This is a genomic window from Bacteroides sp. (assembly GCF_052357945.1).
Taxonomy (GTDB): Bacteria; Bacteroidota; Bacteroidia; order Bacteroidales; family Bacteroidaceae; genus Bacteroides.
The window spans coordinates 1-57,671 of sequence record NZ_DAWCXD010000002.1 but is presented as its reverse complement, the minus strand read 5'-3'; the positions used below and the strand labels follow the sequence as shown (position 1 = coordinate 57,671).

General features: G+C 43.5%; 45 protein-coding genes (1 of these 45 running past the window's edge). 18 read left to right on the top strand and 27 right to left on the bottom strand.

The window, feature by feature from the left end:
* The 6 genes from ACT8YW_RS00895 to ACT8YW_RS00870 form a co-directional block, all read left to right on the top strand.
* On the top strand, positions 1-759 hold the 3' portion of the coding sequence (locus ACT8YW_RS00895) for an electron transfer flavoprotein subunit alpha/FixB family protein (RefSeq protein ID WP_074705344.1). The gene continues 261 nt to the left of window position 1, outside the view; the window shows 759 of its 1,020 coding nt (coding positions 262-1,020); its start codon lies off the left edge, out of view; it ends in the stop codon at positions 757-759.
* Between the two features lie 6 nt (positions 760-765).
* Positions 766-2,472 (top strand): acyl-CoA dehydrogenase family protein, encoded by a 1,707-nt coding sequence (locus ACT8YW_RS00890; protein ID WP_007748504.1) that lies wholly within the window; start codon positions 766-768, stop codon positions 2,470-2,472.
* 151 nt (positions 2,473-2,623) lie between these two features.
* On the top strand, positions 2,624-4,378 hold the full coding sequence (locus ACT8YW_RS00885) for a rhomboid family intramembrane serine protease (protein ID WP_373147101.1): 1,755 nt from the start codon (positions 2,624-2,626) through the stop codon (positions 4,376-4,378).
* 7 nt (positions 4,379-4,385) lie between these two features.
* Positions 4,386-4,805 carry a hypothetical protein gene (locus tag ACT8YW_RS00880; protein WP_004314240.1) on the top strand — a complete coding sequence of 140 codons (420 nt, stop codon included), beginning with the start codon at positions 4,386-4,388 and terminating at the stop codon, positions 4,803-4,805.
* Positions 4,806-4,842: 37 nt separating this feature from the next.
* Positions 4,843-9,903 (top strand): DUF4132 domain-containing protein, encoded by a 5,061-nt coding sequence (locus ACT8YW_RS00875; RefSeq protein ID WP_444103687.1) that lies wholly within the window; start codon positions 4,843-4,845, stop codon positions 9,901-9,903.
* Positions 9,904-9,910: 7 nt separating this feature from the next.
* Complete coding sequence (locus ACT8YW_RS00870; RefSeq protein ID WP_444103686.1) at positions 9,911-10,381, top strand: GAF domain-containing protein; 471 nt, start codon at positions 9,911-9,913, stop codon at positions 10,379-10,381.
* A gap of 90 nt (positions 10,382-10,471) precedes the next feature.
* Here the strand turns inward: ACT8YW_RS00870 and ACT8YW_RS00865 are convergent, their stop codons facing one another.
* From ACT8YW_RS00865 to ACT8YW_RS00840, 6 genes are all read right to left on the bottom strand, one after another.
* The gene (locus tag ACT8YW_RS00865; RefSeq protein ID WP_008025905.1) at positions 10,472-10,786 is read right to left on the bottom strand and encodes a chaperone modulator CbpM; all 315 of its coding nucleotides are present in this window, start codon (positions 10,784-10,786) and stop codon (positions 10,472-10,474) included.
* 14 nt (positions 10,787-10,800) lie between these two features.
* Positions 10,801-11,766 (bottom strand): DnaJ C-terminal domain-containing protein, encoded by a 966-nt coding sequence (locus ACT8YW_RS00860; protein WP_007748510.1) that lies wholly within the window; start codon positions 11,764-11,766, stop codon positions 10,801-10,803.
* Positions 11,767-11,860: 94 nt separating this feature from the next.
* The gene (locus tag ACT8YW_RS00855; protein WP_444103685.1) at positions 11,861-13,564 is read right to left on the bottom strand and encodes a sulfatase-like hydrolase/transferase; all 1,704 of its coding nucleotides are present in this window, start codon (positions 13,562-13,564) and stop codon (positions 11,861-11,863) included.
* Positions 13,551-14,750, bottom strand: coding sequence for a BamA/TamA family outer membrane protein (locus tag ACT8YW_RS00850; protein ID WP_444103684.1), 1,200 nt, complete (start codon positions 14,748-14,750; stop codon positions 13,551-13,553). The genes ACT8YW_RS00855 and ACT8YW_RS00850 overlap by 14 nt, the downstream gene beginning before the upstream one ends.
* A gap of 89 nt (positions 14,751-14,839) precedes the next feature.
* The gene (locus ACT8YW_RS00845) at positions 14,840-15,853 is read right to left on the bottom strand and encodes a threonine aldolase family protein (RefSeq protein WP_444103683.1); all 1,014 of its coding nucleotides are present in this window, start codon (positions 15,851-15,853) and stop codon (positions 14,840-14,842) included.
* A 171-nt stretch (positions 15,854-16,024) separates the two neighbouring features.
* On the bottom strand, positions 16,025-16,243 hold the full coding sequence (locus ACT8YW_RS00840; RefSeq protein ID WP_004313999.1) for a winged helix-turn-helix domain-containing protein: 219 nt from the start codon (positions 16,241-16,243) through the stop codon (positions 16,025-16,027).
* Between the two features lie 236 nt (positions 16,244-16,479).
* Between ACT8YW_RS00840 and ACT8YW_RS00835 the strand changes: the two genes are divergently transcribed.
* From ACT8YW_RS00835 to ACT8YW_RS00820, 4 genes are all read left to right on the top strand, one after another.
* Positions 16,480-18,219 (top strand): thiamine pyrophosphate-dependent enzyme, encoded by a 1,740-nt coding sequence (locus ACT8YW_RS00835; RefSeq protein ID WP_032842260.1) that lies wholly within the window; start codon positions 16,480-16,482, stop codon positions 18,217-18,219.
* A gap of 155 nt (positions 18,220-18,374) precedes the next feature.
* Positions 18,375-19,292 (top strand): DUF2157 domain-containing protein, encoded by a 918-nt coding sequence (locus ACT8YW_RS00830; protein WP_444103682.1) that lies wholly within the window; start codon positions 18,375-18,377, stop codon positions 19,290-19,292.
* Positions 19,276-20,250, top strand: a complete 975-nt coding sequence (locus ACT8YW_RS00825; RefSeq protein ID WP_444103681.1) for a DUF4401 domain-containing protein — start codon at positions 19,276-19,278, stop codon at positions 20,248-20,250. The genes ACT8YW_RS00830 and ACT8YW_RS00825 overlap by 17 nt, the downstream gene beginning before the upstream one ends.
* A complete protein-coding gene (locus ACT8YW_RS00820) occupies positions 20,237-20,734 on the top strand; it encodes a GDYXXLXY domain-containing protein (RefSeq protein ID WP_444103680.1) in 498 nt (165 codons plus the stop codon). Before ACT8YW_RS00825 ends, ACT8YW_RS00820 begins: the two co-directional genes overlap by 14 nt.
* Positions 20,735-21,013: 279 nt before the next feature.
* On the opposite strand, the gene ACT8YW_RS00815 is transcribed toward ACT8YW_RS00820, so the two are convergent.
* The 4 genes from ACT8YW_RS00815 to ACT8YW_RS00800 all read right to left on the bottom strand — a co-directional run bounded on the left by ACT8YW_RS00815 (position 21,014) and on the right by ACT8YW_RS00800 (position 26,959).
* Complete coding sequence (locus ACT8YW_RS00815) at positions 21,014-23,530, bottom strand: hypothetical protein (RefSeq protein ID WP_444103679.1); 2,517 nt, start codon at positions 23,528-23,530, stop codon at positions 21,014-21,016.
* A 375-nt stretch (positions 23,531-23,905) separates the two neighbouring features.
* The gene (locus tag ACT8YW_RS00810; protein ID WP_120144120.1) at positions 23,906-24,844 is read right to left on the bottom strand and encodes a tyrosine-type recombinase/integrase; all 939 of its coding nucleotides are present in this window, start codon (positions 24,842-24,844) and stop codon (positions 23,906-23,908) included.
* Positions 24,845-25,005: 161 nt separating this feature from the next.
* Positions 25,006-26,643, bottom strand: a complete 1,638-nt coding sequence (gene groL, locus ACT8YW_RS00805; RefSeq protein ID WP_225450593.1) for a chaperonin GroEL — start codon at positions 26,641-26,643, stop codon at positions 25,006-25,008.
* Positions 26,644-26,686: 43 nt separating this feature from the next.
* The gene (locus ACT8YW_RS00800) at positions 26,687-26,959 is read right to left on the bottom strand and encodes a co-chaperone GroES (RefSeq protein WP_004314007.1); all 273 of its coding nucleotides are present in this window, start codon (positions 26,957-26,959) and stop codon (positions 26,687-26,689) included.
* Positions 26,960-27,203: 244 nt separating this feature from the next.
* Between ACT8YW_RS00800 and ACT8YW_RS00795 the strand changes: the two genes are divergently transcribed.
* Entirely contained in the window at positions 27,204-28,253 is a 1,050-nt protein-coding gene (locus ACT8YW_RS00795; protein ID WP_444103678.1) for a L,D-transpeptidase, read from the top strand.
* 428 nt (positions 28,254-28,681) lie between these two features.
* Here ACT8YW_RS00795 and ACT8YW_RS00790 read toward each other — a convergent pair whose 3' ends face one another.
* Both ACT8YW_RS00790 and ACT8YW_RS00785 read right to left on the bottom strand, forming a co-directional pair.
* A complete protein-coding gene (locus ACT8YW_RS00790; protein ID WP_444103677.1) occupies positions 28,682-29,266 on the bottom strand; it encodes an NUDIX hydrolase in 585 nt (194 codons plus the stop codon).
* Positions 29,267-29,336: 70 nt separating this feature from the next.
* The gene (locus tag ACT8YW_RS00785) at positions 29,337-29,510 is read right to left on the bottom strand and encodes a hypothetical protein (protein ID WP_008015767.1); all 174 of its coding nucleotides are present in this window, start codon (positions 29,508-29,510) and stop codon (positions 29,337-29,339) included.
* A 147-nt stretch (positions 29,511-29,657) separates the two neighbouring features.
* Between ACT8YW_RS00785 and ACT8YW_RS00780 the strand changes: the two genes are divergently transcribed.
* From ACT8YW_RS00780 to hydF, 4 genes are all read left to right on the top strand, one after another.
* Entirely contained in the window at positions 29,658-31,127 is a 1,470-nt protein-coding gene (locus tag ACT8YW_RS00780) for a 4Fe-4S dicluster domain-containing protein (RefSeq protein ID WP_004314012.1), read from the top strand.
* Complete coding sequence (gene hydE / locus ACT8YW_RS00775; protein ID WP_444103676.1) at positions 31,108-32,184, top strand: [FeFe] hydrogenase H-cluster radical SAM maturase HydE; 1,077 nt, start codon at positions 31,108-31,110, stop codon at positions 32,182-32,184. The genes ACT8YW_RS00780 and hydE overlap by 20 nt, the downstream gene beginning before the upstream one ends.
* 52 nt (positions 32,185-32,236) lie before the next feature.
* Positions 32,237-33,658: a [FeFe] hydrogenase H-cluster radical SAM maturase HydG gene (hydG, locus tag ACT8YW_RS00770; protein WP_444103675.1), complete on the top strand. Its 1,422-nt coding sequence runs from the start codon at positions 32,237-32,239 to the stop codon at positions 33,656-33,658.
* Positions 33,659-33,734: 76 nt separating this feature from the next.
* On the top strand, positions 33,735-34,925 hold the full coding sequence (gene hydF / locus ACT8YW_RS00765) for a [FeFe] hydrogenase H-cluster maturation GTPase HydF (RefSeq protein WP_444103674.1): 1,191 nt from the start codon (positions 33,735-33,737) through the stop codon (positions 34,923-34,925).
* Positions 34,926-35,067: 142 nt separating this feature from the next.
* Here the strand turns inward: hydF and hisS are convergent, their stop codons facing one another.
* The 8 genes from hisS to ACT8YW_RS00725 form a co-directional block, all read right to left on the bottom strand.
* A complete protein-coding gene (hisS, locus tag ACT8YW_RS00760; RefSeq protein WP_004314016.1) occupies positions 35,068-36,432 on the bottom strand; it encodes a histidine--tRNA ligase in 1,365 nt (454 codons plus the stop codon).
* Between the two features lie 240 nt (positions 36,433-36,672).
* Positions 36,673-37,353 (bottom strand): zinc metallopeptidase, encoded by a 681-nt coding sequence (locus tag ACT8YW_RS00755; protein ID WP_004301089.1) that lies wholly within the window; start codon positions 37,351-37,353, stop codon positions 36,673-36,675.
* 120 nt (positions 37,354-37,473) lie between these two features.
* Complete coding sequence (locus tag ACT8YW_RS00750; RefSeq protein ID WP_444103673.1) at positions 37,474-38,772, bottom strand: alpha-L-fucosidase; 1,299 nt, start codon at positions 38,770-38,772, stop codon at positions 37,474-37,476.
* 109 nt (positions 38,773-38,881) lie between these two features.
* Positions 38,882-40,153, bottom strand: a complete 1,272-nt coding sequence (locus tag ACT8YW_RS00745; protein WP_444103672.1) for an adenylosuccinate synthase — start codon at positions 40,151-40,153, stop codon at positions 38,882-38,884.
* Positions 40,150-40,638, bottom strand: a complete 489-nt coding sequence (locus tag ACT8YW_RS00740) for a Fur family transcriptional regulator (RefSeq protein WP_008025868.1) — start codon at positions 40,636-40,638, stop codon at positions 40,150-40,152. The genes ACT8YW_RS00745 and ACT8YW_RS00740 overlap by 4 nt, the downstream gene beginning before the upstream one ends.
* Before the next feature lie 256 nt (positions 40,639-40,894).
* On the bottom strand, positions 40,895-41,560 hold the full coding sequence (locus ACT8YW_RS00735) for a DNA alkylation repair protein (RefSeq protein WP_004314019.1): 666 nt from the start codon (positions 41,558-41,560) through the stop codon (positions 40,895-40,897).
* A 6-nt stretch (positions 41,561-41,566) separates the two neighbouring features.
* The gene (locus ACT8YW_RS00730) at positions 41,567-43,615 is read right to left on the bottom strand and encodes a dipeptidyl-peptidase 3 family protein (protein WP_074705300.1); all 2,049 of its coding nucleotides are present in this window, start codon (positions 43,613-43,615) and stop codon (positions 41,567-41,569) included.
* Between the two features lie 95 nt (positions 43,616-43,710).
* Positions 43,711-44,175 carry a helix-turn-helix domain-containing protein gene (locus ACT8YW_RS00725; protein WP_004301101.1) on the bottom strand — a complete coding sequence of 155 codons (465 nt, stop codon included), beginning with the start codon at positions 44,173-44,175 and terminating at the stop codon, positions 43,711-43,713.
* Between the two features lie 269 nt (positions 44,176-44,444).
* Between ACT8YW_RS00725 and recQ the strand changes: the two genes are divergently transcribed.
* Positions 44,445-46,253, top strand: coding sequence for a DNA helicase RecQ (recQ, locus tag ACT8YW_RS00720; protein ID WP_444103671.1), 1,809 nt, complete (start codon positions 44,445-44,447; stop codon positions 46,251-46,253).
* Positions 46,254-46,459: 206 nt separating this feature from the next.
* Here the strand turns inward: recQ and ACT8YW_RS00715 are convergent, their stop codons facing one another.
* Entirely contained in the window at positions 46,460-47,278 is an 819-nt protein-coding gene (locus ACT8YW_RS00715; protein ID WP_004311786.1) for a tetratricopeptide repeat protein, read from the bottom strand.
* Between the two features lie 27 nt (positions 47,279-47,305).
* Positions 47,306-48,256, bottom strand: coding sequence for a cysteine synthase A (gene cysK, locus ACT8YW_RS00710; RefSeq protein WP_444103670.1), 951 nt, complete (start codon positions 48,254-48,256; stop codon positions 47,306-47,308).
* Between the two features lie 131 nt (positions 48,257-48,387).
* On the opposite strand from cysK, the gene ACT8YW_RS00705 reads away from it, so the two are divergent.
* Together ACT8YW_RS00705 and ACT8YW_RS00700 are read left to right on the top strand one after the other, a co-directional pair.
* Complete coding sequence (locus ACT8YW_RS00705; RefSeq protein ID WP_444103669.1) at positions 48,388-50,223, top strand: LTA synthase family protein; 1,836 nt, start codon at positions 48,388-48,390, stop codon at positions 50,221-50,223.
* 95 nt (positions 50,224-50,318) lie between these two features.
* Complete coding sequence (locus tag ACT8YW_RS00700) at positions 50,319-51,008, top strand: phosphatase PAP2 family protein (protein ID WP_444103668.1); 690 nt, start codon at positions 50,319-50,321, stop codon at positions 51,006-51,008.
* Positions 51,009-51,225: 217 nt separating this feature from the next.
* On the opposite strand, the gene leuB is transcribed toward ACT8YW_RS00700, so the two are convergent.
* The 5 genes from leuB to ACT8YW_RS00675 all read right to left on the bottom strand — a co-directional run bounded on the left by leuB (position 51,226) and on the right by ACT8YW_RS00675 (position 57,487).
* A complete protein-coding gene (gene leuB, locus ACT8YW_RS00695) occupies positions 51,226-52,287 on the bottom strand; it encodes a 3-isopropylmalate dehydrogenase (RefSeq protein WP_444103667.1) in 1,062 nt (353 codons plus the stop codon).
* Positions 52,288-52,347: 60 nt separating this feature from the next.
* Positions 52,348-53,895 carry an alpha-isopropylmalate synthase regulatory domain-containing protein gene (locus ACT8YW_RS00690; protein ID WP_004301119.1) on the bottom strand — a complete coding sequence of 516 codons (1,548 nt, stop codon included), beginning with the start codon at positions 53,893-53,895 and terminating at the stop codon, positions 52,348-52,350.
* A complete protein-coding gene (leuD, locus tag ACT8YW_RS00685; protein WP_004307192.1) occupies positions 53,877-54,473 on the bottom strand; it encodes a 3-isopropylmalate dehydratase small subunit in 597 nt (198 codons plus the stop codon). Before leuD ends, ACT8YW_RS00690 begins: the two co-directional genes overlap by 19 nt.
* Before the next feature lie 41 nt (positions 54,474-54,514).
* A complete protein-coding gene (leuC, locus tag ACT8YW_RS00680; RefSeq protein WP_004301124.1) occupies positions 54,515-55,909 on the bottom strand; it encodes a 3-isopropylmalate dehydratase large subunit in 1,395 nt (464 codons plus the stop codon).
* Between the two features lie 81 nt (positions 55,910-55,990).
* Positions 55,991-57,487 (bottom strand): 2-isopropylmalate synthase, encoded by a 1,497-nt coding sequence (locus ACT8YW_RS00675; protein ID WP_004301125.1) that lies wholly within the window; start codon positions 57,485-57,487, stop codon positions 55,991-55,993.
* Between the last annotated feature and the right edge of the window lie 184 nt (positions 57,488-57,671).

Below are 57,671 nucleotides of genomic sequence, written 5' to 3'. Positions count from 1 at the left end.
GAACAGCCGCAAATCTGTCTGATGGGTGCTACTGTAATCGGTCGTGACCTCGGTCCGCGCGTTTCTTCTGCTTTGACCAGCGGATTGACTGCCGACTGTACTTCACTTGAAATCGGTGACCACGAAGACAAGAAAGAAGGCAAGACTTACAAGAACCTGTTGTATCAGATCCGTCCGGCTTTCGGCGGTAACATCGTTGCTACGATTGTGAACCCGGAACACCGCCCGCAGATGGCAACCGTTCGCGAAGGTGTGATGAAGAAAGAAATCCTCTCTCCGAACTATCAGGGAGAAGTGATCCGTCACGATGTGAAAAAGTACGTAGCTGATACGGACTATGTAGTGAAAGTAATCGAACGCCACGTAGAAAAGGCAAAGAACAACCTGAAAGGTTCTCCGATTATCGTAGCCGGCGGATACGGTGTAGGCTCGAAAGAGAACTTCGACCTGTTGTTCGACCTCGCAAAAGAACTTCACGCAGAAGTAGGTGCCAGTCGTGCTGCTGTTGACGCAGGTTTTGCAGATCACGACCGCCAAATCGGTCAGACAGGTGTTACGGTTCGTCCGAAACTCTACATCGCTTGCGGTATCTCCGGACAGATTCAGCATATCGCCGGTATGCAGGAAAGTGGTATCATCATCTCCATCAACAACGACCCGGATGCTCCGATCAACACGATTGCCGATTACGTAATCAACGGAACTATCGAAGAAGTTGTGCCGAAGATGATTAAGTATTATAAACAAAATAGCAAGTAAGGAAAGATGGCTAATTATTATACAGACATACCGGAACTCAAGTTTCACTTGAACAATCCGATGATGAAACGTATTTGCGAACTCAAAGAACGCAATTACAGAGATAAAGATGAATTCGATTATGCTCCGCTGGACTTCGAAGATGCTGTAGACTCTTATGACAAAGTGTTGGAGATTACCGGAGAAATCACAGGAGAAATCATTGCCCCTAACGCAGAAGGTGTAGACGAAGAAGGTCCTCACTGTGCCAATGGTCGCGTAGAATATGCATCAGGAACCAAACAAAACCTGGACGCAATGGTGAAAGCCGGTTTGAACGGTATGACCATGCCACGTAAGTTCGGCGGTCTGAACTTCCCGATCACCCCGTACACCATGTGTGCAGAAATCGTGGCTGCTGCCGACGCAGGTTTCGGAAACATCTGGTCATTGCAGGACTGTATCGAAACTCTTTATGAGTTTGGCAATCCCGACCAACACAGCCGTTTTATCCCACGCATCTGCCAAGGTGAAACGATGTCAATGGACTTGACAGAACCGGATGCTGGTTCCGACCTTCAATCTGTTATGCTGAAAGCTACTTACAGCGAAAAAGACGGATGCTGGTTACTGAACGGTGTGAAACGTTTCATCACAAATGGTGACGCGGATATTCACCTCGTACTGGCACGTTCGGAAGAAGGAACAAGAGACGGTCGTGGTTTGTCTATGTTCATCTATGACAAGCGTCAGGGTGGCGTGAACGTACGTCGTATCGAAAACAAACTCGGTATCCACGGTTCTCCTACCTGCGAATTGGTATATAAGAATGCAAAAGCTGAACTTTGCGGTGACCGCAAACTCGGTTTGATTAAATACGTAATGGCTCTGATGAACGGTGCCCGTCTGGGTATTGCCGCACAATCTGTAGGATTGAGCCAGGCAGCTTACAATGAAGGTTTGGCATACGCTAAAGACCGTAAGCAGTTCGGAAAAGCAATTATCGAATTCCCGGCTGTGTATGACATGCTGGCTATCATGAAAGGCAAACTGGATGCCGGACGTGCTTTACTGTATCAAACATCTCGCTACGTAGACATCTACAAAGCATTGGACGACATCGCCCGCGAACGTAAACTGACTCCGGAAGAACGCCAGGAACAAAAGAAATATGCTAAATTAGCAGACAGCTTTACTCCGCTGGCTAAAGGTATGAACTCTGAATATGCGAACCAAAACGCTTACGACTGTATTCAGATTCACGGCGGTTCAGGTTTCATGATGGAATATGCTTGCCAACGCATCTATCGCGACGCACGTATCACCAGCATCTACGAAGGAACTACCCAGTTGCAGACAGTAGCCGCTATCCGTTACGTAACCAATGGTTCGTACATCGCTACCATCCGCGAGTTCGAAACCATTCCTTGCTCACCGGAAATGGAACCGCTGATGTCTCGTCTGAAAAAGATGGCTGACAAATTCGAAGCAAGCACCAATGCAGTGAAAGAAGTACAAGATCAGGAATTACTTGATTTCACCGCTCGTAAACTGGTGGAAATGGCTGCTGACATTATCATGTGTCACCTATTGATTCAAGATGCCAGCAAGGCTTCCGAACTGTTCTCCAAATCTGCACATGTATATTTGAACTATGCAGAAGCGGAAGTAGAAAAGCACTCAAACTTCATCGAAAACTTCGATAAAGAAGACTTGGCATTCTACAAAAAGTAATAAATACTCTATCAAATCTCATAAAAGCATCCCTTCTTAGGAAGTGGATGCTTTTTTATTTGTCACATTCTATTATTTTTCATTATTATTCTATACATTTGTCAGTGAGATAAGTAATTTTTAATCGACGACTCTATATAAGAATAGAAATATGGCACTCAAACCTTCATATAACGACAAACTGCATTTACCGGGTTTATCAAAAACAGAAATCCTTATACTGGCTCTCGAAGCTTCGCAAAAGCTGGAGTGGAATATCGAGGAAGTCACTCCGGAAGGAGCACGATTCGAAGTCCCGTTCAATATGTATTCTCATGGAGAGGAAATAACCTTCACCATAGAACCGGGAAGCGACGGAGAAGTAGCTGTGCGCAGCCAATCCTCTTCCGTACAATTTGTAGACTATGGAAAGAACAGAAAAAATATACAAAAGCTACGCGAGACGATGGAAGAAATAAAAACATCCCTTACCCCGGAAGAGCTAACCCAAAAGGCAAAAGATTTCGAGGAAGAGTGTAACCGTCCGCTCACAGAAGAAGAGAAAGCCTATCTGGAGGAAGAAAAGAAGAGGAACTCTTTCTGGTCGTTCTTTATTCCCCGCAAAGGTTTTATGGCAACGCCTATCCTGATAGACCTCAACATCCTTGTATTTATTGTGATGATTGCATCCGGAGTGGGAATCATGTCTCCTTCCACCTTATCACTGCTGAAATGGGGAGCCGACTTCGGACCGCTGACCCTTACAGGCGACTGGTGGCGTGCAGTGACCTGCAACTTCATACATATCGGTGCTTTTCATCTCCTGATGAATATGTACGCTTTCATGTACGTAGGACTTCTACTGGAAGGACTGATAGGAAGCCGTCGGATGTTCATGTCTTATTTACTGACCGGATTATGCTCGGCGGTATTCAGTCTTTATATGCACGGAGAGACAATCAGTGCCGGAGCCTCCGGAGCCATCTTCGGACTCTACGGTATATTCCTCGCCTTCCTGTTCTTCCATCGCATCGCAAAGGAACAACGGAAAACGTTATTGACCAGTATCCTTATTTTTGTCGGTTACAATCTGGTTTATGGCATGAAAGCCGGGATTGATAACGCTGCACATATCGGCGGGTTATTAAGCGGTTTCCTACTGGGAATCATCTATGTATGCAGCTATAAATTTGAAAAAGCCGATGCGCAACGCACCGTTTCAATCCTTGGGGAGCTTGGTATCTTTTGTATTTTCCTGTTCAGCTTCTTGATGCTTTGCAAGAACGTTCCCCCTCTTTATCAGGACATACGCGGCGAATGGGAAAGCGGTATTGTAGAAGCCTATCTGAATGGTGAACTGGAAGAAGAAAACGAAAACGGTAACCAATCAGGCAGGGAAACTGCCAACAGTTCTTCTACCAGTCAGTATCCTCCATACGTTCCGGTAGGTAATAACGATACATGGCTTTCTTATTACGATGCAGAAACAAATTTCAGTTGCCAGTATCCTACCAACTGGAGGAAAATAACAGGAGCGAAAGGATTGACTCCCAGCGCAGAACCTCCGTTGCTTAGGCTCGTCAACGGCGCCAACCAACTGACGGTTACCGCTCTGACCTACGATACACAAAAAGAGTTTGAACATATCAAGAAGTTATCGCTCACTCTCCCGCGAAATGCACAAGGAGAACCAGCGGAAGACTATAAGCAGAGCAATGTCAACATCAACGGGCTATCCATGACAAGAACTACAAACCCTCTGCACATCGGAGCTCCTGATGAACCGGGAGAAGACATACAACAAATTGTATTACACTATTTCCAAGAAAGCAAGAAGCGAACTTTTACCATTGTTATGCTTGTCTATGATGAAGAAGCCGAAACCGATCTGAATGCTATTACATCAAGTATTCAGATCACCCAATAAAGAGAATATGAGAGTATATGTCCAAGTCAAACAGTTAGGAAAGCGAAAGTGCAATATCGAAAAGATTCCTGTCGACTTTCCTGTTCCGCCTGTCGATGTACAGGGGTTGATTGAAGCCATCGTCAGTTGGCAAGTCTGTGAATATAATGAACGCTTGCAACAAAGCGAAGTACTGAAATACCTCACACAGGAAGAAGTGGAAAATAAAGCAACTTCTGGCAAAGTTGGGTTTGCAGTAAACTATAACGGCAAACCTGCCGCAGAAGTAGAAGCAATCACCAATGCCCTGCAATCTTACGAGGACGGAATTTTCCGTATCTTCATTGACGATACGGAAACTGAAGACTTATCCTCTCCCACCGGACTCAAAGAAGAATCTACCATCACCTTCATCCGATTGGCTATGCTGTCGGGAAGACTTTGGTAATCATTTTCTTATAAACACACTTAAAACGAAAATAATCATGAGACTCATTTATAATGACGCATTAAACAAACGGATTGCTCCGTACCTGGAAAGGTTAACGAAAAAGAGAACCAGTTTAGACAAAGAGACAATGACACTGTTGGATGTATTTATGCAATACTTCAACATGGATACCCGGTATGGCACATACAGCGATAAACTAGAGCCTTGCATCATACATATTATTCAGGAAGAGAAGATAAAGAGTGTTGCCAATCTTTTCGACGGAAAGTTGAACAAAGTGCTCCGTTATCTATTGGGAGACGAATATGCCAACCTGTTCCACACCTATCTGAAGCTCAAAGCACGGTGTCCGTACACTCATGGATATTCGCGCCGGTCACAGCGGTCGGCGAATCCTCTTCTGCATTTCAGTCACATCATAGATGCGCTGACGGAATTTCTAAAACTACGTGCCACCGGATTCAGCGGACAAGCCATACTGAACGGAGGAAACACTCCGGAAGAAATAGAAACATACAAGGATGCGATGAACTGCCAAAACTGGATGGCCGCCCAAATAGCAGAAGGCAACCAAACTGTCATTGAATATCTCAACAACGTATTGACCAGCGAGAATAATGCCAACCGCCTCAACCAGGGACATCTCCAGGCTATCGCCGTGAGCGGTTACCGCCCGTTGCTGGAACTGGAAGGGAAGTTACTGCTGGCAGCCAAACTGCAGGAAGGTCTCCGTCAGGCTATCGTGGAAACGATGGACGAAGGATGCCCCGAAAGTTATCTCCATCTTTTCTCGGTGATCTGCGACAACGGCCTGCAACGATTTGCCTCCGTGAAACGCGGCATTGCAGTCTGTACGGGTATCGGAGAACAAGACAGCAGCGAGCGTATCACCAACAAATATGTGGAACTGATCCGCCGTTTTCTGAACGACCGGGAAGAAGCACGCAAAGCCCTTCAAAGCAAAGATACGGTCGAACTTTATCTGGCTCTATGGAGTATCGGATTCTACAATACGGAAGAAATCCAGGCACTTGTTCCGGGAATAATTAAAGACGGTGCCAAATATCAGGTGCAGACCTTACTTTACTTTTTACGCTGTACGCAATACTCCGGCATGAACCACCGCATCAGTAAAGATGCTTTTGAAAAATGGTATAACGAACCGTCGGTAGTGGCAGCTATCCTGCCACTGTATCTGTCCGGGCTCTATCTTAGCCGGTACGGAGGACATAAGGACGCCCCGTCGCTCCATGATTATTTTGATAGCAAAGAAGAAGCGATCCGTCATTATGACTATCTGAAGAACGTCTATCAGTCCATCTCTGCCAAAGAGATTTATTCTCCATACGTATTCCCATGGGAAAGTGCAGAGCTCACCCGTTCGGAAATCGTTCTCAAGATGGCGTATATCACCTGGATGACCAACGATTCTGCATTAAAAGACGATCTTTGCACTTGTCTGCCTTCTTTGGATACCTATATGCGGGCAGGCTATATCGGTGTCGTATTAAATCCCCCGACCAGCCATTTACAGGAAGAATATGTGCTGCAATCACTGGGCGATCGTTCGCAGGACGTTCGTGACGAAGCCTACAAAGTATTGTCCGAGATGACTTTGTCGCCCGAACAGAATCAGAAAGTAGAAGAGTTGCTGCGCTTCAAATATAGTGAGATGCGTATCAACGCCATCAATCTATTGATGAAACAGCCGAAAGAACAACTGTCCGGCAGTATCCGCCGCTTACTAACAGACAAGGTGGCCGAACGCCGCCTGGCCGGATTGGATATGATGAAGACTATTCACAACGTAGAATTTCTGCAAGATACCTATCAGGAACTAATCCCCACCGTCAAAGAAATTCAGAAACCGAACGCGAAAGAAAAAGTGTTGATAGAATCTCTGATCGGCGACGGAACGGAAAAGAACACCGCACAGCACTATACCAAAGATAACGGCTTCGGTCTGTACGACCCGGCTCTTGAAGTCAATCTGCCGGAAATTACCCAAGATAAAGGATTCAACGTGAAAAAAGCATTCGAATTCATTTGTTTCGGAAGGGCCAAACTTGTATTTAAAAAACTAAGCAAATACATCGAAATCTATAAGAACGAAGAGTTCAAGAATGGGTACGGAGAAGCACGCCTGGTAGGCAACAGTGTCCTGATAAACTGGAGCAACTACGGAGGATTGAGCGGACTCGGTTTCCCGGAACTGTGGAAGGCCTTCTACGAAGAAGAGATCGGAAGCTATGACAAATTACTGATGATGAGTTTCATGCTTGCATCGACAGGTGCCCCAAAAGACGATGACGACTACGATGAAGAGGATGAAGAAGACATCAAGGCAGACCAGAAATCAAGCAACACTTTCGAGCCGCTTGTCAACCGGATGTATGCCGGCATCACTTACCGCGGATTGCAGAAGGAACTCCGCAAGATGCCGTACTACGAACAGATGAGTGATATTATCGAAGCATTGTCATACGAGTATAAAGACGAAGCAGTCTACCAACGATTGGCTGTCAATATGCTGCTCCAACTGTTGCCTTTGCTGAATACTAAAAACATTTTCCGCCAGTACACCAACAAGCATGCATGGCTTCGGGACAAACTGGAATATGGAGAAAAAGAGATCGTTTATCCGATACATAACAACAAGTTCGTAAACTTCTGGCTTGAAATGCCTCAAAAGCCCATGAGTGATGATCTGTTTATCCGCTACTTCACGGTGCGCTACCAACTTTACAAGCTCACCAACTACATGGAACACACACCCGAACTGGAAGAAACAGACTCTTACCTTCATGCCACAGACTTCGCCCGTGCATGGATGCTCGGAATCATCCCGACAGAAGAAGTATACCGCGAAATGATGGGACGCATCAGCTCGCCCACCCAGATCAAGGCAATTACCACGGTATTGAACGACAACGTTCGTTTCAATAAGGAAAAAGAAAGATACGCCGACATCAAAAACGTCGATTTCTCTCTCTTCCGTTCTCTTGCACAGAAGATAGTAGACCGGATTCTTGAAATCGAACTAAAACGGGGAGACTCCGAGACACAAGTCACCAGCCTTGCGGAAGAACTAAGTTATATTTATGGAGCGGACACATTTATCCACATTCTGCAAGCATTCGGCAAAGATACTTTCATACGCGACAGCTACAACTGGGGCAGCACCAAACGAGGCGTATTGAGCAGCTTGCTCCATGCTTGCCATCCCCTACCGACAGATACCAGCGAAAATCTGAAGAAACTGGCGAAGCAAGCCGAAATCAGTGACGAACGACTGGTAGAAGCCGCCATGTTCGCTCCGCAATGGATTGAACTAACCGAAAAGGCAATAGGCTGGAAAGGACTGACAAGTGCCGCCTATTATTTCCACGCCCATACCAATGAAACATGTGACGACAAGAAAAAAGCAATCATCGCCCGCTACACCCCTATCGACGTGGAAGACTTGCGGGAAGGTGCTTTTGATATCGACTGGTTCAGGGATGCATTTAAGACAATTGGCAAACGACGCTTCGAAGTGGTCTACAATGCCGCCAAATATATCTCATGCAGCAATAGCCATACCCGTGCCCGCAAGTTTGCCGATGCCACCAACGGCGCAGTGAAGGCAGCAGATGTAAAGAAAGAAATAGTTGCCAAACGCAACAAAGACTTATTGATGAGCTACGGCCTCATCCCATTGGGACGGAAACCGGACAAAGAACTGCTGGATCGTTATCAATACCTGCAAAAGTTCCTGAAAGAGAGTAAGGAGTTCGGTGCTCAAAGACAGGAAAGCGAAAAGAAAGCGGTAAACATCGCCCTGCAAAACCTGGCGCGTAACTCCGGCTACGGAGACGTTACCCGTCTGACCTGGAGCATGGAAACGGAACTAATCAAAGAACTTCTCCCCTACCTGTCTCCCAAAGAGATAGACGGTGTAGAAGTGTACGTGCAAATCAACGAGGAAGGCAAATCGGAGATTAAACAAATCAAAGACGGCAAAGAGCTCAACAGTATGCCTGCCAAACTGAAAAAGCATCCGTATATAGAAGAACTGAAAGCGGTACACAAAAAACTGAAAGACCAGTACACCCGCTCCCGCGTGATGCTGAAACAGGCGATGGAAGACTGTACTCGTTTTGAAGAAAGCGAATTGCGCAAGTTGATGCAGAACCCTGTCATCTGGCCATTGTTGAGACATCTTGTCTTTATCTGTAACGGACAGACGGGCTTCTACACCGACGGATTGCTGGTGACTGTGAATGCCGTTTGCCTACCGTTAAAACCGAAAGACGAGTTACGCATCGCCCATCCCACAGACTTGTACGCAAGTGGTGACTGGCATGCTTATCAGAAATTCCTGTTCGACAAAGCAATCCGCCAGCCTTTCAAACAGGTGTTCCGTGAACTCTATGTTCCGACTCCGGAAGAAGTGGAAGCCACTCAATCCCGCCGTTACGCCGGCAATCAGATCCAACCGCAGAAAACGGTTGCCGTACTGAAAGGCCGTCGCTGGGTAGCCGACTACGAAGACGGTTTGCAAAAGATCTATTACAAAGAGAACATCATCGCCACCATCTATGCGATGGCAGACTGGTTCTCTCCTGCCGACATCGAAGCTCCGACGTTAGAATATGTCTGCTTCCACAACCGCAAGGACTACAAGCTGATGAAAATCTCGGAGATTCCTCCTGTCATCTTCTCGGAAGTGATGAGGGACGTAGACTTAGCAGTAAGTGTAGCCCATGCCGGAAGCGTCGATCCGGAAACCAGCCACTCTACCATCGAGATGCGCAGCGTGCTGGTGGAACTGACAATGCCGTTGTTCCATTTCAAGAACGTGACGATAAAAGGAAGTTTCGCTCACATCGAAGGCAAACTGGGTAAGTACAATATCCATTTGGGCAGCGGCGTAATCCATCAGGAAGGCGGCGCGCAAATTGCCGTTCTTCCGGTACATTCGCAAAATCGCGGACGCCTGTTCCTGCCCTTTGTAGATGAAGATCCGAAGACAGCCGAGATATTGACTAAGATTATCTTCTTTGCAGAAGACGATAAGATAAAAGACCCGAGCATCCTGAACCAAATCAAATAGAAAAGAGATGGCAGAGAATTTAATCATCGGCACAGGAAATAAGGAAGAGAAATACCGGGAGTTACTTCCGCAACTGCACGCTTTAGTAAGTACGGAAACGGATCTCATAGCCAATCTTGCCAACGTTGCAGCAGCGCTCAAACAGACTTTCGGTTTCTTTTGGGTAGGCTTTTACCTTGTGAAAGAGGATGAACTCGTACTGGGTCCGTTTCAGGGTCCCATTGCCTGCACCCGCATCCGCCTCGGCAAAGGAGTTTGCGGCACAGCCTGGAAAGAGGCCCGGACACTGATTGTTCCTGACGTAGAACAGTTTCCCGGACACATTGCTTGTAGTTCGGACTCGAAATCGGAAATAGTAGTACCGATCCTCCAACAAGGTGAAGTTGTTGGAGTGCTGGATATTGACAGTGATGAACTGGATAGTTTCGACACCATCGACGCACGCTATCTGGAAGAGATTTATACGTATATTGGATAAGTTGACAACCATGCAAACGTCCTGAAAAAACAGAGGCTCTGATTGAGTGAATCAGAGCCTCTGTTCAGGTCAAACAGAGGCTCTATTTTTTTACCAGTCCATATCTTCTATTTCCCGTTCCCGGTACAGCAGAAGTTGTTTGCGAAGCGAACTCATTTCGCGTCTCATATCTTCCATCTTTTCCAGTAAATGATGAATGGCATCGATCCCTTCCATATTGATGGATAAGTCGTAGTACATTCTGCTGTAACGCTCCACGTTCGGGAGTTCCGACAGAAGCAGATAATGTTCGCCGCCTTCGGTATGTACGTTAATCAAACCGCCCTCTTCCAACAAATCGATGAATGAAGGCTCAATATGACATTTGTGACAGTATTCACTGACAATAATTAATTCGGTCTGCATAATGCTCATTCATTTTAGTTCATACTCTGTAATTGACGGAACAACTCTTTCTGTTTGTCGGTCAAGTTCGTAGGAATCTTGACGGAATAGGTCACAATCAAGTCACCGAATTGTCCTTCCTTCTTATAAACCGGGAATCCTTTACCTTTCAGTCGGACTTTCGTACCGTTCTGCGTTTCCGGTTTTATCTTCAGTTTCACTTTACCGTCCAGCGTGTCGATTACTTTCTCACCTCCCAATACAGCAGAGTAAAGGTCTACTTCCACATCTACGTACAGGTCGTCGCCCAGGCGTTTGAACACCGGGTCTTCGGCTATCACGAACGTAATGTACAAGTCGCCCGCAGGTCCTCCATTGACACCTTCGGCTCCGTAGCCTTTCAGTTTGATTACCTGTCCGTCGGCTACACCGGCAGGGATGGTGATACGCACTTGTTTACCATTGACGGTCAATATCTGCTTATGCGTTTGAGCAGCATCACGAAGGGAAAGATGAAGTTCGGCATTAAAGTCCTGTCCGCGGAATCCCGCAGAGCCTTGTCCTCTTCCTCCCCGATGTCCGAACATGGATTCGAAGAAATCTGAAAATCCACTGGCATTGCCACCGGAAAATCCCTCTCCATCGGAACTATACCAATAACTTCCGTTACCGTCGGAGAAACCTTGACCTGCACCACCGAATCCGCCGAAACCTCCCGCACCGCCATAGCCTCCGGCTTGTTGCTGTGCACGTTTCTGCGCTTCGAATTCATCGGCATGTTTCCAATGTTCTCCGTACTCATCATACTTTTTACGTTTCTCTGGATCACTTAGTACTTCATTGGCTTCATTGATTTCCTGAAACTTATCCTTTGCACTCGGGTCATTAGGATTCAAGTCAGGATGATACTTTCGGGCCAACTTACGAAAAGCCTTTTTGATATCATTCTGCGAAGCACTTTTGTCTACTCCAAGAATCTTGTAATAATCTATATAGGCCATGTTTTATGAATTTAATCGTTCATACATCATACGGCAAATAACACGCCAATCCCGCTTTTGGATGCAGAAATTAACAAGGATTAATACCTAATACTTAATACTTGATATTCCTCTTTTCCAGCATCCGGAAGTCTTGCTTCTTCATACCCAAATCATCCAACGGACGGGGTTCGTTGTGATCGTTCAGATAAACTCTCGGTTTTAGGACGTAGTGCGAAGCCGTTACAGATTGCGAATCATCCCGGTAAGGAGTTTCTATTCCGGCTAAAGACAACATGGTCGGGAAGAAAGAGCTGCTGGAAGAAATATTCTTATCCTTATTATCCACAGCATTTTTCCAATGTTCGGGATAGGTTTCACGGTAGTTGTCGGACATCCAGATGAGGAACGGCACGTGAAGTTGATAATAAGAAGGTACGGGAGAAGCGTGGAGGAACAGATGACGGGAATCGTCGAAAATATCCTCACCATGATCGGAAGTGTAGAGCATGGCGGCATCTATCTGCTGTTTTTCCAACATGCGGATTAGGCGTGACAAGAAACCGTCCGTATAACGAATGGAGTTGTCATAGGCATTGACCAGGTTATCCCGGTATTTTCTTTCTGCTTCCATCGGATAATCGGGCGTAAAGAAAGCACTTTCCGACGGGTAACGTTCGCGGTAGTTAAAGTGAGAACCGTAGGTATGGAGCACGATAAATTGTTTCGTCGCACCTTTAGCCAGTTCCTGCTCCACCAATTTCAGAAGTTCGTCGTCAGAAGGATTATAGGAGGAACTGACAGAATCTTCTTTTATAAAATCGTACGTATCGGCTTCCATTCCGAAGAAGTCGATAAACGAATGGTTGTAACGTTGGTTGGAGAAAAAGGCTGTCCGGAAACCTGCCTCTTTGAAAGCGGTGATGATTCCTTTCTGATGATAGATAGAGTCGTAGTTGCAAGCGGTAGCGTCCGACATCAACATGGGGACACTTTTATGTGTCGTATTCGACTCTGTCAGCACTTTCGGGAAAGCAATCAGACCCGGTTGCCGGGATAAGAGCGGGTTTGTTTCACGTTCGTAACCATACAGTTGCCAGTTCAGGGCACGGGAGGTTTCTCCTACGACCATTACGTATACTTCCCGTTTCTCTTTCGGATGCGTAGGCAGGGCATGGAAAGTAAAGTCCTCCGAAGTACGGTGATAATTCTGCGTCAAGGCGGTTCGTTGGAAGGCAAGACCTACGTTATAACACACGTTCAGCGGATATAAATCGGACTTCAACTCATATCCCGGATCCTGCATATATGCTCCGACAAGGCTAAGGAGGGAGATTCCAAAGACTATGGAGGCTCTCTTCCGTTCTCTGCGGATAAATTCTACCGTGAGTTTCCGCTTGCGTACAATTGAAATGGTCCCCAATATCAGGGCGGGTACGTAGAGTATGATGACAGCAATAATGGCAGGTGTGAGATTATCAAGCAGTTCCAGGGCTTCACTCGAATTGGTAGTCACCAGGTTCAGAAACATATCGACAGCGATAATGGACTGGCCGAACAAATAAAGCAATACAATCTGAAAGGCTCCGAAAAACAGGAACAAGAATAAAATCCAAAGCATCTTGCCACAGTTTTTCGACAAAGTCATCAACAGATAATAACAGCCGAAAGGCAAAAGCACATTACACACCTTTGCCATCAACGGTAAAGGCTCTGTCAAACAGAGCACAAGGTTGGGTACTATCAAGATGAAGAGGAACAGATAAAACAAATGTTCCTGATTCTCCAACCAATTCTTTATATTCTTAAAAAGCTTCATTGATATTAAAAATAAATCCGGTCTGGTGTTTGCCAAACCCTAAATCCAAACGTACATTTACTCTTTTCTTAAACTCCCAACGATAACCGAAACCATAATTAGGCAGAATATGTTTCGGAGTAAACTCGGAGAGCCGTGGAAAAATCGTTCCCGCTCCTGCCCATACTGCTACTCCATTCCGCTTCCAGACGTGTTGCCGGAGTTCTATTTGCGCATCCATTGCTCCTTTGTCCCGATAGCGTCCTTCGTAATATCCGCGCATGGAGTAAGAGCTTCCCAGCGTTGCCATCAATCCCCACGGGGTATCGCCATAGGTAAGCAATGTGTGGAATTGTCCTGCCAGTACTCCGCCTTTCCATATCGGCTGATAATAGCTGGTAGTCAGTTCTGTGCTGCTAAACGCATATTTATTACCGAGAAAAGCCGGGCTGAATCGCTGGTCTATTCGCAAGTAATAGCCGTGAGATGCATTTGTCAGGAAATCACGTGAATCATAAAGGAGGGAAAGTCCCAGGCTGGTATTGGTGGTCCGTGCCGCCATCCCTTCCCATAGTTCCGGTTTATCAAAGTCCCGTCCGTCGATATAATCGAATACGGCCATCGGGCCGATGTAGAAGTTCTTTGCCAGCCGGAACATAAAATCGACTTTCACCTGCGCTTGAAAACGTTTATAATCGCTTTCATTATCAGAGTTGGCTCCATTGTCATATCCCCGCCCCCAATACAGGCTGGGGAAAGAATAGAAATAGAGATTGTAATTCAAGCGGTATTTGTCTTGTGGAAACAGATGGTTCCCACGAACTCCCAACAGGTAGAAGCCAACCGTCGATACATCTCCGTAAAGAGAGACATTGGAGGGAGGAAGAAGCGAATCAATCCGATCGGTGCGATATAATCCGGCTGCCACCAGTCCGAGCCCGAACTTGGTGTCACTGGAATAGTGGGGACCGCCTATCACACTGAAATCAAACTTTTTATTCTTTTTCTCCTTATTGGCGTCATTGAAGTAGTCAAGAAACTTTTTAAAGAAGCTGCGCTTTGCCGGAACAGAATCTTCCATGGTTACAGGTACAGAATCCTCCGGCAGTTCAATTTTAGTAGAATGCAGCTGCGCGCCCAATGGGGTTTGTGTCAATAACAAGAGCGCGAATATGATTAGCCTGTTCTGTCTAGTATTCATAATCATAAGAAGTAGAAAACTTTGCGGACAAAGTTAGTTTCAAACTTCTTATTACAACAGAGTTTCAGGCGCTTTTGTTGTCCTGAATTTCCTTTTTAACGTTTCAAAAGTCTTATAAACTCGTCTACATCTTCTTCTGTCGTATCAAAAGAAGTTACCAGGCGGATTTCATCCTTCTCTTCGTTCCAAAAATAAAAGAAATAAGACTCCAACATCCGGTCGATAACCGGGCGGGGCATGGTGAAGAATAGTTGGTTACTCTCGGCTTTTTGGGTAAAAGTTACTTCGGGCAGTTGCTTCAATTCCGCATAAAGTTTGGCAGCCATCGCATTGGCGTGACTGGCATTCTTCAGCCAAAGGTCGTCAGTGAGGTATGCCGTAAACTGGCAAGAGAGGTAACGCATCTTCGAAGCGAGCTGGGCGGATTGCTTACGGACGAAACGGGCTTCCGATTGCAGGTCTTTATTAAATACAATCACGCACTCTCCCATCATCAGTCCGTTCTTCGTTCCGCCGAAACTAAGAATATCGACTCCGCAATCTACCGTCAGTTCTTTAAGGGAAAGATTCAGGGCGGCACAGGCATTGGCTATTCTAGCTCCATCCATGTGTACATACATACCATTCAGATGGGCAAAGTCAGTCAGGCGTTTCAACTCTTCGGGCGTGTAGATGGTGCCAAGTTCGGTACATTGGGAGATGTAGAGAGCTCTGGGTTGCGAATGGTGCTGATCGCCGAAACCGTGCAGGTAAGGTTGCATTAATTCCGGGGTAAGTTTACCGTCGGAAGTAGCAATCGGGCGAATCTGACAACCTGTCATTTTCACGGGAGAGCCACACTCATCTACATAGATATGAGCTGTTTCCGCGCAAAAGATAGAATGATACGGGCGGGTCATCAATTGCAATGCTACCACATTGCTGCCTGTTCCGTTGAATACAAACAAAGGAACACAGTTCGGGGTGAAGGTTTCTTTGATCTTCGCTACGGCTTCTTCTGTCCATTTGTCATCGCCATATCCTAAAGAATGGTCTATATTGGCCCGGTTCAAGGCTTCCATTACCAACGGATGCACACCGGAATTATTGTCAGAGGCAAAACTTCTCATTGTTTCTTGCATTTTAATTCGTGGTGCAAAGTAACAGAATTATTTCCGGAAATCAATTGAAAGGAAGATACATTAAAAGGAAAAAGGATAAAAAACGAGAATCTCCGAAGGACTGACCGGGCTGTCATCCCTCCGGAGATTCTGCTGTTTTCGTTAAAGTGCCAAATTCTTTTAGCCAATATAAACATTCACACAGAGATATACATAAAGTTCTTCATCACACTGATCGAACTCAATCTTGTTCTCTCTTGACAACCACCCTAAAGCGGCACCCAGCTCTTTATCTTTCAACCCGGACTTTCTCTTCAGAAGTCCGTAGCTCCACTTTTCGTTATTGCTAAGCAGTTGCCAAACCTTACCGGCATTTACACCGATTTCATTTCTATTCATTTTTCTAGAGTAATTAAGAGGTTTAATACATTAGGTTAAGATTTCGCCTATAAAGATAACAAAAGGATATTGCATTTGTTTATACGTCTTTACTAAAAAGTTGTTACAGAATTATTTTTAACATAAAAGCGGTGATGTGTCCCGACACAAAGGCGTTATTAGCATATGTTAAATTAGAACTTTTCCTTGCAGACATCTGTTATTACATAAAAATCAATCCTAAACCAATTACAGCTATGGCAAAAAAAATAGCAGAACAACTGATAGATACTTTGGTTAAATCCGGAGTTGAACGCATTTACGCCGTAACAGGCGACAGTCTGAATGAGGTAAACGAAGCAGTCAGAAAAAACGATCAAATAAAATGGATACATGTGCGCCATGAAGAGACAGGAGCGTATGCCGCTGCTGCAGAAGCACAACTGACCGGCCGTCCGGGATGCTGCGCGGGAAGTAGCGGACCGGGACACGTTCATCTTATCAACGGTTTGTATGACGCGCACCGTTCCGGGGCACCGGTAATCGCCATCGCTTCTACGATTCCTACCGGAGAATTCGGTACGGAATATTTTCAGGAGACGAATACAATCAAACTTTTTAACGATTGCAGTTATTATAATGAAGTAGCCACTACTCCCAAGCAATTTCCACGTATGCTCCAATCGGCCATACAAACGGCTGTCACCCGTAAAGGGGTGTCCGTCATCGGGTTGCCGGGAGACTTGGCAAAGGCTTCTGCCGTTGCTGTCGACTCGTCGGTCCGAAACTATCCTGCCCCACCGGAGGTTTGCCCGTCGGAAGAAGATTTGGCTCAACTGGCCGACTTGCTAAACAAACATACACGTATCACTCTTTTCTGCGGCATCGGTTGCCGGGGAGCTCACGAAGAAGTGATCGCGCTTTCCGAGAAGCTGAACGCTCCGGTGGTATATACTTTCAAAGGAAAGATGGAGGTGCAATATGAGAATCCGTATGAAGTGGGTATGACGGGATTGTTGGGAATGCCTTCGGGATATTACAGTATGCATGAAGCTGAAGTGCTTCTCATGCTCGGCACTGACTTTCCGTATTCTGCTTTCCTGCCGGATGACATCAAGATAGCCCAGATTGATATAAAGCCCGAACGTCTGGGACGTCGTGCAAAGGTGGATATCGGGCTTTGTGGAGACGTCAAACTTAGCATCCAGTCTTTATTGCGTATGCTGAATCCGAAAACGGATGATTCTTTCTTACTGAAACAACTCAAAAGATACGAGGGAGTAAAGAAGGATTTGGCCGCTTACACAGAAGATAAAGGGGGCGTAAATAAGATTCATCCCGAATATGTGATGTCTGAAATAGACAAACTAAGTTCGGACGATGCTGTGTTTACGGTAGATACGGGAATGACTTGTGTATGGGGAGCACGTTATCTGCAAGCAACGGGCAAACGCCACATGCTGGGTTCTTTCAATCATGGTTCGATGGCAAATGCGTTGCCGCAAGCTATCGGTGCCGCGTTGGCTTATCCGGATCGTCAGGTGGTTGCGCTTTGCGGAGATGGTGGATTATCGATGACTTTAGGAGACTTGGAAACCGTTGTACAATATAAGTTGCCGATTAAAATCATCGTATTCAACAACCGTTCATTGGGAATGGTGAAGTTGGAAATGGAAGTAGACGGACTGCCGGACTGGCAAACGAACATGTTGAATCCTGACTTCGCCCAAGTGGCCGAAGCAATGGGAATGACCGGGTTTAATGTCAGTGATCCGGAAGAAGTGTTGACTACCTTATTGAATGCATTCGAACTGGACGGTCCAGTACTTGTTAATATCATGACCGATCCGAACGCACTGGCCATGCCTCCCAAAATTGAATTCGGGCAAATGGTGGGCTTCGCGCAGTCAATGTATAAGTTGTTAATCAACGGCCGTTCACAAGAAGTGATTGATACGATCAATTCTAACTTTAAGCATATACGGGAGGTATTTTAAGTTATTCTATTTTTAATATTTTCATTACCTCTCTCAAAGTATGACTTACTATTATTGTCTATTTCAATATGGTAAGTCATACCTTTTTATAGTCTATCTTGAGGTGATAATCATTTTATTTTCTTATGTTTGTAATCATCAAAAAGTAAAAACACATGGAAAAGACCGACTCTTCGCCTTTATCCCGACAAGCACTGTACGCTGATAAAAAACAATGGAATCAATTCCTTTCTGTTTTTTTATTGGCAGTGGGCGTTGGTTTTACAGTGGCAGGCATTATCTTCTTTTTTGCCTACAACTGGGATGAATTACCTAAATTTGCAAAGTTAGGAATAGTAGAGGTGTTATTAGTAGCTTCTGTCCTGCTCGCTACATTCACCCGTTGGAATAAGCTCGTCAAACAGATTCTCCTGACCGGAGCTACGTTCCTGATAGGTACGCTTTTCGCTGTCTTCGGACAAATCTACCAGACGGGAGCCGATGCTTACGATCTTTTCCTGGGATGGACTCTTTTCACCATTCTCTGGGCGGTTGCTATCCGTTTCTCTCCGTTATGGCTGACGTTCATCGGATTACTTTGCACTACGATATGGTTGTACAATATACAGATAGCTAATACCAACTCTTGGGAAATGACTTTGTTGGCTAATGCAGTAACCTGGATATGTGCCTTGACAACGATCATCACGGAATGGATGAGCGCAAAAGGTCATTTGAACAGAAACAATCGTTGGTTTGTCAGTCTTCTTTCACTGGCTACTATTCTACACACCAGTTTTCTGTTAATGATGGCAATTTGCGAAGAGAACGCTATATTGTCTGTTCCCCTCATAAGCACTGTCCTTCTATTCTCTGCAGGACTTTGGTATGGATGGAAAGTAAAAAGCCTGTTCTATCTGGCTATCATTCCGTTTGCCGCATTAATGATTCTATTGACTACATTCATATCACAAAGCAATCTTAGGGATGTTCAGATATTCTTCTACGGAGGAGTTATTGTCATCACCGGAACAACTTTGCTCATTTACATCATTCTTCATCTAAAAAAGCACTGGTATGGCACAGAAGCATAACCTCACTATTCAAGTCGTATCCATTATCGGGGGGATCCTGACGGCTATTTTCTTTTTGGGATTTCTGGCACTTGCCAGAATCCTCCGCTCCGATATTTCTTGCCTGATTGCTGGAAGTATATTAATTCTCACTACGCTAACAATCAGCCGCATGGTGGTCCGGTCTTTTCTGGATGCAATGAACATCACTTTATACATAGCCGGATGTGTATTGATTGGCTTCGGTATAAATCCCAGCATTAATCTCCTTTTCATTACACTTATGGGAATCAGTATTCTCACATTCTTGCTATCAAGAGGGTTTATCCTCCCCTTTCTTTCAGTCATTCTGTTTAATATATCTCTCTTCGGAGAAGCCGCCCATGTCTTCTCTTCGTTTTATCCCTTGCAAATAGCCGTAGTCCCTATCCTTGGAGTGTTTCTATTTACCAACATCTTTGAAAACAAGTTGTTTGAGTGTATAGGAACAGAGAATTACCTTTCCAAATACAAACCATTTCATTTCGGATTATTCGTATCCGGTATCGTCTCACTGGGAGGATTATCAATCAATTACATGATATCAGAAACAAATAGTTGGCTTGTGTCCTGCATACTGTCTGTTTGTATATGGTTCGGAATTCTTATCATGGTTCAACGAATCATGCAGGTCATGAAAGTGGATCATCCAGTGAATCAGGTTGGCATCTACATTCTTTGTATTGTTATCTGTCTGCCCACCGTGTTTGCTCCTTATTTATCCGGTAGTTTGTTACTGATTTTAATATGTTTCCATTATGGTTACAAAGCGGAGTGTGCTGCCTCGCTCCTTCTCTTTATCTATGCTGTTTCCAAATACTATTATGATTTGAATTTGAGCCTGCTTACCAAATCCATAACGCTTTTCTTCATCGGAATTGCATGTATTGCAGCCTGGTATTTCTTCACTCAAAAAAGAACAAGACATGAAAAAGTATAGCCGAATATTGATTATCGCAAACCTGATACTGCTATTGGGGTATTTCAACTGGTCGGTTTATCAGAAAGAGCAAACCTTGAAAGACGGACAGTTGGTTTTGTTACAGCTAGCCCCCGTCGATCCCCGCTCTCTTATGCAAGGAGACTATATGAGACTTAACTACAAAGAAGCCTCATCAAATCTGCCAGATGAGCAAACCGACACACGCGGTTATGCCATACTCCGAACGGACAGTAATCAGGTAGGAGAAATTGTACGATTACAAAATACGTTGAAACCTGTAAACGACAATGAGCTAGTCATCAAATATAAAAGAATAAATAGACGCCTCTTCCTCGGCGCCGAATCTTTCTTCTTTGAAGAAGGACAGGATACTCTTTATCAAAAAGCCGTATATGGCGGACTAAAAGTAGATGATAAAGGGCAAAGCTTACTCGTGGGATTGTATGATGAGGACTTTCATCTTATTCAATCCGATAAATAAAGACTAATAAGAAAACCCGGACTTTCGCAAGCCCGGGTTTTCTATATTCTCAAAACATCTCCTTAATCTATAGGGAAATAAGGGACTAGCAAATTGGTTTCTAGTGCAAATAAGGAGACATTATGAAATAAAGAAAAGGGATACCTGTGGGAAATAAGGGAGGTATCCCTTTCTATAAGAAGAACAGAATTGGAAGGATTGACTTTCACAAGCCAAATCCTTCACTCTGTTTCTTCTCGGCGTATTCTTCACACAAGGTGAAGAAGGGTTTGATTTTTATTATTCAAACTTATTGACTACAATTGTTACAGTTGTTGCATGAGTTACACCCCATTCATCAGTTGCAGTCAAGGTCAGTTTACAAGTTTGAGCTGTTACAATCTGTGCAGAAGTTTTCTTCTTCACAGTCAATGTGCTATTGCTTTGAACATTCCAAGTTGACAAATTTGACATATCCAAATAGTCTTGAGCATTCTTATCACCAGTCCAAACTAAAGTAATTTTAGCATCTTTCAATGCAAGATCCTTACCATTAGCTATGTCCGCGATTTTAAATTCGTCAGCCTTAATAGTAGTACCACTTTCATTCTTGATTTCCTTATTTGTGCCACTATATTTCAAAGTTCCTAATCCAGAAACAACAGTCAGACTGATTTCATCTGTAATATTTTCCAATCTACTATTATTAAACGGACTATAAATAGCTTTGATAGTACGAGCAACGCCTACACCACCTTTGGCAGGAGCTTTTGCAACTACGATATCACCAGTAGTTTTACTTCCACCATTTGCAAACCAGCTAGTAAAGCCTTCTGGAAGAGGCTTCTCTTCATCAAACTTGATATAAGATGCTGCATCGCTCTTAGTTTCAGCAGAATACAAACCATATAAGTTATAAGTAACTTTCTGATTTACATCAGTTCCGCTTATAACACCGGTTGCAGTTCCCTTATTACCGTCAAAGTAGCCAGCCAGACGTCTTCCGTCCCATTTAAATCCTTCGAACGGATTAACTACAATCTCAAAGTTAAGAACTTTTGCTACTTCGTTGCCCAGTGCAGAAGAACCATTGGCATTGTTTACATTGACAGAAACAGTATGTGTAGTAGCACAAACCGATTCAGGTTTAAAGGTTGCACGAATCACCCAATCTTTAGTTGTAGCTCCTGATACACCAGCATTTTTATCAACCAAAGCAAGTGTAATACTCTGTGAATCATAGGTCACATTAGTTCCATTCACTTTCACAACATCGTTCTTAAAGCCAATAGTCGGATTTGCGTCCAATGAATATCCTGTCTGATTGAAAAGTGCTTTCACTTCGTCAGTAAGAGCAATGTCAGCAGTGTTCTTAGTAGCGTCAGCATTAACAGTCCATTTCATTGTACCCAAAACTACAGGATCAGCATAATACTTAAATGTGATCTTCAATGTAGGAGCAGCTACTTCTTTAACCACTTCACCATTTGTTTTCAGATATTCTACTTTAATAGTAGCTGTTCCTGCACTCTTAGCAGTAATGGTTGATCCTGACAAAGTAATGTTTTCAGCTTTCAATTCGCCTGGATCACTAGTCAAGGCTAAAGAATATTTGCAATCAACAACTTTATCAGTACCCGGCATCAATGCGTTCAAGTCACAAGCAGTATTGATAATTGCTTCTGCAGTAGCATCACTCAAAGTTGGAGCTGACTGATCCACATTAATTGTCACATCATATTTAGAAATAATTTCATTTCCAAAAGGATCACGGGTAGTAAGAGCATAAGAACCTTTTGCAGGAATATTTGCCAAATCAAAGTTATCAGCATCCTTATTGAAAGTGACATTCATATCATAAACACCTTTATTAGCTGTTTTATCACCAGCAGCACGAGATAAAGGTTTTTCAGTCATATTTTCCTGAATACTTCCTTTTAGAATTTGGAAGAACTGATTATCTTTAGAGTCTGTCAAACCTATATTATAAAGTTGCACATTTACATCTGCCGGATTAATCAAAGCCTGTATTTTAGATGAGCCAGAAGCGACAAGAACTTCATTCTCTGCATACTTATGACCGTTAAAATCAACCTTACCAGTTGTTTTTCCGCAGAATAATGTAATCGTACTTCCAAGTGTCAGTTTTGCATTAACATCTACACTAACAGCATCCATGCTAACAATAGAACCTGCTTTAGGAAGTGTTACAGAAGATTCAGCATAAGTACCATCAGACTTCAATTCACGGACATGAAGTTCCCAAATCAATGGATTGCCAGCAACTTCAGTAATATAGATTGTTGCATTAGCTACTATATCTGTAGATTCCCATACTCCAGTCTCTGTGTTATAAACTTCCCAGCATCCAGTGGTAGCACTGATACGAGGAGATTTCCCGTTTACTCCATCCTTACCATCTTCTCCGTCTTTGCCATCGTCTCCCTTATCACCTTTAGGACCAACAGCAGATTGACCAGAATCTATTCCATCAAAGAACCAATTGTTATTAGCACCAATAGTAACTTTAGTACCGTTCTTTCCATCAGTTCCATTAGTTCCATTGGTACCGTTAACAATAGAATAAGACTTTCCATCATCAAATGTGATCTTGAAACCTCCGGCAACATCTTCAACGGATTTAACCCATTTGCCTTCATTCACAAACTTCTGCAGATCGGCGATGCTGGCTTTGTTTGCGTCAATCTGTGTTTGCAGATTGTCGATGTCATCATCATAGTCTTTACAGCCTACATAGGTGACAGTAGAAAGTGCCAACGCCCCGAAGAACATCACTTTTACAAATTTTCTTTTCATAACTACTTAAAAATTACATTAATAATATATTATTAAACACTAAGTTTCAATAATAGCATGCCCGTTACTTTGTAGGTAACGGAAGAACCTTTGTGCCTGCTCTTCGGGAGTAATCAATACTGAAAAATGATACGATATGCTACGAAACATTTTTACCCCTGCTTTTGAAAGCAAGTAGCGGGGAGGGGAAATCTTGTGTAAAATTTAGAAGTTAACAAAGCCCTAATACAAAGAATCCGCGTGTTTTATCTGTCCTATTCCTGTTTTGAGTAGTTTATTAGAAAAAATGTGTGATTTCGTTTGGTTGTTTTAAGAAATATGCTCATATTTGCACCGGTATTTATTCCCGTTACCTACAAAGTAACAGACTATTTATCAAGCAATTAATCCACTAATTGTACGCTTCACAAAATCAACGACCTGTCTATTAGCTTCATCTATTTTCTTATTCCTGAAAGGCTTCAGATACGTTTCGGTTACAGTGATGGAAGAATGTCCCATTGCTTCGGAAATAATACCCGGATGAATCTCACAATAATAAGCTGTCGTAGCCCAAGTGTGGCGGGCAGTGTAAGAACTCAATCTATCACCTAATCCCAACAATTCGCCCAGCAACATCAACTGACGATTGAATGTGCGCAATGCCAACTGATATTCACGATAAGCCTCCGGAGTCCCTTCACGACTCTTTAACAAAGAAAACAGATAAGGAGAAGAGCTGTCACGGTTCATATATCTCTTTACCAGAATCATCGCTTCCGCAGTCAGAGTCACCGACAAGGTGCGACCTGTCTTACGTCTGCGATATGTAATCACATTGTCACGTAAATCACTTTTACGCAAATAGGCGAGATCGACAAAAGGTAAACCGCGCAATAAAAACATAAGGATAAATAATTCCTGTGCCTTGCGTAATGACGGAGAACCGACAAAAGCCTGTGATAACCTGGCAAATACTTTCTTTATATCCTCCTCACCTAACGCACGTTTATGATCGGCACGAGTACCTGTATAAACAGAACGAAACAAGTGAGGCACATAAGGTGCCTTACGAAGATCGACAGCACGATTATAAACAGCACGAAACGTGCGCAAATAAGTGGAGACAGTATTCCAACTACATCCACGACTACGAAGATGCACTTCGAACCCTTTTAACCACTCCGGACTCACCTCATGGAAGGTGAAATCCTCTTTCCCACAATAAGCAATGATGGCATTGAGACTGCTACGGTATACATGGGCAGTACCAAAGTTTCCCTCCATCTGTAGCCCACGGGCTACTTGCTTCATAAATGTTACTACTTTCAACATCTCTCGATTTATTAATAAATTAGACAATAAATATAAGGGTATTCCAACAATCGAACAAATTGAAGGCAGAGATGTTGCAGGAATGCAAAAAAAGAACCACCTCCCCTTATCAGGGAAAGTGGTTCTTATCTTCTTTATATATTCTTAAGCGAAAGCTGGAATTACATCATTCCGCCCATGCCTCCCATTCCGGGAGCGCCCATCGGCATTTCAGGTTTATCTTCCTTCTTTTCTACAATTACACATTCAGTAGTCAGGAACATACCAGCGATAGAAGCTGCATTTTCCAAAGCTACACGAGCAACCTTAGCAGGGTCTACTACACCGGCAGCATGCAAGTTTTCGTAAATGTCCAGACGAGCGTTGTAACCAAAGTCACCCTTGCCTTCACGTACCTTCTGAACAACTACCGCACCTTCTTTACCAGCGTTAGCAACGATCTGACGAAGTGGTTCTTCGATAGCACGTTTGATGATTTCAACACCGGTTGTTTCGTCAGCATTGTCACCCTTCATATCTTCGATAACGTCGATTGCACGAATATAAGCTACGCCACCACCCGGGATGATACCTTCTTCGATTGCAGCACGAGTTGCACGCAAAGCATCGTCCACACGGTCTTTCTTTTCTTTCATTTCCACTTCAGAAGCAGCACCTACATAGAGAACAGCTACACCACCTGACAATTTAGCCAGACGTTCCTGCAATTTCTCGCGGTCATAGTCAGACTTAGTTGCCACGATTTGTGCTTTGATCTGTTCGCAACGTTCTTTGATGCTGTCTTTGTTACCTGCACCGTTTACAACGGTTGTATAGTCTTTAGTAACTGTAACTTTGTCAGCAGTACCCAACATTTCGATAGTAGCTTGTTCCAGTTTCAAACCTTTTTCTTCGCTGATAACAACACCACCTGTCAGGATAGCGATATCTTCCAACATTTCTTTACGACGATCGCCGAAGCCCGGAGCCTTCACAGCACAGATCTTCAATTGAGAACGCAGACGGTTTACTACCAATGTAGTCAACGCTTCGCTATCTACATCTTCTGCAATTACCAATAGAGGACGACCTGTTTGTACAGCCGGTTCGAGGATAGGCAAGAAATCTTTCAGGTTAGAAATCTTCTTGTCATAGATCAGGATGTAAGGTTTCTCCATCTCACATTCCATCTTTTCTGTATTTGTCACGAAGTAAGCTGACAAATAACCACGGTCGAACTGCATACCTTCTACTACACCGATAGTAGTGTCTGTACCTTTTGCTTCTTCGATAGTGATTACACCGTCTTTAGAAACTTTACGCATAGCGTCAGCAATCAATTTACCGATAACCGGGTCGTTGTTTGCAGATACGGTAGCAACTTGTTCGATCTTGTCATAGTTATCACCTACAGTTTCAGCCTGATCCTTGATTGATTCTACCACTTTGGCAACAGCCTTGTCGATACCACGTTTGATATCCATCGGGCTAGCACCAGCAGTTACGTTCTTCAAACCTTCAGCTACGATAGCTTGTGCAAGAACGGTTGCAGTAGTTGTACCGTCACCGGCATCGTCACCTGTCTTAGAAGCAACTTCTTTTACCAGCTGTGCACCAGTATTCTGGTAAGCATCTGCCAATTCGATTTCTTTTGCTACTGTCACACCGTCTTTTGTGATGTGCGGAGCACCGAATTTCTTCTCAATGATAACGTTACGTCCTTTCGGGCCCAGAGTTACTTTTACTGCATTTGCCAAAGCATCGACACCTTTTTTCAATTGGTCACGGGCATCGATATTGAATAATATTTCTTTTGCCATCTCTTTATTTACTATTTAAAGATTTACTATTTACTATTATTAATTAACCCAAAACAGCGAGAACATCGCTCTGACGCATGATAAGATATTTAGTACCTTCAACGTCAAGTTCTGTTCCGGCATATTTACCATAAAGAACTGTATCGCCTACTTTCAATACCATCTCTTCATCTTTCGTACCGTGACCTACTGCCACAACTTCACCCTTCAAAGGTTTTTCTTTTGCTGTATCAGGAATAATGATACCACCAATTGTTTTTTCTTCTGCAGGTGCAGGGAGGATAAGCACTCTGTCTGCTAATGGTTTAATGTTCATAGTTACTTGTTATATTTTAGTTATACATTTAATTGTAGATGTTATCCACCGTCTTTCAGGCGGAACGCTAAAGTCATTGCGAAAAGCGTGCCAAAGTAAATAAATGATTCTTTGTCAGAAATTGACTGACAAAATGACTGACAACTTGCACTGTATGGCAAAAAAGTATATTTGTCACCTACTTTTTAAACAAAACAAAAGGATTATTCCTTATAATGATGTATATTCGTAAACGAACCATCAAATGCACTGTATAAATAATATGAATAGAATAGCATCCGGCCTCATCATTGCCTCTTGCGTCTTCTCCTCCTGCACTTCGCGTACAGGGGAGATTTCTCCTGTACATGAACAACAACAGACAGATTCGCTGTCGCAAAATACAATAACTCAACCCGAGGTTAAACCTGTTGAAAAGAAACTCACAGCAGAGCAAATACAAATCACCAAAGATTTATTGTATGACCAATATACATTGGAAGACACCTATCCTTATAAAGACACTACCCGGCAGTTTCAATGGGACAAAATCAAAGAACGGCTGGCTTTGCTTGAAAATATACAATTGCAGCCTTCCACTTGGGCAATTCTCCAGAATTACAAAAATAGAAATGGAGAAGCACCGCTTGTGAGAAATTTCAAAAGAAACGCTTACGGACGGGTGGCGGATACTCTCGGCATAGAACGTTACCAATCCGTTCCGCTTTATTTGTTGACCGACACATTAGTGCCCGAACGATACGGTCAGGATGGAGAACTAACCCGTTTTATCGAAGATGGGGAAAAATTCATAAAAGCAGAGCCAATGTTTACCGGAGATGAATGGATGATTCCTAAAAAGTATGTCAAAGTAATCGGAGATACGATTGTTTTCAACAAAGCTGTTTTCGTAGACCGCCACAATCAGAATATCGCAGCTCTCGAACGTAGCGGAGAAGGGCAATGGATGGTTCGCAGCATGAATCCTTCCACTACGGGACGTCACCTGCCACCATATGCACAGGAAACTCCTTTAGGAATGTTTGTATTACAGGAAAAGAAAGCGAAGATGGTATTTCTAAAAGACGGTTCGAAAGAGACAGGAGGTTATGCTCCTTATGCAAGTCGTTTCACGGATGGAGCCTATATTCACGGAGTACCGGTCAATGCTCCCCGCAAGGCACAGATAGAATATAGTCCGTCGTTAGGAACGACACCGCGTTCGCACATGTGCGTACGAAATGCAACTTCCCATGCCAAGTTTATCTATGACTGGGCACCCGTAAATAAAACTATTATTTTTGTATTGGAATAGCCGCTAAACAAACCTATATCGCCATTTCTTAATTCTTATTATCTGTTTTACGGAATATGGTTAGAAAACTTATTCTCTATAAGGAGAAAACTTGCTTTCCTCTTGAGGAAAAGTTACTTTCCCTTTACTTCAATCTATAAACGCAAGTTGCATTTATAAAAACAAAGATTGCAATTATAAAAATGAAACCTTCATTCATATAATCAAAAGTTGCAATTATAGTTTGCCCTATAACCTTACTAAGTTTTCTTCCCATGCAGAAGAAGTTTGCATAGGCTGAAAAGAAACTTTTCTATACGTACTTGAGAGGCTAAATAAAAGAGGGCCGAACTCTTCAGTCCAGACCTCCAATTATAAAAAGGGATTTCTTCATCCCGTACTATCTTTTATCAGTTATGCGTGAAACTCACTTTTGTTTTTCTCCGGTCTCACTCAACCCTTACTTTATCCTTATTATATTCTGGATACAGATTTGCTATATATTTCCACAATGGAGCAGCATTCAGCGCTTGCATAATTTCGTTCTTATCAAGCAGGCTTCTCACCTCTTCCAATGTAAGCAGATGTACACTGATATCTTCAGTAGCTTCCAGATGCTGATGGTCTATCAGTTCCACGTCTGTAGCAAGAAAGCAATAAGTCAGATTGGTATGAGTGCTCGGATTAGCGGAAATCACCATATATTCCTGCCAGTTTCCTTTTCCGTAGCCTGTTTCCTCCCACAATTCACGCTGGGCGGACACTAACGGTGAAGCGTCTTCCTTCTCACAGACACCGGCACAAAGTTCATAACAAGTTCGTTCAATTCCCGGACGGTACTGGCGGACAAAAACAAATTTACCATCTTTTGTAATGGCAATCGTATTTACCCAGTCGGGATACTCAAGAATATAATATTCGGGGATATGGTTACCGTTGGGAAGCAACATATCTTCGCAACGCACAGTCAGCCACGGACGGCGAAATAGATATTTACTACTCACCGTTTTCCAGGCTCTATTCTTTTCTTCCATAAGGTCTGTTTTTTCTTCCGGCAAAAATACAAATTTCCCCTGGGTTATCCTACCTTTCGGTTGCTTGTTTTTATTCGTCTGTGTCGATACAAGTGATCTCTATCCCTTGTATCTGCTCCAGATATTTTTTGGTAGAGCTTACCAAAGAACTTCCCATGTAGAATAAAAACAGCAGGCTGATAATAACCATCAATGCGCCAATCATGGCAAAACGACTACGTTGCTCGAAAATACTGCTATTCATAACTCTGCCTCCTCTTAGTTTTTTTGTCCACTACAAAGATAACATGCGAGGGCTACAAAAAAGTTACAAGAATGTTTCAAAAAACTTAAATATTGAAATTCTGTTCGTATCTTTGCACCAACTAACTAACAACCTCTTTATTGCAATATGGCATTTACGAATAATATTATGATTGTCCGGCATAAATTGCTGGCAGACCTCGTTAAACTCTGGAAAAACGACGAATTAGTGGAAAAGATAGACCGGCTCCCGATTGAGTTGAGTCCACGAAAATCAAAACCCCTAGGACGGTGTTGCGTACATAAAGAACGCGCAGTGTGGAGGTACAAGACTTTTCCTCTGATGGGACTGGATATGACAGACGAACACGACGAAGTTACCCCGCTTTCCGAATATGCGCGATTGGCATTGAGCCGCCCCGAACCGGACAAGGAAAATATCATGTGCGTCATCGACGAGGCCTGTTCTTCCTGTGTACAGATCAATTATGAAATAACCAACCTTTGTCGCGGATGCGTGGCACGTAGCTGTTACATGAATTGCCCCAAAGATGCGATACGTTTCAAGAAAAACGGTCAGGCAATGATTGACCATGACACATGTGTCAGTTGCGGTATTTGTCACAAGAGTTGTCCTTATCACGCTATTGTATATATTCCCGTGCCTTGTGAAGAGGCTTGTCCGGTAAAAGCTATCAGCAAAGATGAACACGGCATAGAACACATTGATGAGAGCAAGTGTATCTACTGCGGAAAATGCATGAATGCTTGTCCGTTCGGTGCTATCTTCGAAATCTCGCAAACATTCGATGTATTGCAACGCATCCGTAAAGGAGAAAAGATGGTTGCCATCGTTGCTCCGTCTATTCTGGGACAGTTTAAGACTTCTATCGGACAAGTGTACGGTGCTTTCAAAGAAATAGGATTTACAGATGTGATCGAAGTGGCTGAAGGTGCTATGGCAACCACCAGCAATGAAGCACACGAGTTACTGGAGAAATTGGAAGAGGGACAGAAATTTATGACTACTTCCTGTTGCCCTTCTTATATCGAGCTGGTAGAGAAACATATTCCGGATATGAAACCTTACGTTTCTACCACCGGATCACCGATGTACTATGCCGCACGGATTGCCAAAGAGAAGCATCCGGATGCTAAGGTTGTGTTTGTCGGCCCTTGTGTGGCTAAACGCAAAGAAGTACGTCGTGACGAAGCGGTGGATTATATTCTGACGTTTGAAGAAATCGGTTCGATTCTCGACGGGTTGGGTATTGAACTGGAACAGGTACAGGAGTTCTCTGTATTACATACGTCTGTTCGCGAAGCACATGGATTTGCACAGGCAGGTGGTGTGATGGGAGCTGTCAAAGCTTATCTGAAAGAGGAAGCGGATAAAATCAATGCAATACAAGTGTCGGACATCAATAAAAAGAATATCGCTCTGTTGCGTGCCTGCGCCAAAACAGGAAAGGCTGCGGGACAGTTTATTGAAGTGATGGCATGCGAAGGTGGATGTATCACCGGACCAAGTACGCATAATGATATTGTTTCGGGACGTCGCCAATTGGCACAAGAGCTGCTCAAACGAAAAGAGAGCTATGAAACAATGGATCGATAAACTACGGCAGGAAAGAACACTTAGCCCGGAAGAGCTCCGGCAACTGTTGACCGGATGTGACGCAGAAACCCTGCGTTACATCAATAAACAGGCGCAGGAAGTCGCTCTCCGCCACTTCGGAAATAAGATTTATATCCGTGGACTGATTGAAGTCAGCAATTGCTGCCGGAACAACTGTTATTACTGTGGCATCCGAAAAGGAAATCCCAATATCGAACGTTACCGATTGAACCTGGAAAGTATACTGGATTGTTGCCGGCAAGGATATAAATTAGGTTTCCGCACTTTCGTGCTGCAAGGAGGAGAAGATCCCGCACTGACAGACGATCGGATAGAAATGACTGTTGCCCGTATCAGGCAGAATTATCCGGATTGTGCCATTACACTGTCGCTCGGAGAAAAGTCGCGTGATGCATACGAACGTTTCTTCCGTGCCGGAGCCAACCGTTATCTGTTACGTCACGAAACTCACAATGAGTCACATTACCGGCAACTGCATCCGGCAGAAATGTCCGGCAAACAGCGCCTGCAATGTTTAGCGGATTTAAAAGACATCGGCTATCAGACAGGAACCGGAATTATGGTCGGCAGCCCAGGGCAAACAGTAGAACATATCATCGAGGATATCTTGTTCATTGAAAAGCTACAGCCGGAAATGATTGGCATCGGCCCTTTCCTACCCCATCATGATACGCCTTTTGCCCAATATCCCAGCGGAACGGTGGAACGGACGATTCTTCTATTATCGATCTTCCGTTTGATGCATCCATCCGCATTGATTCCGGCAACAACGGCTCTCGCCACTCTTATCCCTGATGGCAGAGAGCGGGGTATATTGGCTGGTGCAAATGTGGTTATGCCCAACCTGTCTCCCCGGGAGGAACGGAAAAAATATGAATTATACAATGACAAAGCTTCACTCGGAGCGGAATCCGCCGAAGGACTGGCTACCTTACAAAAGCAGTTGAATACCATCGGTTATGAGATATCTACCGAAAGAGGCGACTTTAAGTGCACCACAGATTACACGGATTCACACAGATTTATTTCGAATTAAATTTTAATCTGTGTGAATCCGTGTAATCTGTGGTGAAAAAACAAAGAATATTATGATATACCAAAAAGATTCATCCAAAGCAGAAGAGTTTATCCATCACGAAGAAATTTTGGATACGCTGGAATATGCACAGAACAATAAGGATAATCGTGTCCTGATTGAACAACTGATTGAAAAGGCAGCGTTGTGCAAGGGACTGACGCACCGGGAAGCGGCTATTCTGCTGGAGTGTAACCAACCTGACCTGATAGAACGTATCTTTCATCTCGCCAAAGAAATCAAACAGAAGTTTTACGGCAACCGTATCGTCATGTTCGCACCGCTTTATTTATCTAATTATTGCGTAAACGGTTGCGTATATTGTCCATATCATGCCAAAAACAAGACTATTGCACGCAAGAAACTGACACAGGAAGAAATCCGCCGGGAGGTAATTGCTTTGCAGGATATGGGACATAAGCGACTGGCTCTTGAAGCCGGTGAGCATCCGTCACTGAACCCGATAGAATATATTCTGGAATCTATTCAGACGATTTATAGTATCAAGCATAAAAACGGAGCTATCCGCCGGGTAAACGTAAATATCGCAGCCACTACAGTAGAAAATTATCGCCGATTGAAAGAAGCGGGTATCGGCACGTATATCTTATTCCAAGAGACTTATCACAAAGATAACTACGAAGCTCTCCATCCCACCGGACCTAAAAGCAATTACGCTTATCACACCGAAGCGATGGACCGCGCGATGGAAGGAGGAATCGATGATGTAGGCATTGGTGTTCTTTTCGGTTTGAATACTTATCGGTATGATTTTATCGGATTATTAATGCATGCCGAACATTTGGAAGCCAAATTCGGTGTAGGGCCGCATACAATCAGTGTGCCGCGCATCTGTTCGGCAGATGACATCGATGCGGGAGATTTCCCAAACGCTATTTCGGATGAGATATTCAGCAAGATTGTAGCTGTTATCCGAATTGCCGTTCCTTATACGGGAATGATTATTTCTACACGTGAATCGCAAGAATCACGCAAGAAAGTGCTCGAATTGGGTATTTCACAAATCAGTGGCGGTTCGCGTACCAGTGTAGGCGGATATGCTGAAACGGAATTACCCGATCATAATTCTGCCCAATTTGATGTGAGCGACACCCGGACATTAGACGAAGTGGTCAACTGGTTGCTCGAACTCGGATATATCCCCAGCTTCTGTACAGCCTGTTACCGGGAAGGACGGACGGGAGACCGTTTCATGTCATTAGTGAAATCCGGTCAGATAGCAAACTGTTGCGGACCGAATGCCCTGATGACTCTGAAAGAGTATCTGGAAGATTATGCTTCAGAAGATACGCGACAGAAAGGATTGGAACTGATTCTAAAAGAAACGGAACGAATCCCCAATCCCAAAATCAGGGAAATAGCTATCCGGAATCTCAAAGCAATAGCTGCAGGACAAAGAGACTTTAGATTTTAAATAATACATTGATGTGCTAACATATCAATCTGCCAATTAGCTACGCACGAATTAACAAGTTGAAAAATTATCAATTATGAGCCTAACAGATACTCCAAATGCTAACAGACTTCATATCACCCTTTTTGGTAGACGGAACAGTGGTAAGTCTTCTCTTATCAATGCGTTGACAGGACAGGACATCGCGCTCGTTTCAAATACTCCCGGAACGACTACCGACCTTGTGTCTAAAGCAATGGAGATTCAAGGTATTGGTCCTTGTCTTTTTATAGATACTCCGGGATTCGATGATGAAGGAGAGCTTGGAGAACTGCGTATCAGCCGGACTTTAAAGGCTATTGAGAAAACGGATATTGCATTGTTATTATGTGAAGACACTACCTTTTCTCATGAAAAAGAGATACTGGCGCTATTGAAAGAGAAGAATATCCCTGTCATTCCGGTATTGAATAAAATAGATATACGAGAGAATAGCGATCATTTAGCTACATATATCGAGGAACAATGTAAAATACACCCCTTGCTTATCAGTGCCAAAGAAAAGATAGGAATCGAACTGATCCGGCAAGCCATCCTCGAAAAATTACCTTCGGACTTCGGTCAACAAAGTATCACCGGGGAACTTGTTACAGAAAATGACCTTGTACTTTTAGTAATGCCGCAGGATATCCAAGCTCCCAAGGGCAGACTGATCTTACCGCAAGTGCAGACTATCCGTGAATTGTTGGATAAAAAATGCCTCGTAGTAACTTGCACCACTGATAAGTTTTCTGCAACCCTACAAGCCCTTGCCCGTCCTCCGAAGTTAATCATCACCGATTCACAAGTTTTCAAAGCGATTTATGAACAGAAACCAAAAGAAAGTGAACTGACTTCTTTTTCTGTACTTTTCGCAGGATATAAAGGTGATACTCACTATTATGTAGAAAGTGCAGCTGTCATCGAAAGACTGACGGAATCGTCACGTGTACTGATAGCGGAAGCTTGTACGCACGCTCCCCTTTCAGAAGATATAGGAAGAGTGAAACTTCCTCGTTTGTTACGGAAACGGATTGGAGAGAATCTGCAAATTGATATGGTAGCAGGAACCGACTTTCCACAAGATCTGACTCCTTACTCTTTAGTTATCCATTGCGGAGCATGTATGTTTAACCGTAAATACGTACTTAGTCGCATCGAACGTGCGCGGGAGCAGCACATTCCTATGACGAACTATGGAGTAGCAATTGCTTTCCTCAATGGAATACTAGATCAAATAAAATATTAAAAAAAGAAATCTTCTCTTTTTTATTTTGAAGCGAACCCCAAAAGTTCTTTATCTAACTTTTGGGGTTCACTTCATTTTTATGTTAAGACGAACTCTTTATATTAACTAATTATGATGACATACTTAGTTCTAATATCTCCGCTTATTTCTTCACAATAGCAATCAGTTCGTCTGCTGAAACAAGGTTCTGTTCTCCTGTCTCCATATTCTTCAACATCACTTTGCCTTCGTTCATTTCGTTCTCACCGACAATAGCTACAAACGGAATATTCTTCGCATTGGCATAACTCATTTGTTTCTTCATCTTGGCAGCATCCGGGAAAATCTCGGCACGAATATTGGCAGCACGTACCTTAGCCAAAATTCCCATAGAGTATGCAGCTTCCTTTTCACCAAAGTTGATAAACAGAAGTTCTGTTCCGTTTACAGCTTCTTTCGGGTAAAGTTCGAGCTGGTTCAGGACATCGAAGATACGGTCTGCACCAAAAGAGATACCCACTCCGGACACTCCTGCCATACCGAATACTCCGGTCAGATTATCATAACGACCACCACCAGTGATACTGCCAATCTGTACATCCAGTGCTTTCACTTCAAAGATAGCTCCTGTATAATAGTTCAGTCCGCGAGCCAATGTAAGATCAAGCTCTATTTCATTCTTCAAGCCCATTGTTTCCAATGTATTCAGAATAAATTCACTCTCTTCCACTCCCTTCAGCCCTACTTCACTGGCTGATAACACATTCTTCAGTGTTGCCAATTTCTCCGCATTCGTACCACTAAGAAGAATGATCGGCTGCAACTTGGCAATAGCCTCATCACTGATTCCCTTCTCTTTCAGTTCGGCATTTACATTATCCAGACCGATTTTATCCAGTTTGTCAATTGCTACGGTAATATCTACAATCTTATCCGATTCGCCTATAATTTCAGCAATACCGGAAAGAATCTTGCGGTTGTTAATCTTAATACATACACGAATATTGAAACGACTAAAAACGGTATCGACAATCTGCATCAATTCCACTTCGTTCAATAACGAATCGCTTCCTACAACATCGGCATCACATTGATAAAATTCGCGATAACGTCCTTTCTGCGGACGGTCGGCACGCCATACCGGTTGAATCTGATAGCGTTTGAACGGGAAAGTGATCTCATCACGATGCATCACTACATAACGGGCAAAAGGCACTGTCAAGTCGTAACGCAAACCTTTCTCACAGAATTTGCTTGCCAGTTTGGCAGCATTACGGCTTAACAATTCTTCGTCAGTAATCCCGGAAAAGTAATCTCCTGAATTCTGAATCTTAAAGAGTAGTTTATCTCCCTCATCGCCGTACTTTCCCATCAGTGTAGAAAGCATCTCCATCGAAGGAGTCTCTATCTGCTGGAAACCATACAGATGGTATACGTCACGAATCGTATTGAATATATAATTACGCTTCGCCATTTCTACCGGCGAAAAGTCACGAGTTCCTTTAGGAATACTTGGTTTTGCTGCCATAATATTACTGTTTATAATTTTAATTGCGCAAATTTACTGCAAATTTCCGAGCAATGCTTACATATATTTGAAAAAATCACACGTATTGTGTCCATCCCCTATCAATATCGTAAAGAAACACTCAAGTAAGGCCCTAAACAATACAAAAAATCCTCCATAGTCTTCGGAAAGACTGCGGAGGATCTTTTTATATTCTATGGAGAGAAGTTAATAAACGCACTTTTCTCCCTTTTTCATTTCTTAGTCTCTTCTACCCATGAAGATCATGATGTAGTATACCAATGTAGCCAGTGAGCCTAATGCAGCAACTACATACGTATAAGCAGCAGAACGAAGAGCATCTTCAGCCTGTGCATGATTATACGAATTAGTAATGCCGGATGAACTCAACCATACCAACGCACGTTTACTTGCATTGATCTCCACCGGCAGCGTGATAAAGCTGAACAATGTAGTCATAGCAAACAGGATAATACCTGCCAGCAATAACTGCGGGAAAGAGTTTATCAACAAGATACCACCCAACAATACCCACGTCATAATGGAAGAGGCAAAGTTTACAACCGGAACCAGCGCACTACGCATTTTCAGCGGAGCATACATGCGTGCATGTTGTACAGCGTGTCCACATTCATGAGCTGCTACGGCAGCTGCCATTATACTGTTACTTTCATACACCCCTTCACTCAAATTCACCGTTTTGTTAGTAGGATTGTAGTGGTCGGTCAACCGTCCCGGCGTATGTGTAACCTGTACGTCATAAATTCCATTGTCATGCAACATTTTTAAAGCAACGTCGCGTCCTGTCATTCCGTTTCCTGTAGGAATCTTAGAGTACTTCTTGAATTTGTTTTGCAAATTCATCTGTACCAACCAACTTACAACAGCGATTCCTATAAATAATACCCAATAAGACATCATATACTTTTCAATTTTAATTATTACTCTATATCTTTATAAACAAATTGTTTGCCAAAAATAAGGGGAAACGTTCAATGTCAGAATAGTTTCCCCTTGCTTTTATGAAGAATTAGCTAAAAATTAGTCAATTGTCAGTTCTACCACATAGTCAATATCTTTCGGAACCTCGGCGAATTCGAGCAAAACACCGGCTTTCGTCTTTGTGAAACGAACCGGAGACTGATCTTTAAACAAGACTGCCTTCTTGACCTTCTTATCTGTCAACGGCAGGAACAAAGCCGCATCTTTCAGGTCAAGAATATGCACATAGAGCTTATTTCCTTTTTGTGTTGTCACTCCCCAATCGTGTGGAGCAACTGCACCGCTTCGTGTTCCATAAATCGTTTCACCATATTGTTTCATCCACTCTCCCATCTCTGCCAAGCGTTGTACAGCTACCGCAGGAAGCTCTCCATCGGGTTGAGGACCGATATTCATCAAAAGATTGGCATTCTTACCGGCTGCCTTCACCAAATAATGAATCAATGTCTTTGTTGATTTATAATTCTGATCGGTAATCTTATATCCCCACATACCATTCATTGTTTCACAAGTCTCCAACGGCAGGCGACTAACCTCCTGTCCGGAAAGCCCCGAAGCATTTTCACCGGGCAGATCGCGTTCGAAAATCTGGATATCTTCTCCATCAAAAGGCGTCTGATGATGATTGTTACCCACCAGACACCCCGGTTGGAGTTTGTGAATCAGAGCATACTGTTCCGGTAATTCCCAGTTAAAAGTTTTGGGCTGATCCCACCATCCGTCAAACCAAATAGCCCCTATCGGGCCGTAATTCGTCAGCAATTCTGTCAACTGGTTATTCATGAATTGATAATAACTTTTCCAATCTCCTTTCGAGTTCGAGCGACCCGTGCCCTGCCCTGTACGTCCCCAGGGATAGTCCTCACGCGCCCAGTCAAGATGTGAATAATAAAAATGGAGCTTGATGCCCTGCTTGGCACAGGCTGCTGACAGTTCTTTCACAATATCTCTTTTAAAAGGAGTAGCTTTGACTACGTTATAATCCGAATACTTAGTATCGAACATAGAAAAACCTTCATGATGACGGGTAGTGAAACAGATATATTTAGCTCCTGAAGCTTTGATAGCTGCCACCCATTTGTCCGCATCAAACTTGGAAGGATAAAATCCGCCTGCCAGTTTGGCATACTCTTTATAATTCAGATTATTGTTTGTCATAGTCCACTCACCGGTAGCGAGCATAGCGTATAGCCCCCAATGAAGAAAAATACCAAACTTATTGTCCTGAAATTCCTGCCGTGCTTTCAGATTCTCTTCGGTAGGCTGATAGGAAGATTGCGCAAATACTCCCAAGTTCATTACGAACAACAAAAGGAAAGCTATAAAACGTGTTTTCATAAGGCATACATTATTTTTGTGTGTTTAGGATAGACTATACAAAGGATTGAACAAGAAAGGCGGAGTTTTTCTTCAATCTCCGCCTTTCCTCCATATAATAAATCAATTGTTATTCTTCAGTATAACGTTCGATGGTCTGTGCTCTGTCCGGTCCTACAGATACAATCTTGATTTCTACACCAAGCTGTTCTTCCAGGAAAGTCAGGTAAGCATTGAATTCTTCCGGGAATTCATCTTCGCTCTGCATCTTGGTCATATCTGTCTGCCAACCCGGAAGCTCTGCATATACAGGTTCTACGCCTTCTGTGATGTCATACGGGAAGTAGTCGATCTCTTCACCGTTCACTTTGTAAGCAACGCACGCTTTGATTGTTTCGAAAGTATCGAGTACATCGCTCTTCATCATAATCAATTTCGTAACTCCGTTTACCATAACGGAATACTTCAACGCTACCAGGTCAATCCATCCGCAACGACGTTTACGACCGGTTACAGAACCAAATTCATGTCCCAACGTACACATCTTGTCGCCTGTTTCGTCGAACAGTTCTGATGGGAACGGACCTGCTCCTACACGAGTACAGTATGCCTTGAAGATACCATATACTTCACCGATACGGTTAGGTGCCACTCCAAGTCCGGTGCAGGCTCCCGCACATACGGTATTGGAAGAAGTCACAAACGGATATGAACCGAAATCAATATCAAGCATAGTACCCTGTGCTCCTTCACAAAGCACGCTCTTACCATCCTTCAACAGGTTATTCACTTCATGTTCGCTATCTACGAAATGGAATTGTTTCAGGTATTCGATACCTTCCAACCATGCTTTTTCCAGTTCAGTAAGATCGTATTCATAATTCAAGCTCTTCAGAATTTGTTCGTGACGAGCTTTCGCAGCAGCATACTTCTGGTCGAAGTTATGAAGAATATCACCTACACGAACACCGTTACGGCTCACTTTATCCGTGTAAGTAGGGCCGATACCCTTACCGGTAGTTCCTACTTTAGCATCACCTTTGGCTGCTTCGTATGCAGCATCCAGAATACGGTGTGTCGGAAGAATAAGATGAGCTTTCTTTGAAATGTGCAAACGTTCTTTCAGCGGATGACCCGATGCTTCAAGTGCTTCTGCCTCTGCTTTAAACAATGCCGGATCAAGTACCACACCGTTACCGATGATGTTTACCTTGTTTCCTTGAAAAATACCGGAAGGAATAGAGCGAAGCACATATTTCTGTCCTTCAAACTCAAGCGTGTGACCGGCATTCGGGCCGCCCTGAAAACGAGCAACCACATCATACTTAGGTGTTAAAACGTCGACTACTTTTCCTTTACCTTCGTCGCCCCATTGTAATCCTAATAGAACATCTACTTTCATTTTTCTTTTTTATTGTTGTTATTTACTTTTTTCCGTTTGTTAGCTCTGTCGCACTTACTACATACTCCATATATATATAAGGAGTAATGCGAAAGCTGGAAGCGGCTCAATTTCGTATTTTCAATGGCTTGCTGCAGTTCCTCGTTCTGAAACTCGGTCACTTTACCACATTGAGTACATATCTGATGATGATGTGTCTCGCGATTATATGATTTTTCGTATTGGGAGGAAGTACCGAACTGATGCTTAATGACCAGCCGTGCATTGATAAGAAGAATAATGGTGTTGTAGAGAGTCGCCCGGCTCACCCGGAAATTCTCCTGGTCCATCATTCGTGAATAAAGCATGTCAATATCGAAATGACCGTCGATAGAATAAATAGTATCGAGTATGGCGTAGCGTTCAGGAGTCTTTCGATGCCCGTTCGCCGTGAGATATTCCGTGAATATCTGCCTTACTGTATCTTTCACGTTTTGAGTTTCCATCATCAGCCAAAATTAGCGCGAACAAAGTTAAGCCTTTTTTGCGGAAAGCAAATGATAAAGAGAAGTTTTTTTAGTTCATCACAGAGTTAGACAGTTTTTTTATAAATTAAATGGAGGCTATCATTCGTTTTGTAGATTGGCTTATATAATAAACGAATAACAAGACGGTTTATTTTTTAGACGCGTCATCCGTGTTATCCGCATCTAAAAAATTAAACCGTTATTTAATAAAAGGACTTACTCCATGGAAATAAGATTAGTCTACAGCAAGCTCCTCTTTCACCATATTGTAGAGCATTTGCTCTCCTTCCAAGGTAGAATCTGCCATACCTTCCACCAGGCGGCATACTTGAAAAGCATGTTCCTCGCTATGCTGCATATATTTGCGGATAACCAGCAAAGCTGCGTTACGAATATGATAGCTGTCGGAATGTACCGCACAAATCGCCTGGTCGAGCAATTCGCCGGAGGCACGTTCGGTCATATCCCCTTTCTTCATCAGAAGACGGGCGGCAGTCAGGAAACCACAAGTCTGCACATACTCCTGTTCGTCGGCAATCCAGTGAAAGGATTTGGCCGGAGCATACGGTAAATGCTGGAAGAGATTCATACAAGTCAGTTCTGCTATTTCGATATTCCGGATGTTTTCCACCCAAATATCGGCTATCTCGGGATAAAACGTTTCGATCGGCTGAAGCATTCCCGCCAGAATCTTACACTCGCGAATTTCCTCTTTCCATAAAGCCTGCGCCAGGTCATGATTCTTTTCGTAACCTTCGGCAATCATCTTGATACGAGGCAGTTCCACTCCGAAATTGAGTTTATAAACCAGCCCTTTCTCGCGCATACTTTGGGACACAGCCCCGTTCATAGAGAGACGGAGCTGTGTCTTGATATCTTTCAATTGTTCTTTAATATCCATTTCAGATCAGTTGTTTATGGAAGGCAGCGGAGAATAATCAGTGCTGTAACGCAACATTTGTTCTACATAACCTTCATCATAAGAAACTGTGACATCCGTAACGTTTCCGTTTTCATCTGTCACCAGTTCGTATTTCGGATTCACAAAACCTTTATAAGGAGCCAGATTCAACTTCTTATAACGTTCCAGAACTTCTGCATGTAAAGCCGGATCTACTTTTACGGCATAGTTTTCTACCAATGAACGGGCACCTTCAAAGTCACCTGTCGATTTGATTCGCTGGATTTCAGCCAACAATTCGCCGAAAAGCTCGCGCACTTTCTGATAGTCATTGATAACCACATAAGTCTTTCCGTCTTTCTTCACCAATTCCACCACTTTATCGGCAGCCCCCTTCTCAAATACCCAACGGGCTATCAACTGGCGGTTGCGCATGTGAGCTTCTTCCACAGTATTTCCCGGTTCGATACGTACCAACTGCGTCATCAAACCGTTCATCAGATAAGTATAATATTGAGCTTTATAAGCATCGGGAGAAGAGAGAAGTCCCAGTTCCACCAGCTTGGGGTCAGCCACATAATACAATCCGAACAAATCGGCACGCGCCTCTTCGATGGTAGAGCCGTATGCTTTCAAAGCATCAGGATCTACACCCGGAAGTAACTTACCGGAACCGTGTCCCAAACATTCGTGCAAGTCCGTATGCAGCTCATCCGTTAAATCAGAATAAGCATCGATCAGTTGTATTTCCGCATCGCTATAAACAAATTCTTCGTTGAATCCGTTTCCGTGAGCGGCTTTGTTATAAGCATCTGTTATATTTCCGATTGTCACCGATTTAGAACCGTGGTGCGCACGAATCCAGTTTGCATTCGGCAGATTGATACCGATAGCCGTTGCCGGGTAAAGATCACCTGCAAGGATAGCGGCAGTAATCACTTTAGCCGATACCCCTTTTACCTTTTCTTTCTTGAAAGATTTATCTACGGGAGAATGATCTTCAAACCACTGCGCATTGCTACTGATTATTTCTGTGCGGTGCGTTGATTCCAAATCTTTGAAATTCACTAAAGACTCCCAGCTCGCTTTCATACCCAATGGGTCACCGTAACTTTCAGTAAATCCATTCACAAAGTCGATTCGTGAATCAAGGTCTTTCACCCAAAGAATGGCATATTCATCGAAATCTTTCAGATTGCCTGTTTCATAGAATTGAATCAGTTTGGTGATGACGGCCTTTTGTGCCTCATTCTCCGCTACACCTTCCGCTTTCTTCAGCCAATAAACAATCTTTTCTATTGCCTGTGTATAGAGTCCGCCTACTTTCCAAACTTTCTCCTCCAACTTTCCGTTTTCTTTGACCAGTCGACTGTTCAGCCCGTAAGAAACCGGTGTTTCGTCTTTCGGGTCTTTCAGGGCGCTATAAAAACTCTCTGCCTCTTTCTGCGTCACTCCGTCATAATAGTTACAAGCAGAAGTCAACACAAGATCTTCGCCATCTGCCTGGTTTACCCGTTTCGGCATAACAGTCGGATCGAAAATCACCGGAAACAGTTCGGCACAAAGTTGTTCGGCAGTCTGTCCTTTCGCCAACGGCAGCAACTTGGCATCTATACCGAGTACAGCCTGTTTCAAGAACTCCTGCGAGAAGTTGGGCACGAATTTCTCCGTACCATAGTGATGATGAATACCATTGGAGAACCATACCCTTTTCAGATACACCTCCATATTTTTAAAATCAGGCGTTGTTTTATCTCCCTGATAGTTTGTATATACTGCTTCGAGCATCCGACGGATTCTCAAATTATATTTTCCATTCTGGTCAAACAGAATATCCCTTCCTTCCAGAGCAGCCTCTGTCAGGTAATAAATCAGTTCCTTCTGTTTCAGCGTCAGTTCCTCAAATCCGGGAACTTTATAACGCAATATCTGTAAATCAGCAAATTGTTCCACTGTATAATCAAATTTGTCTGCTTCAGCAGTTGTTGTTTTACTTCCTCCGCACGATGTTAAAAGCGTAGCGGCCACTGTCATTAAAATCAGATGTTTTTTCATAATGCTAGCATTGATTAATTAAAATGAGAAAAGGAATTATCTCCAAAATCTTTCATTTAGAGGTAATTCCTTTTGACTAATTTCGGAACGCGCAATTATTTCTTATTTTCGAGATGTTTTTTGCGATATCCATTAGGAGTCTCACCTACGTTTTTGTAAAATGCAGCGTAAAAAGATTGACGATTTGCAAAGCCAACCATGGCACTAATTTCTTCCACATTTTTGTCGGCATAACGTTTGTCAGTCAATAAATGCAAAGCATCTTTTACTCTGTATTCATTCAACAGGCAAGAATAGTTCATGCCAAAGCGTGAGTTTACTACTGCAGAAAGGTAACGAGTATTCGTCTTCAATTCTTTCGCCAAGTCCTTAGCTGAATAGTCAGGATCCTTGTACTTCTTCTGTACAACGATGATATTCAGGATCTTGTCATACAACTCGTCTGCCAATTCCGGTCTAATCAAAGACCTGTATGCAGCCTTCTTTTCTTTCTTTTCCCTCAAATTGTAGGGACGTTTTTTCGGAGTTTCTTCCGTTTTTTTGTTCTCTAAATCACTCATTGAATTAACTGGTTAGGGTTTGTTCATTTGTTAATAATTGCTCATTTGCAACGTAACATGTTACAAATGTCTTACTTTTTTTTTAAACACACAATTATTTTGTGCATTATTTTTCTAAATAAACAATCAAAAACCTTGAAAAAGAAGGAATGGGTCCGAATAATAAGAAACTTTAACTTATTTATAATTCATATCAGAAACTGAAATCTACACATGATGAAAATTGCCAAAGAAAAATGTACCTTTGCAGCATGGATAAATCAGCATCAATGAGAGAGACTTTAAAGACATATTTCGGGTACGATAGTTTCCGTCCTCTGCAAGAAGAAATCATCCGCCACATCCTGAACAAACAGGATGCATTGGTATTAATGCCCACTGGTGGGGGGAAATCGATCTGTTACCAACTTCCCGCACTGCTTTGCGAAGGTACTGCCGTTGTCGTTTCTCCCCTCATCTCATTGATGAAAGATCAGGTAGAAGCATTGCTGGCAAACGGCATCGCTGCCGGAGCGCTGAACAGCAGTAATGACGAAACAGAAAACGCTAATCTGCGCCGCGCATGCATTGAAGGTCGCCTGAAGCTGCTTTACATTTCACCGGAAAAACTTTTAGCTGAAAAGGACTATTTGTTGCGGGATATGAACATCTCTCTGTTTGCTATTGATGAAGCTCATTGTATTTCGCAATGGGGACATGATTTCCGTCCGGAATACACACAAATGGGAGTGCTCCACCAACAATTTCCGCAAATACCGATTGTCGCACTAACTGCCACCGCGGATAAAATCACGCGTGAAGACATCGTACGGCAATTGCATCTGAACCATCCGCGTACCTTCATTTCCTCGTTCGACCGTCCCAACATCAGCCTGACTGTGAAACGTGGATTTCAAGCGAAGGAAAAGAACAAGGCTATCTTAGAATTTATCCACCGCCACGGGGGAGAAAGCGGGATTATTTACTGCATGAGCCGAAGTAAGACGGAAACCGTCGCACAGATGTTACAGAAGCAGGGTATCCGCTGCGGTGTTTATCACGCCGGGTTATCCACTCAACACCGGGACGAAACACAGAATGATTTTATTAACGACCGCATACAGGTGGTATGTGCCACCATTGCTTTTGGAATGGGGATTGATAAATCAAATGTCCGCTGGGTGATACATTATAACCTGCCTAAAAGTATAGAAAGCTTTTATCAGGAAATAGGACGTGCCGGACGTGACGGGCTTCCCAGCAATACTGTCCTGTTTTATTCATTAGGCGACTTAATATTACTAACTAAATTCGCTTCGGAAAGTAATCAGCAAAATATCAATCTGGAAAAGCTCCAACGTATGCAGCAATACGCAGAAGCCGACATTTGCCGACGAAGAATCTTATTAAACTACTTCGGAGAAACAACAACAGAGGATTGCGGCAACTGCGATGTTTGTAAAAATCCCCCTCAACGATTCGACGGTACAGTCATCGTGCAAAAAGCATTAAGTGCCATCGCACGCACAGAACAACAAATCAGCACAGGAGTGTTGATTGATATTCTTCGTGGAAACTATTCTGCGGAAGTAACCGGAAAAGGGTATCAGGAACTTAAAACGTTCGGTGCCGGACGCGACATTCCTCCTCGTGACTGGCAAGACTATCTGCTTCAAATGCTGCAACTCGGCTACTTTGAAATAGCTTATAATGAGAATAATCATCTCAAAATAACGTCAAGCGGAAGTGATGTTCTCTTCGGAAGGACACAAGCGGCATTGGTAGTTATCCAGCATGAGGAAGCAGTTACCCGAAAAGGAAAAAAGAAAAAAGTGGTTATCGCCAAAGAACTCCCCTTCGGTGCGGCAGGCGGCGAAAGCCAAGATTTGTTCGAAGCATTGCGAGGATTAAGAAAACAACTTGCCGATCAGGAAGCTTTGCCCGCCTATATCGTCTTGTCAGACAAAGTGTTGCATCTGCTTTGTATCTCACGTCCCACCAGCATCGAAGAGTTTGGAGAAATCAGTGGTATCGGCGAACACAAGAAAAAGAAATATGGAAAGGATTTCGTAAATCTGATTAGACAGTTCGTAGAATAAAAGAAATTCTTTAATAGTATATATTAACGAGTCACCTGACTAATGATTATTCGTTCCACTAGGGTTATCTTTCCGTTCCACAGTTGTTTCCCTTTAGTTCTACCTATGTGGAACTAAAGGGAAACAACTGTGGAACGAACTAATGTCCATAGCAAAAGGCGCTCACTTATGTAAACCGGAAAGATATAGTTGGCTCATTGATAACTTCACTTGCATTGCCGCAATTGCTCGTGCAAATCAGCCGGAGGCACTCCCAATGAAATAGCTTTTTCAAAGTCAGCTTTTGCCAGCCCTTTCTTCTTCTGTGCCAGGTAGATATTTCCACGCAACAGATAAGCATCAGCCGAGGCAGCATCCAACCGGATGGCTTCCTCCAAATCGACCAATGCCAAATCTTCATGTTTCATCTCACGTTCCACATCGGCACGGGCAATATAGAGCGTCGCATCTTCAGGAGTGGCCGCAAGCATCTTATTCAATATTTCAAGAGCTTCCCGGAATTTTCCTTCTTTCTGCTCCAAAGTAGCCAGTCCCAGCCGTCCGCTATAGCTCTGCGGATCGAGTTCCAATAAACGATTATAATCAATTCTCGCAGCCGGATAATCGCGGCGGAGCACATAAATATAAGCACGCATCAACAAAGCTTCTTTGTTCTGCTTGTCCTCGTCCAACACCTGGCAATAATCCGTATAAGCACGGTCTGTTTTTCCCATTTCCATATAAATGGCGGCACGGTCGAGCAAAATAGGGACTGCCAAAGGAGCAAAGTTCAGTGCAAAAGAATAAGATTCCAATGCCTTATCAAACTCGCCCAAACGGCGCTGAACCAATCCCAAGTTAGAAAAGAGCAGTGCATTCTTTGCGTTTTTCGGTTCCAACTTCAAAGCCTGAAGCAAAAGTTCCTCTGCCTGGGGAAGACTGTCTTTTTCGATACACTCAATGGCTCTCTCGGACAATTGCTGATAGGTTTGCGCAAAGGTAACAGCCGGAAAACAAAAAAGCAAAGCTATAATTATTCTTACCATGGTTCAGGTCTTTTTATAGTGAATGAATTAATCCAATGGATATGCGTCAAAAGCAAACAATTCGGTCGACAAATAACGCTCTCCCGTATCAGGTAACAACGCTACTATTTTTTTGTTCTTAAATTCCGGACGTTGTGACAGTTGACGGGCGGCATACACAGCTGCTCCCGAAGAAATACCCGCCAACAGACCTTCTGTTGCCGCTAACTCACGTCCTGCACGAATTGCTTCATCATCTGGCACGCCTATTACTTCATCCACCACCGAAGCATCATAAAGCTTCGGGATAAAATTCGCTCCAATACCTTGAATACGATGCGAAGCCGCCTCTCTGCCTGCCAACACTGGAGACGATGCCGGTTCCACAGCAACAATATAAATATTCGGATTATGTTTCTTCAAAGTACGGGCTACCCCGCAGACTGTTCCCCCGGTACCAACTCCGGCTACAAAAACGGCCACTTCACCATCTGTATCCCTCCAAATTTCTTCACCCGTTGTCCGTTCATGAACAGCAGCATTGGCCGGATTCTCAAATTGTTGCAAAATCACCGAACCGGGGATACTATCACGCAACTCCTGCGCTTTGGCAATGGAAGCTGCCATCCCCCCCAGCCCATCTGTCAATACAATCTGCGCACCCAACGCTTTCAACAGATTCCGCCGTTCCAGACTCATCGTTTCGGGCATGGTCAATATTAGGTGATACCCTTTAATAGTAGCCACCATTGCCAACCCTACACCTGTATTTCCGCTTGTCGGCTCAATAATCGTTGCACCGGGTTTCAATGCTCCACGAGCTTCCGCATCTTCAATCATCGAAAGAGCGACTCTGTCTTTTACACTTCCCGCCGGATTAAAAGCCTCCAGTTTGGCAATAATATTTTGTTCCAGACCATACTTTCCACTATAACCGGAAAGTTCCATCAAAGGGGTATTCCCCACTAAATCTGTTAGTTTCTTTGCAATCTTTGCCATCTTATTACTTCATTTTTGTCACAGACACGACAAAGATATGGAAAAAAAGGTATGTTTTACATCACATCATGAGAAAGATAAGGAAAAGTATAGTAACTTTGTATCCGTTCAATCTTTTTAAGTTTACATATATGAAAAAGAGAATTATACAATTTCTCACGACCTATTTTTTATTTGTTCTTTTATTCGTTCTTCAGAAACCAATCTTCATGGTTTACTACCATGACTTATATACTAATGTATCTTTGGGTGACTATTTCCGCGTCATGTGGCACGGATTACCACTGGATTTATCTCTTGCGGGCTACCTGACCGCTATCCCCGGCATCCTGCTCATTGCTTCCGCCTGGACAAATTCATCCATACTCCGCCGCATCCGGCAAGGATATTTCGGAGTAATAGCCTTTGTCATGGCCTGCATTTTTATCATCGACCTGGGATTGTATGGCTTTTGGGGATTCCGTCTGGACGCCACTCCTATTTTCTATTTTTTCTCTTCTCCCAAAGATGCCATGGCAAGTGTCAGTTTTTGGTTCGTACTACTTGGAATTCTGGCTATATTAATCTATGCAGCAATTCTATACTGTATTTTCTATTGCGTCCTTATCCGGGAGAAAAAACCTCTGAAAATACCTTATCGACGCCAGAATGTCTCGCTTGCACTGCTTTTGCTGACAGCGGCACTCTTCATCCCTATCCGGGGCGGATTCAGCGTATCCACCATGAATTTAAGCAAGGTGTATTTCAGTCAGGATCAACGCATGAATCATGCTGCCATTAATCCGGCATTCAGCTTCATGTATTCTGCTACCCATCAGAATAATTTCGATAAGCAGTATCGCTTCATGGACCCGAAAATAGCCGACGAATTATTTGCAGAGATGGTAGACAAACCCGTCGCAGTAACCGACAGCATCCCTCAATTATTGAATACACAACGCCCGAACATTATTTTCATTATCCTTGAGAGTTTCTCCACACACTTGATGGAAACTTTCGGAGGACAACCCAATGTAGCTGTCAACATGGATAAATTCGCAAAAGAAGGCGTATTATTCAGCAACTTCTACGGCAGCAGTTTCCGCACAGACCGCGGACTGGCATCTATCATCAGCGGATATCCCGGACAGCCGAGTACCAGCATCATGAAATATCCCGAAAAGACGGACAAACTTCCTTCCATCCCCCGCAGCTTGAAAAATGCAGGATACAGCCTCGAATATTACTATGGAGGAGATGCCGATTTCACCAATATGCGCTCTTACCTGGTATCTTCCGGAATCGAGAAGATTATTTCCGATAAAGATTTCCCTCTGTCCGAACGTACCGGAAAATGGGGAGCACAAGATCACGTTTTGTTCCAACGCCTGATGAAAGACCTGAAAGAAGAAAAACAAGAAGAGCCATTCCTGAAACTGGTTCAGACATCAAGCAGCCACGAACCATTCGAAGTTCCGTTCCACAGGCTGGATGACAAAATCCTCAACTCCTTTGCGTATGCCGACAGTTGTGTGGGAGATTTCGTGAAACAGTATCAGGAAACACCGTTATGGAAAAACACACTGTTTGTACTCGTTCCCGATCATCAGGGTGCATACCCATACCCGATAGAAAATCCGCTGGACGGACAAACCATTCCGCTGATTTTAATCGGAGGTGCAATTAAACAACCTCTCGTAGTAGATACTTATGCTTCGCAAATTGACATTGCCGCCACTTTGCTCGCTCAATTAGGATTGCCGCACGATGAATTTACTTTCAGCAAGAATATCCTGAATCCGGGCTCTCCTCATTTCGCATACTTTACCCGGCCGGATTATTTCGGAATGATTACTGCCGACAACCAATTGGTGTATAATCTGGACGCCAACACCGTGCAACTGGACGAAGGCACCGCCAAAGGAGCTAATCTGGAAAAAGGAAAAGCGTTCTTACAGAAGCTCTACGATGATCTTGCCAAACGCTAATTATTAAGAAATATGGAATATTTATAAGGTAATATAGGACATTTACTATTCTTTATTGTATATTTGCGACGTTAAAAATAGATCAATAAAGCCGGATGATACATAGCGAAATCGTGCAATTCCTTTCGGAGATAGATACAAATATCTTCTTATCTTTCAATGGTATACACTCCCCTTTCTGGGATTATTTCATGAGTTCCTTCACGGGTAAAATAATCTGGGTTCCCATGTATGCCACCATATTATATATATTATTAAGAAATTTCCACTGGAAGGTTGTCGTATGTTATGTGGCAGCTATCGCGCTCACGATTACCTTTGCCGACCAAATGTGCAGCAGTATCATCCGCCCGGTAGTGGCACGCCTGCGTCCCGCCAATCCGGACAACCCAATTGTGGATATGGTATATATCGTAAACGGGTATCGTGGAGGAAGTTATGGTTTCCCATCGTGCCATGCGGCCAATTCATTGGGGCTTGCCATGTTTGTAGTATTTCTGTTCCGTAAACGTTGGCTAAGTATTTTCATCGTAACTTGGGCAATTCTTAACTGCTATACACGTATATACTTGGGTGTACATTATCCCGGTGATTTACTCGTAGGAGGTATTATCGGAGGATTCGGCGGTTGGTTATTCTGTACTATCGCTCACAAAGTAGCCATCTATTTGGAACCTTCCACCCGCACGAAGAGAAAAGATATAAAACAATGGTCAGTCACTATTCATGTAGGATTGCTGACAGTGCTCGGTATCATTATATATTCCACTATTAAAAGTTGGTAAGGTTCACCACAGATTACACAGATTCACACAGATTTCAAATGATAAAAAAGATATTCCATAAAAAGAATGAAAAGTAAGTGGAGTTATCAAACAAAATCTGAATATTAAAAATCACCCACGTTATAGATAGCTATAACGTGGGTGAAATTATTTATAAAGAGCTGTTATACAGCTCCATCAGCAATCTGTGTGAATCGGTGTAATCTGTGGTAGAATATCAAGCTTTCTTGATATAATCAACAATCCACTGTCCTACTTCTTTCGTTCCGTATTTAGTACCGTCAGCCACCTGAATTTCCGGTGTACGTACATTCTCATCCAAAGAAGCGTCTACTGCTTTACGAATCAGTGCACCCTCTTCTTTGCAATCGAAATACTCAAACAACATAGCTACGGAAAGAATTTGTGCCAACGGATTAGCAATATTCAATCCTTTAGCCTGCGGCCATGATCCGTGAATCGGTTCAAACACCGGAGTGCTCTCACCTGTGGAAGCAGAAGGAAGCAAGCCCATAGAACCACTGATTACAGAACCTTCGTCAGTCAGAATATCACCGAAGGTGTTTTCCGTTACCATCACATCGAAGAAAGCAGGTTCCTGAATCATTTTCATTGCAGCATTGTCCACAAACATATAATCTGTTGTCACTTCCGGATAGTTCGGAGCCATTTCCTGTGCAATCTGACGCCATAGACGGGAAGAAGCCAACACGTTTGCCTTATCTACCACCGTCAGGTGTTTTCTGCGCTTCATCGCATATTCAAAAGCCACTTTCAAGATACGTTCGATTTCCGGGCGAGTATAATAGTTGGTATCATACGCTTTGTCATTATCCTGATACTTTTCACCGAAATACATACCTCCGGTCAACTCACGGATACAGATAAAATCTGCGTTCTCTACCAGTTCCGCACGCAACGGAGATTTGTGAATCAGGCATTTGAATGTCTGCACCGGACGAATATTGGCAAAAAGTCCCAGTTTCTTACGCATCGCCAACAAACCTTGTTCCGGACGTACCTTAGCAGTAGGGTCGTTATCAAATTTCGGATCGCCTACGGCAGAGAATAAAACAGCATCCGCATCTTTACAAACCTGATAGGTTGCTTCCGGAAACGGATCGCCTACTTTATCAATCGCATCAGCTCCACAGATTGCATATTCGTAACTTACTTTGTGGCCAAACTTCTCGCAAACGGCACTCATCACATCTACACCTTGCACAGAAATCTCCGGTCCGATGCCGTCACCTGCTAATACAGCAATTTTAAAATCCATAATCGTTTATTCTTCTATTTATATATTCTTATAAAAAACATTCTTCGGGCAAGTTGTTTCTCACTTGCTCTTCTCGTATTCATCTTCAATGAGGTTCAACATCTTCATAGTAGCCTTGATGGCAGCCTCTGTCTGGTCGGCATCAAGTCCGCGAGTACGGAACACCTGCTCGTCATAACTCCACGTGATAACTGTCTGCACAAATGCATCCGTACGTCCACCGGGAGGGATGGTTACCGCATAATTGGTCAACATCGGGAATTTACGTCCTAATGTCACCTTATATATCTTACGCAGCGCACGAACAAAAGCATCATACTGACCATCGCCGCCTGAACTCTCTTCGTACTCTTTTCCGTTGATTTCTATCTTCAACGTTGCCATCGGTTTCAACCCATGTGCCAGATTCACAAAATAGCTCTTCAGTTTGACCTTCTCACCCACTGCTCCATGTTTCAACACATCCGAAACAATGTACGGCAAATCTTCCTGTGTAACCAGCTCTTTCTTGTCTCCCAACTCGATGATGCGTTCCGTCACCTTGCGCATAGCATCTTCATCCAGTTCCAGTCCGAGATCTTCGAGGTTCTTACGGATATTTGCTTTACCGCTTGTCTTACCTAATGCATATTCGCGCTTGCGGCCAAAACGTTCGGGAAGCAAATCATTACAGTAGAGATTATTCTTGTTATCCCCGTCGGCATGCACTCCTGCCACTTGCGTAAAGACATTTTCACCTACAATCGGTTTATTGGCAGGTATCACAATTCCTGAATAAGACTCCACCACCCGGCTGACATCATTCAAACGGCTCTCGTCGATATTGGTCACCGCATTGAAATGGTCTTTCAGGATAGCCTGCACACTTGCGAGAGGAGCATTTCCTGCCCGTTCGCCCAGTCCGTTGATGGTTGTATGCAATCCTTTGACACCGCTTAATACCGCAGCAAGGACATTACTCACAGCCAAATCATAATCATTGTGCGCATGGAAATCGAGATGAGTATTCGGATAACGTTTCTTCATCTTCCGCATATACTCTATCACTTGCAAGGGATTCAAGATACCCAACGTATCAGGCAACATAAAACGCTTGACACTCGTCTCTTTCAATCCATCCATCAACTGAAATACATATTCGGGAGAATCTTTGATACCGTTGCTCCAATCTTCCAGGTAAACATTGACGGTTATATCTTGTTCGTCGGCATAATGCACCACACTTATGATATCCGCCAGATGTTCTTCCGGTGTCTTTTTCAGTTGTTGCGTACAATGCTTCAGTGAACCTTTACAAAGAAGATTAATCACACGGCATCCGGTACGCTGAATCCAATCGACAGAAGTATGCCCGTCGACAAAGCCGAGCACTTCCACTTTATGGAGCAGACTACGACGGGCCGCCCAGTCGCAAATCATCTTCACGGCTTCAAACTCACCGTCCGACACACGCGCCGAAGCAACCTCCACCCGGTCTACCTTTAAATCTTCTAACAGTAAACGGGCGATCATTAGTTTCTCATGAGGCACGAAAGATACTCCGCTGGTTTGTTCACCATCACGGAGCGTTGTGTCCATGATTTCTATTTTCACGCCTTCTTTTCCCATTCTTCTATTTTATCTTTATTGCTCAACAAGAAATCGATATCGTCCAATCCGTTCATCAAACAAAGTTTCTTGTAAGCATTGATTTCGAAATGTTCACTTTTACCTGTCGCCTTGTTGGTGATGGTCTGTTCGGGAAGGTTCACTTCCACTTCCATCTTCGGGTCCGCTTCTATCGAATCGAACAACTCCTGCAGAAACTCCTCGGTAACAACCACCGGCAGCACAAAGTTGTTCAACTCATTATTCTTATGAATATCGGCAAAGAAACTGGATACCACCACGCGGAAACCATATCCTGCAATAGCCCAGGCAGCGTGTTCACGGCTGGAACCCGAACCGAAGTTTTTTCCTGCCACCAATATCTGTCCGCTATAAGTAGGATTGTTCAACACAAAATCCTTGTTCAGGGAACCGTCAGCATTATAACGCCAGTCACGAAAAAGATTATCACCAAAGAATTTTTCTTCACGAGTGGTTGCTTTCAGGAAACGTGCCGGAATAATCTGGTCGGTATCTACGTTTTCTAAAGGAAGAGGTACACAAGTACTTGTTATTATATTAAATTTTGTCTTAGCCATCGTCTTATTTACAATTTAATGATTTACGAATTACGGTTGAATTACATCAGCTCTCTCGGATCGGTAATCACACCTGTCACCGCAGCAGCGGCAGCTACCAGCGGACTAGCCAGCAAAGTGCGTGCACCGGGTCCCTGACGTCCTTCGAAATTACGGTTGCTGGTAGATACCGAATACTTTCCGGCAGGAATCTTATCATCGTTCATTGCCAGACAAGCAGAACATCCCGGCTGACGGATAGCAAATCCGGCTTCCGTCAATATCTTGTCAATTCCTTCCTTACGGATCTGTGCGTCTACCATCCATGAACCCGGAACCAGCCATGCAATTACATTCTCCGCTTTCTTACGACCTTTCACGATGGAAGCAAATGCACGAAAATCTTCAATACGACCGTTTGTACAAGCACCAAGGAATACATAATCAATCTTCTTACCCAACAAAGATTCACCCGGTTGGAATCCCATATACTCCATTGATTTCTTGAACGAAACCTGTGCAGCTTCACTCATTCCTTCCATAGTAGGAATATGCTGTGTGATTCCCATACCCATACCCGGATTCGTTCCGTAGGTAATCATCGGTTCAATATCAGCCGCTTCGAAACGGACTTCTTTATCAAACACGGCATCATCATCACTCTTCAATGTTTTCCAATAAGCCAAAGCCTTGTCCCATGCTTCGCCTTGCGGAGCACTTTCACGTCCTTTGATATATTCAAAAGTCACTTCATCCGGAGCAACCATACCACCACGCGCACCCATTTCAATAGAAAGGTTGCAAAGAGTAAGACGTCCCTCCATTGTCAGATTACGGATAGCCGAACCTGCATATTCCACGAAGTAACCCGTAGCACCACTGGTAGTCATCTTAGACATCATATACAGAGCCACATCCTTTGCAGTCACCCCTTTGCCCAGTTCACCGTCTACAGTGATACGCATTGTTTTCGGTCTCGACTGGAGAATACATTGTGAAGCCAGCACCATTTCCACCTCGCTCGTTCCGATACCGAAAGCAATCGCTCCCATTGCACCGTGAGTAGAAGTGTGAGAGTCACCGCAAACAATCGTCATTCCCGGCAAGGTCAAACCACGTTCGGGACCTACCACATGGATAATACCATTCTTCGGATGCATCATGCCGTAGTGTGTCAGACCAAAATCCTTCGCATTCTGCGTCAACGTGTCCACCTGCGTTTTAGAAATCGGATCTTCAATCTCCTTATCCTGATCGTGTGTCGGTGTATTATGGTCGGGCATACAAAATACCTTTTCAGGACGCAATACTCCGATTCCACGTTCACGCAATCCCGCAAAAGCCTGCGGACTAGTCACTTCGTGACAATATAACCGATCAATATAAAGCTGTGTAGGGCCATCTTCCACAGTAGTCACCACGTGGGCATCCCATATCTTATCAAATAATGTATTCATCTGTTTATTTACTATTTTACTAATTACTATTTACTCTTTCAATCAATCTCTGTAATACCAAACCGACTGTCAATCTCTTTTTTACGATTTGAATTTGTTAATACAGTCGATGTAGGCTTCTACCGAAGCAGCAATAATATCTGTATTGGCACCAAAACCATAATAAATCTGGTTATCGTATTCTACCTGCATGTGCACTTTACCTACATCATCACTTCCCTTACTGATAGCCTGAATAGTAAACTCTTTCAGAGTCATGTGGCGTTCTACAATCTTTTTCAATGCTTTGATGGCAGCATCTACCGGACCATTACCACTGGCACAAGCTTCAAACTTCTCACCGGCAATATTCAATCCCAAACTAGCTACCGAACGAACACCGACACCACTCGTCACCTGCAAGTAATCCAGTTTGATACGATGGTTCTGGCTACGGTCTGCACCTGCCAATACTAAAATATCATCATCATTAATATCTTTCTTCTTATCAGCCAACTTCAGGAACTCATCATATACCTTATCCAGTTTTTCCTGATCCAGATTCACTCCCAATATAGAAAGACGATTTTTCAATGCAGCACGTCCGCTGCGGGCAGTCAATACGATAGAGTTATCATCAATACCCACATCATGCGGATCGATAATCTCATACGTCTGTACATTTTTCAATACGCCATCCTGATGGATACCTGAAGAGTGTGCGAAAGCGTTACGTCCAACGATTGCTTTATTGGGTTGTACCGGCATATTCATCAGGCTGGATACCATACGGCTGGTCGGATAAATCTTCTGCGTATTGATATTGGTTTGAATATCTATTTCGTGATGGCTCTTAATAATCATGGCGATTTCTTCGAGAGCAGTATTTCCTGCACGTTCGCCAATACCGTTGATGGTAACTTCCACCTGACGCGCACCGTTCAAAACACCGGCTATCGTATTGGCAGTAGCCATACCCAAGTCATTGTGACAGTGAGTAGAAAGTATGGCATTATCAATGCCGTCTACATGGTCAACCAGGTATTTTATCTTGGCGCCATATTCTGAAGGCAAGCAGTAACCTGTTGTATCAGGGATATTCACTACGGTAGCTCCCGCTTTGATGACAGCTTCTACCACACGTGCCAGATATTCGTTATCCGTACGGCCTGCGTCTTCTGCATAAAATTCCACATCGTCTACAAAACGGCGGGCATATTTCACAGCAGCTACTGCACGTTCGATAATCTCTTCACGATTCGAATTGAATTTATATTTAATGTGCGAATCAGAAGTACCGATACCGGTGTGAATACGTTTATGTTTAGCAAATTTCAGTGCATCTACGGCTACATCAATATCTTTTTGAACTGCGCGGGTCAAAGCACAGATAGTAGGCCAAGTCACCGCTTTTGAAATCTCAATTACTGAATTAAAATCTCCCGGGCTCGAAATGGGGAATCCGGCTTCAATCACGTCTACTCCCAACGCTTCCAATGCCTTTGCTACCTGAATCTTTTCTACTGTATTCAACTGGCATCCCGGAACCTGTTCACCATCTCTAAGAGTGGTATCAAAAATAAATAACCTATTGTCCATATTCTTATGTATATTATATAATTATTAGCATTAAAAAAAGCCTTTCACACTTGGAAGTGAGAAAGGCTTTCGTATATTTTCATTTATACACATTTACGCGCAGCACTCACTTCCACTAACCTTTGATAGTAGAATAATAATACCGCATAGTAGAATATGTATAAACATCTGATTCATTTCTTGT

What these genes read in the sequence shown, in the direction of transcription:
- ACT8YW_RS00825 (WP_444103681.1), top strand. Translation starts at nt 19,276, where the DNA reads ATGGCACAGAAGCATAACCTCACTATTCAAGTCGTATCCATTATCGGG.
- ACT8YW_RS00740 (WP_008025868.1), bottom strand. Translation starts at nt 40,638, where the DNA reads ATGGAAACTCAAAACGTGAAAGATACAGTAAGGCAGATATTCACGGAA.
- recQ (WP_444103671.1), top strand. Translation starts at nt 44,445, where the DNA reads ATGAGAGAGACTTTAAAGACATATTTCGGGTACGATAGTTTCCGTCCT.
- hydF (WP_444103674.1), top strand. Translation starts at nt 33,735, where the DNA reads ATGAGCCTAACAGATACTCCAAATGCTAACAGACTTCATATCACCCTT.
- ACT8YW_RS00675 (WP_004301125.1), bottom strand. Translation starts at nt 57,487, where the DNA reads ATGGACAATAGGTTATTTATTTTTGATACCACTCTTAGAGATGGTGAA.
- ACT8YW_RS00890 (WP_007748504.1), top strand. Translation starts at nt 766, where the DNA reads ATGGCTAATTATTATACAGACATACCGGAACTCAAGTTTCACTTGAAC.
- ACT8YW_RS00810 (WP_120144120.1), bottom strand. Translation starts at nt 24,844, where the DNA reads ATGTTGAAAGTAGTAACATTTATGAAGCAAGTAGCCCGTGGGCTACAG.
- ACT8YW_RS00850 (WP_444103684.1), bottom strand. Translation starts at nt 14,750, where the DNA reads ATGATTATGAATACTAGACAGAACAGGCTAATCATATTCGCGCTCTTG.
- ACT8YW_RS00790 (WP_444103677.1), bottom strand. Translation starts at nt 29,266, where the DNA reads ATGGAAGAAAAGAATAGAGCCTGGAAAACGGTGAGTAGTAAATATCTA.
- ACT8YW_RS00865 (WP_008025905.1), bottom strand. Translation starts at nt 10,786, where the DNA reads ATGCAGACCGAATTAATTATTGTCAGTGAATACTGTCACAAATGTCAT.
- ACT8YW_RS00725 (WP_004301101.1), bottom strand. Translation starts at nt 44,175, where the DNA reads ATGAGTGATTTAGAGAACAAAAAAACGGAAGAAACTCCGAAAAAACGT.
- ACT8YW_RS00735 (WP_004314019.1), bottom strand. Translation starts at nt 41,560, where the DNA reads ATGGATATTAAAGAACAATTGAAAGATATCAAGACACAGCTCCGTCTC.
- ACT8YW_RS00855 (WP_444103685.1), bottom strand. Translation starts at nt 13,564, where the DNA reads ATGAAGCTTTTTAAGAATATAAAGAATTGGTTGGAGAATCAGGAACAT.
- ACT8YW_RS00715 (WP_004311786.1), bottom strand. Translation starts at nt 47,278, where the DNA reads ATGGTAAGAATAATTATAGCTTTGCTTTTTTGTTTTCCGGCTGTTACC.
- ACT8YW_RS00795 (WP_444103678.1), top strand. Translation starts at nt 27,204, where the DNA reads ATGCACTGTATAAATAATATGAATAGAATAGCATCCGGCCTCATCATT.
- leuB (WP_444103667.1), bottom strand. Translation starts at nt 52,287, where the DNA reads ATGGATTTTAAAATTGCTGTATTAGCAGGTGACGGCATCGGACCGGAG.
- ACT8YW_RS00800 (WP_004314007.1), bottom strand. Translation starts at nt 26,959, where the DNA reads ATGAACATTAAACCATTAGCAGACAGAGTGCTTATCCTCCCTGCACCT.
- ACT8YW_RS00785 (WP_008015767.1), bottom strand. Translation starts at nt 29,510, where the DNA reads ATGAATAGCAGTATTTTCGAGCAACGTAGTCGTTTTGCCATGATTGGC.
- ACT8YW_RS00845 (WP_444103683.1), bottom strand. Translation starts at nt 15,853, where the DNA reads ATGAGAAGTTTTGCCTCTGACAATAATTCCGGTGTGCATCCGTTGGTA.
- hydG (WP_444103675.1), top strand. Translation starts at nt 32,237, where the DNA reads ATGATATACCAAAAAGATTCATCCAAAGCAGAAGAGTTTATCCATCAC.
- ACT8YW_RS00690 (WP_004301119.1), bottom strand. Translation starts at nt 53,895, where the DNA reads ATGGGAAAAGAAGGCGTGAAAATAGAAATCATGGACACAACGCTCCGT.
- leuC (WP_004301124.1), bottom strand. Translation starts at nt 55,909, where the DNA reads ATGAATACATTATTTGATAAGATATGGGATGCCCACGTGGTGACTACT.
- ACT8YW_RS00885 (WP_373147101.1), top strand. Translation starts at nt 2,624, where the DNA reads ATGGCACTCAAACCTTCATATAACGACAAACTGCATTTACCGGGTTTA.
- hydE (WP_444103676.1), top strand. Translation starts at nt 31,108, where the DNA reads ATGAAACAATGGATCGATAAACTACGGCAGGAAAGAACACTTAGCCCG.
- ACT8YW_RS00875 (WP_444103687.1), top strand. Translation starts at nt 4,843, where the DNA reads ATGAGACTCATTTATAATGACGCATTAAACAAACGGATTGCTCCGTAC.
- ACT8YW_RS00840 (WP_004313999.1), bottom strand. Translation starts at nt 16,243, where the DNA reads ATGAATAGAAATGAAATCGGTGTAAATGCCGGTAAGGTTTGGCAACTG.
- ACT8YW_RS00755 (WP_004301089.1), bottom strand. Translation starts at nt 37,353, where the DNA reads ATGATGTCTTATTGGGTATTATTTATAGGAATCGCTGTTGTAAGTTGG.
- ACT8YW_RS00815 (WP_444103679.1), bottom strand. Translation starts at nt 23,530, where the DNA reads ATGAAAAGAAAATTTGTAAAAGTGATGTTCTTCGGGGCGTTGGCACTT.
- ACT8YW_RS00860 (WP_007748510.1), bottom strand. Translation starts at nt 11,766, where the DNA reads ATGGCCTATATAGATTATTACAAGATTCTTGGAGTAGACAAAAGTGCT.
- ACT8YW_RS00880 (WP_004314240.1), top strand. Translation starts at nt 4,386, where the DNA reads ATGAGAGTATATGTCCAAGTCAAACAGTTAGGAAAGCGAAAGTGCAAT.
- ACT8YW_RS00700 (WP_444103668.1), top strand. Translation starts at nt 50,319, where the DNA reads ATGATACATAGCGAAATCGTGCAATTCCTTTCGGAGATAGATACAAAT.
- ACT8YW_RS00835 (WP_032842260.1), top strand. Translation starts at nt 16,480, where the DNA reads ATGGCAAAAAAAATAGCAGAACAACTGATAGATACTTTGGTTAAATCC.
- ACT8YW_RS00820 (WP_444103680.1), top strand. Translation starts at nt 20,237, where the DNA reads ATGAAAAAGTATAGCCGAATATTGATTATCGCAAACCTGATACTGCTA.
- ACT8YW_RS00745 (WP_444103672.1), bottom strand. Translation starts at nt 40,153, where the DNA reads ATGAAAGTAGATGTTCTATTAGGATTACAATGGGGCGACGAAGGTAAA.
- ACT8YW_RS00730 (WP_074705300.1), bottom strand. Translation starts at nt 43,615, where the DNA reads ATGAAAAAACATCTGATTTTAATGACAGTGGCCGCTACGCTTTTAACA.
- hisS (WP_004314016.1), bottom strand. Translation starts at nt 36,432, where the DNA reads ATGGCAGCAAAACCAAGTATTCCTAAAGGAACTCGTGACTTTTCGCCG.
- ACT8YW_RS00870 (WP_444103686.1), top strand. Translation starts at nt 9,911, where the DNA reads ATGGCAGAGAATTTAATCATCGGCACAGGAAATAAGGAAGAGAAATAC.
- ACT8YW_RS00750 (WP_444103673.1), bottom strand. Translation starts at nt 38,772, where the DNA reads ATGAAAACACGTTTTATAGCTTTCCTTTTGTTGTTCGTAATGAACTTG.
- groL (WP_225450593.1), bottom strand. Translation starts at nt 26,643, where the DNA reads ATGGCAAAAGAAATATTATTCAATATCGATGCCCGTGACCAATTGAAA.
- ACT8YW_RS00830 (WP_444103682.1), top strand. Translation starts at nt 18,375, where the DNA reads ATGGAAAAGACCGACTCTTCGCCTTTATCCCGACAAGCACTGTACGCT.
- leuD (WP_004307192.1), bottom strand. Translation starts at nt 54,473, where the DNA reads ATGGCTAAGACAAAATTTAATATAATAACAAGTACTTGTGTACCTCTT.
- ACT8YW_RS00705 (WP_444103669.1), top strand. Translation starts at nt 48,388, where the DNA reads ATGAAAAAGAGAATTATACAATTTCTCACGACCTATTTTTTATTTGTT.
- cysK (WP_444103670.1), bottom strand. Translation starts at nt 48,256, where the DNA reads ATGGCAAAGATTGCAAAGAAACTAACAGATTTAGTGGGGAATACCCCT.
- ACT8YW_RS00780 (WP_004314012.1), top strand. Translation starts at nt 29,658, where the DNA reads ATGGCATTTACGAATAATATTATGATTGTCCGGCATAAATTGCTGGCA.